Source organism: Paracidovorax anthurii, from assembly GCF_003269065.1.
Classification (GTDB): Bacteria; Pseudomonadota; Gammaproteobacteria; order Burkholderiales; family Burkholderiaceae_C; genus Paracidovorax; species Paracidovorax anthurii.
Map to the genome: position 1 here is coordinate 1 of NZ_QLTA01000036.1, position 54,949 is coordinate 54,949.

The 54,949-nt window shown below is 67.7% G+C and carries 54 protein-coding genes, 2 tRNA genes and 1 riboswitch; of the genes, 22 read left to right on the forward strand and 34 right to left on the reverse strand.

Annotated elements, in window-relative coordinates; all coding sequences use genetic code 11:
* Both AX018_RS16355 and AX018_RS16360 read right to left on the reverse strand, forming a co-directional pair.
* Positions 1 to 312 (reverse strand): transposase (locus tag AX018_RS16355; RefSeq protein ID WP_245951598.1); only part of this gene is annotated, 312 nt, incomplete at its 3' end.
* Between the two features lie 66 nt (positions 313 to 378).
* Entirely contained in the window at positions 379 to 873 is a 495-nt protein-coding gene (locus AX018_RS16360) for a universal stress protein (protein WP_111879273.1), read from the reverse strand.
* A 107-nt stretch (positions 874 to 980) separates the two neighbouring features.
* Between AX018_RS16360 and tgt the strand changes: the two genes are divergently transcribed.
* Both tgt and AX018_RS16370 read left to right on the forward strand, forming a co-directional pair.
* Positions 981 to 2,153, forward strand: a complete 1,173-nt coding sequence (tgt, locus tag AX018_RS16365) for a tRNA guanosine(34) transglycosylase Tgt (protein WP_111879276.1) — start codon at positions 981 to 983, stop codon at positions 2,151 to 2,153.
* A gap of 59 nt (positions 2,154 to 2,212) precedes the next feature.
* Positions 2,213 to 2,902 (forward strand): glutathione S-transferase family protein, encoded by a 690-nt coding sequence (locus AX018_RS16370; protein ID WP_111879390.1) that lies wholly within the window; start codon positions 2,213 to 2,215, stop codon positions 2,900 to 2,902.
* 158 nt (positions 2,903 to 3,060) lie between these two features.
* Here the strand turns inward: AX018_RS16370 and AX018_RS16375 are convergent, their stop codons facing one another.
* The 4 genes from AX018_RS16375 to AX018_RS16390 form a co-directional block, all read right to left on the reverse strand.
* Complete coding sequence (locus AX018_RS16375; RefSeq protein WP_111879279.1) at positions 3,061 to 4,137, reverse strand: zinc ribbon domain-containing protein; 1,077 nt, start codon at positions 4,135 to 4,137, stop codon at positions 3,061 to 3,063.
* Between the two features lie 101 nt (positions 4,138 to 4,238).
* A complete protein-coding gene (locus AX018_RS16380; protein ID WP_111879281.1) occupies positions 4,239 to 5,063 on the reverse strand; it encodes a DUF2145 domain-containing protein in 825 nt (274 codons plus the stop codon).
* Between the two features lie 11 nt (positions 5,064 to 5,074).
* A complete protein-coding gene (locus tag AX018_RS16385) occupies positions 5,075 to 5,527 on the reverse strand; it encodes a hypothetical protein (protein ID WP_146749346.1) in 453 nt (150 codons plus the stop codon).
* A gap of 139 nt (positions 5,528 to 5,666) precedes the next feature.
* Entirely contained in the window at positions 5,667 to 6,215 is a 549-nt protein-coding gene (locus AX018_RS16390; protein WP_111879396.1) for a YiaA/YiaB family inner membrane protein, read from the reverse strand.
* A 218-nt stretch (positions 6,216 to 6,433) separates the two neighbouring features.
* On the opposite strand from AX018_RS16390, the gene AX018_RS16395 reads away from it, so the two are divergent.
* A complete protein-coding gene (locus tag AX018_RS16395; RefSeq protein WP_111879284.1) occupies positions 6,434 to 8,068 on the forward strand; it encodes a surface layer protein NpdA in 1,635 nt (544 codons plus the stop codon).
* Positions 8,069 to 8,308: 240 nt separating this feature from the next.
* Complete coding sequence (locus tag AX018_RS16400) at positions 8,309 to 9,919, forward strand: surface layer protein NpdA (RefSeq protein ID WP_111879286.1); 1,611 nt, start codon at positions 8,309 to 8,311, stop codon at positions 9,917 to 9,919.
* 129 nt (positions 9,920 to 10,048) lie between these two features.
* Here the strand turns inward: AX018_RS16400 and AX018_RS16405 are convergent, their stop codons facing one another.
* Positions 10,049 to 10,570, reverse strand: a complete 522-nt coding sequence (locus AX018_RS16405; RefSeq protein WP_111879399.1) for an Lrp/AsnC family transcriptional regulator — start codon at positions 10,568 to 10,570, stop codon at positions 10,049 to 10,051.
* 208 nt (positions 10,571 to 10,778) lie between these two features.
* Between AX018_RS16405 and AX018_RS16410 the strand changes: the two genes are divergently transcribed.
* Entirely contained in the window at positions 10,779 to 11,795 is a 1,017-nt protein-coding gene (locus AX018_RS16410) for a 1-aminocyclopropane-1-carboxylate deaminase (RefSeq protein WP_111879289.1), read from the forward strand.
* 289 nt (positions 11,796 to 12,084) lie between these two features.
* Positions 12,085 to 13,854 carry a methyl-accepting chemotaxis protein gene (locus AX018_RS16415; RefSeq protein ID WP_211322456.1) on the forward strand — a complete coding sequence of 590 codons (1,770 nt, stop codon included), beginning with the start codon at positions 12,085 to 12,087 and terminating at the stop codon, positions 13,852 to 13,854.
* Positions 13,855 to 13,874: 20 nt separating this feature from the next.
* On the opposite strand, the gene AX018_RS16420 is transcribed toward AX018_RS16415, so the two are convergent.
* The 3 genes from AX018_RS16420 to AX018_RS16430 are packed head-to-tail and all read right to left on the reverse strand — an operon-like array spanning position 13,875 to position 17,277.
* Positions 13,875 to 14,387: a hypothetical protein gene (locus AX018_RS16420; RefSeq protein ID WP_111879295.1), complete on the reverse strand. Its 513-nt coding sequence runs from the start codon at positions 14,385 to 14,387 to the stop codon at positions 13,875 to 13,877.
* 26 nt (positions 14,388 to 14,413) lie between these two features.
* Positions 14,414 to 16,363, reverse strand: coding sequence for an MFS transporter (locus AX018_RS16425; protein ID WP_245951605.1), 1,950 nt, complete (start codon positions 16,361 to 16,363; stop codon positions 14,414 to 14,416).
* A 26-nt stretch (positions 16,364 to 16,389) separates the two neighbouring features.
* A complete protein-coding gene (locus AX018_RS16430; protein WP_111879298.1) occupies positions 16,390 to 17,277 on the reverse strand; it encodes a hypothetical protein in 888 nt (295 codons plus the stop codon).
* A 125-nt stretch (positions 17,278 to 17,402) separates the two neighbouring features.
* Between AX018_RS16430 and AX018_RS16435 the strand changes: the two genes are divergently transcribed.
* Complete coding sequence (locus tag AX018_RS16435) at positions 17,403 to 18,134, forward strand: helix-turn-helix domain-containing protein (RefSeq protein ID WP_111879301.1); 732 nt, start codon at positions 17,403 to 17,405, stop codon at positions 18,132 to 18,134.
* Between the two features lie 48 nt (positions 18,135 to 18,182).
* On the opposite strand, the gene AX018_RS16440 is transcribed toward AX018_RS16435, so the two are convergent.
* Positions 18,183 to 18,938 carry a hypothetical protein gene (locus AX018_RS16440; RefSeq protein WP_211322457.1) on the reverse strand — a complete coding sequence of 252 codons (756 nt, stop codon included), beginning with the start codon at positions 18,936 to 18,938 and terminating at the stop codon, positions 18,183 to 18,185.
* A gap of 353 nt (positions 18,939 to 19,291) precedes the next feature.
* On the opposite strand from AX018_RS16440, the gene AX018_RS16445 reads away from it, so the two are divergent.
* The 9 genes from AX018_RS16445 to AX018_RS16485 all read left to right on the forward strand — a co-directional run bounded on the left by AX018_RS16445 (position 19,292) and on the right by AX018_RS16485 (position 23,677).
* The gene (locus AX018_RS16445) at positions 19,292 to 19,609 is read left to right on the forward strand and encodes an FAD-binding monooxygenase (protein ID WP_111879304.1); all 318 of its coding nucleotides are present in this window, start codon (positions 19,292 to 19,294) and stop codon (positions 19,607 to 19,609) included.
* Between the two features lie 139 nt (positions 19,610 to 19,748).
* Positions 19,749 to 20,060, forward strand: a complete 312-nt coding sequence (locus AX018_RS16450) for a R body protein (RefSeq protein WP_092956276.1) — start codon at positions 19,749 to 19,751, stop codon at positions 20,058 to 20,060.
* Positions 20,061 to 20,099: 39 nt separating this feature from the next.
* The gene (locus AX018_RS16455) at positions 20,100 to 20,606 is read left to right on the forward strand and encodes a hypothetical protein (RefSeq protein ID WP_111879306.1); all 507 of its coding nucleotides are present in this window, start codon (positions 20,100 to 20,102) and stop codon (positions 20,604 to 20,606) included.
* Positions 20,607 to 20,668: 62 nt separating this feature from the next.
* A complete protein-coding gene (locus tag AX018_RS16460; protein WP_111879309.1) occupies positions 20,669 to 21,016 on the forward strand; it encodes a hypothetical protein in 348 nt (115 codons plus the stop codon).
* Positions 21,017 to 21,044: 28 nt separating this feature from the next.
* A complete protein-coding gene (locus tag AX018_RS16465) occupies positions 21,045 to 21,392 on the forward strand; it encodes a hypothetical protein (RefSeq protein WP_245951601.1) in 348 nt (115 codons plus the stop codon).
* Positions 21,389 to 21,592, forward strand: coding sequence for a Ras family protein (locus AX018_RS16470; protein WP_111879312.1), 204 nt, complete (start codon positions 21,389 to 21,391; stop codon positions 21,590 to 21,592). The genes AX018_RS16465 and AX018_RS16470 overlap by 4 nt, the downstream gene beginning before the upstream one ends.
* Position 21,593: 1 nt before the next feature.
* Positions 21,594 to 21,818 (forward strand): hypothetical protein, encoded by a 225-nt coding sequence (locus AX018_RS16475; protein WP_111879315.1) that lies wholly within the window; start codon positions 21,594 to 21,596, stop codon positions 21,816 to 21,818.
* Positions 21,819 to 21,837: 19 nt separating this feature from the next.
* Positions 21,838 to 22,530 (forward strand): hypothetical protein, encoded by a 693-nt coding sequence (locus tag AX018_RS16480; RefSeq protein WP_211322458.1) that lies wholly within the window; start codon positions 21,838 to 21,840, stop codon positions 22,528 to 22,530.
* A 49-nt stretch (positions 22,531 to 22,579) separates the two neighbouring features.
* Positions 22,580 to 23,677 (forward strand): hypothetical protein, encoded by a 1,098-nt coding sequence (locus AX018_RS16485; RefSeq protein ID WP_111879317.1) that lies wholly within the window; start codon positions 22,580 to 22,582, stop codon positions 23,675 to 23,677.
* A gap of 23 nt (positions 23,678 to 23,700) precedes the next feature.
* Here the strand turns inward: AX018_RS16485 and AX018_RS16490 are convergent, their stop codons facing one another.
* Positions 23,701 to 24,423: a S24 family peptidase gene (locus tag AX018_RS16490; RefSeq protein WP_111879320.1), complete on the reverse strand. Its 723-nt coding sequence runs from the start codon at positions 24,421 to 24,423 to the stop codon at positions 23,701 to 23,703.
* 91 nt (positions 24,424 to 24,514) lie between these two features.
* Here AX018_RS16490 and AX018_RS16495 point away from each other — a divergent pair, with 91 nt between their 5' ends.
* The 3 genes from AX018_RS16495 to AX018_RS16505 all read left to right on the forward strand — a co-directional run bounded on the left by AX018_RS16495 (position 24,515) and on the right by AX018_RS16505 (position 26,490).
* Positions 24,515 to 24,769, forward strand: coding sequence for a transcriptional regulator (locus tag AX018_RS16495; RefSeq protein WP_111879323.1), 255 nt, complete (start codon positions 24,515 to 24,517; stop codon positions 24,767 to 24,769).
* A gap of 135 nt (positions 24,770 to 24,904) precedes the next feature.
* Complete coding sequence (locus AX018_RS16500; RefSeq protein WP_111879326.1) at positions 24,905 to 25,330, forward strand: YXWGXW repeat-containing protein; 426 nt, start codon at positions 24,905 to 24,907, stop codon at positions 25,328 to 25,330.
* Between the two features lie 143 nt (positions 25,331 to 25,473).
* Entirely contained in the window at positions 25,474 to 26,490 is a 1,017-nt protein-coding gene (locus tag AX018_RS16505; protein ID WP_111879329.1) for a Bug family tripartite tricarboxylate transporter substrate binding protein, read from the forward strand.
* Between the two features lie 45 nt (positions 26,491 to 26,535).
* Here AX018_RS16505 and AX018_RS16510 read toward each other — a convergent pair whose 3' ends face one another.
* Both AX018_RS16510 and AX018_RS16515 read right to left on the reverse strand, forming a co-directional pair.
* On the reverse strand, positions 26,536 to 27,114 hold the full coding sequence (locus AX018_RS16510; RefSeq protein WP_111879332.1) for an NAD(P)H-dependent oxidoreductase: 579 nt from the start codon (positions 27,112 to 27,114) through the stop codon (positions 26,536 to 26,538).
* A 71-nt stretch (positions 27,115 to 27,185) separates the two neighbouring features.
* Positions 27,186 to 27,740, reverse strand: coding sequence for a Crp/Fnr family transcriptional regulator (locus AX018_RS16515; protein WP_111879335.1), 555 nt, complete (start codon positions 27,738 to 27,740; stop codon positions 27,186 to 27,188).
* A 170-nt stretch (positions 27,741 to 27,910) separates the two neighbouring features.
* Positions 27,911 to 28,017: riboswitch (glycine riboswitch) on the forward strand.
* A gap of 95 nt (positions 28,018 to 28,112) precedes the next feature.
* Here AX018_RS16515 and AX018_RS16520 point away from each other — a divergent pair.
* The gene (locus AX018_RS16520) at positions 28,113 to 29,414 is read left to right on the forward strand and encodes a D-amino acid dehydrogenase (RefSeq protein WP_111879338.1); all 1,302 of its coding nucleotides are present in this window, start codon (positions 28,113 to 28,115) and stop codon (positions 29,412 to 29,414) included.
* A gap of 117 nt (positions 29,415 to 29,531) precedes the next feature.
* On the opposite strand, the gene AX018_RS16525 is transcribed toward AX018_RS16520, so the two are convergent.
* Complete coding sequence (locus AX018_RS16525) at positions 29,532 to 30,845, reverse strand: FIST signal transduction protein (protein WP_111879341.1); 1,314 nt, start codon at positions 30,843 to 30,845, stop codon at positions 29,532 to 29,534.
* Between the two features lie 15 nt (positions 30,846 to 30,860).
* Positions 30,861 to 31,748, reverse strand: a complete 888-nt coding sequence (locus tag AX018_RS16530; protein WP_111879344.1) for a PhaM family polyhydroxyalkanoate granule multifunctional regulatory protein — start codon at positions 31,746 to 31,748, stop codon at positions 30,861 to 30,863.
* Between the two features lie 338 nt (positions 31,749 to 32,086).
* Between AX018_RS16530 and AX018_RS16535 the strand changes: the two genes are divergently transcribed.
* The gene (locus AX018_RS16535) at positions 32,087 to 32,557 is read left to right on the forward strand and encodes an HU family DNA-binding protein (RefSeq protein ID WP_111879346.1); all 471 of its coding nucleotides are present in this window, start codon (positions 32,087 to 32,089) and stop codon (positions 32,555 to 32,557) included.
* A 184-nt stretch (positions 32,558 to 32,741) separates the two neighbouring features.
* On the opposite strand, the gene AX018_RS16540 is transcribed toward AX018_RS16535, so the two are convergent.
* Positions 32,742 to 33,497, reverse strand: a complete 756-nt coding sequence (locus AX018_RS16540) for a tyrosine-protein phosphatase (protein WP_111879413.1) — start codon at positions 33,495 to 33,497, stop codon at positions 32,742 to 32,744.
* Positions 33,498 to 33,660: 163 nt separating this feature from the next.
* On the opposite strand from AX018_RS16540, the gene AX018_RS16545 reads away from it, so the two are divergent.
* Positions 33,661 to 34,431: a class II aldolase/adducin family protein gene (locus tag AX018_RS16545; RefSeq protein ID WP_111879349.1), complete on the forward strand. Its 771-nt coding sequence runs from the start codon at positions 33,661 to 33,663 to the stop codon at positions 34,429 to 34,431.
* Positions 34,432 to 34,560: 129 nt separating this feature from the next.
* On the opposite strand, the gene AX018_RS16550 is transcribed toward AX018_RS16545, so the two are convergent.
* From AX018_RS16550 to tuf, 17 genes are all read right to left on the reverse strand, one after another.
* Complete coding sequence (locus AX018_RS16550; RefSeq protein ID WP_111879352.1) at positions 34,561 to 34,893, reverse strand: DHCW motif cupin fold protein; 333 nt, start codon at positions 34,891 to 34,893, stop codon at positions 34,561 to 34,563.
* A gap of 553 nt (positions 34,894 to 35,446) precedes the next feature.
* A tRNA-Phe gene (locus AX018_RS16555) sits at positions 35,447 to 35,522 on the reverse strand.
* Between the two features lie 65 nt (positions 35,523 to 35,587).
* Positions 35,588 to 36,295: a response regulator gene (locus tag AX018_RS16560; protein ID WP_111879355.1), complete on the reverse strand. Its 708-nt coding sequence runs from the start codon at positions 36,293 to 36,295 to the stop codon at positions 35,588 to 35,590.
* A gap of 38 nt (positions 36,296 to 36,333) precedes the next feature.
* Positions 36,334 to 38,664 carry a sensor histidine kinase gene (locus AX018_RS16565; protein WP_111879357.1) on the reverse strand — a complete coding sequence of 777 codons (2,331 nt, stop codon included), beginning with the start codon at positions 38,662 to 38,664 and terminating at the stop codon, positions 36,334 to 36,336.
* 2 nt (positions 38,665 to 38,666) lie between these two features.
* A complete protein-coding gene (locus AX018_RS16570) occupies positions 38,667 to 39,203 on the reverse strand; it encodes a DUF4390 domain-containing protein (RefSeq protein WP_245951607.1) in 537 nt (178 codons plus the stop codon).
* 109 nt (positions 39,204 to 39,312) lie between these two features.
* The gene (rsmB, locus tag AX018_RS16575) at positions 39,313 to 40,650 is read right to left on the reverse strand and encodes a 16S rRNA (cytosine(967)-C(5))-methyltransferase RsmB (RefSeq protein WP_245951603.1); all 1,338 of its coding nucleotides are present in this window, start codon (positions 40,648 to 40,650) and stop codon (positions 39,313 to 39,315) included.
* A 116-nt stretch (positions 40,651 to 40,766) separates the two neighbouring features.
* Positions 40,767 to 41,345, reverse strand: a complete 579-nt coding sequence (locus tag AX018_RS16580) for a LemA family protein (protein ID WP_111879362.1) — start codon at positions 41,343 to 41,345, stop codon at positions 40,767 to 40,769.
* 169 nt (positions 41,346 to 41,514) lie between these two features.
* Complete coding sequence (gene rpoC, locus AX018_RS16585) at positions 41,515 to 45,747, reverse strand: DNA-directed RNA polymerase subunit beta' (protein WP_111879365.1); 4,233 nt, start codon at positions 45,745 to 45,747, stop codon at positions 41,515 to 41,517.
* Positions 45,748 to 45,770: 23 nt separating this feature from the next.
* Positions 45,771 to 49,895 (reverse strand): DNA-directed RNA polymerase subunit beta, encoded by a 4,125-nt coding sequence (gene rpoB, locus AX018_RS16590; protein ID WP_111879368.1) that lies wholly within the window; start codon positions 49,893 to 49,895, stop codon positions 45,771 to 45,773.
* 277 nt (positions 49,896 to 50,172) lie between these two features.
* Positions 50,173 to 50,553 (reverse strand): 50S ribosomal protein L7/L12, encoded by a 381-nt coding sequence (gene rplL, locus AX018_RS16595; RefSeq protein ID WP_111879371.1) that lies wholly within the window; start codon positions 50,551 to 50,553, stop codon positions 50,173 to 50,175.
* Positions 50,554 to 50,593: 40 nt separating this feature from the next.
* Positions 50,594 to 51,118, reverse strand: a complete 525-nt coding sequence (gene rplJ / locus AX018_RS16600; protein ID WP_111879373.1) for a 50S ribosomal protein L10 — start codon at positions 51,116 to 51,118, stop codon at positions 50,594 to 50,596.
* A gap of 237 nt (positions 51,119 to 51,355) precedes the next feature.
* Positions 51,356 to 52,051, reverse strand: a complete 696-nt coding sequence (rplA, locus tag AX018_RS16605; RefSeq protein WP_111879376.1) for a 50S ribosomal protein L1 — start codon at positions 52,049 to 52,051, stop codon at positions 51,356 to 51,358.
* Positions 52,052 to 52,483, reverse strand: coding sequence for a 50S ribosomal protein L11 (gene rplK, locus AX018_RS16610; protein ID WP_111879378.1), 432 nt, complete (start codon positions 52,481 to 52,483; stop codon positions 52,052 to 52,054).
* A gap of 114 nt (positions 52,484 to 52,597) precedes the next feature.
* The gene (gene nusG, locus AX018_RS16615) at positions 52,598 to 53,191 is read right to left on the reverse strand and encodes a transcription termination/antitermination protein NusG (protein WP_111879381.1); all 594 of its coding nucleotides are present in this window, start codon (positions 53,189 to 53,191) and stop codon (positions 52,598 to 52,600) included.
* A gap of 1 nt (position 53,192) precedes the next feature.
* Entirely contained in the window at positions 53,193 to 53,579 is a 387-nt protein-coding gene (gene secE / locus AX018_RS16620) for a preprotein translocase subunit SecE (protein WP_111879384.1), read from the reverse strand.
* Positions 53,580 to 53,668: 89 nt separating this feature from the next.
* Positions 53,669 to 53,744 (reverse strand) — tRNA-Trp (locus AX018_RS16625).
* Positions 53,745 to 53,755: 11 nt separating this feature from the next.
* Complete coding sequence (gene tuf, locus AX018_RS16630) at positions 53,756 to 54,946, reverse strand: elongation factor Tu (RefSeq protein WP_111879388.1); 1,191 nt, start codon at positions 54,944 to 54,946, stop codon at positions 53,756 to 53,758.
* Positions 54,947 to 54,949 lie beyond the last annotated feature (3 nt).

Below are 54,949 nucleotides of genomic sequence, written 5' to 3' on the forward strand. Positions count from 1 at the left end.
CAGGCGTTGCGCCCCTGTCTCTCGCGGGCCGCGCCAACCTGATTTTTTTAAAGCCTGCTCCAGCACGCTCACTCCGTGCTGGTCAGGCTCGCTCCACTTGCGCCAGTACGCATAGACGTTGTGCCACTTGGGGAACTGCGGCGGCAGATAGCGCCACTGACAACCCGTGCGAAGCAGGTACAGCACTGCACAGAACACTTCGTACAGATCCAGCTTGATCGGTTTGGTGCTGCGCCGAACGCTGCGCAGCAGCGGCTCGATCTCGGCAAACTTCTCTCTACTGATGTCGCTTGGGTATGGCTTTCTTTTCACCCCAGGATTGTCGGGGGAGATCGTAAACACGCTCTTACCGTCCCTTCCGGCGCGTTCCGCGCCGCGTCATACCGGATCGGGCTCGGCCCCGTCGCCGGCCAGTTCCGGATCCTGCTCCACAGGCTGCGCATCGGCGTGCTTCACGATGGTCACCGGCACCGGGCTCGCGTGCACCAGGGCCTGCGACACCGAACCCAGCAGCGCGCTCGCGATGGCACCCTGGCCGCGCGCGCCGATCACGATCAGCCCGCTCTGCGTGCGCTCCGCGATCTCCACCAGCGTGGGCGCCACGTCGCCCACACCCACCTCCGCCTCGCACGGCACGCCCGCCCCATCCACCAGGGCGCGGGCCGGCGCCATGAGGTGCAGCCCCGCCTCCAGGCTCGCGGCGGCGATCAGGTCCGGATCGCGCGACAGCACCATTTCATAGAGCGTGGCCGGCTCCTGCACGTGCGCCAGCACCACGGAGGCCGAGAGGCCCTGGCGCAGCAGCGCGAGCACGTGGCGCACGGCATCGAGCGAGAGTTCGGAGCCATCGACGGCGACGAGGATCTTGAGCATCTTCGGAAAGTCCTTTCTTCGGTGTTCTGGCGCGGGGCCGGGCACGGCCCTCTGCGGCCCAGTGTACGGGCCGCCCGCGCGCGGGCGTCTGGGACAATCGCCCCATCATGCTCCAATTCGAACTTCTCGCGGCCGACCCGGACAGCCACGCGCGGCGCGGCACCCTCACGCTCAACCACGGCGTGGTGCAGACCCCCATCTTCATGCCCGTGGGCACCTACGGCACCGTCAAGGGCGTGATGCCCCGCAGCCTGCACGACATGGGCGCGCAGATCATCCTGGGCAACACCTTCCACCTGTGGATGCGCCCCGGGCTGGACGTGATGCAGAGTTTCGGCGGGCTGCACGGCTTCGAGCAGTGGAACAAGCCCATCCTCACCGACTCGGGCGGCTTCCAGGTGTGGTCGCTCGGCGCGATGCGCAAGATCACCGAAGAGGGCGTGCATTTCGCCAGCCCCGTCAACGGCGACAAGCTCTTCATGTCGCCCGAGGTGAGCATGCAGATCCAGACGGTGCTCAACTCCGACATCGTGATGCAGCTCGACGAGTGCACGCCCTACGAAACCAACGGCCACAAGACCACCGAGGCCGAGGCGCGCAAATCGATGGAGATGAGCCTGCGCTGGGCCCGCCGCAGCCAGGACGAGTTCCACCGGCTGGACAACCCCAACGCGCTCTTCGGCATCGTGCAGGGCGGCATGTTCAAGCACCTGCGCCAGGAATCGCTGGAGCGGCTGGTGGAGATGGACTTCCCCGGCTATGCCGTGGGCGGCGTGAGCGTGGGCGAGCCCAAGGACGAGATGCTGGACATCATGGCCCACACGCCCCACCGCCTGCCGGCGCACAAGCCGCGCTACCTGATGGGCGTGGGCACGCCCGAAGACCTCGTGCAGGGCGTGGCCGAGGGCGTGGACATGTTCGACTGCGTGATGCCCACGCGCAACGCGCGCAACGGCACCATCTTCACGCGCCACGGCGACCTGAAGATCCGCAACGCCCGCCACAAGGCCGACCACCAGCCGCTGGACCCCACCTGCACCTGCCACGCCTGCGCGGGCACCGAGGGCGTGGCCTGGGCCGACGGCGGGCGCGGCGGCTTCAGCCGCGCCTACCTGCACCACCTGGACCGCTGCGGGGAGATGCTGGGCCCGATGCTCACCACCATCCACAACCTGCACTACTACCTGAACCTCATGCGCGAGATCCGCGAGGCGCTGGACGCGGGCCGCTTCACCGAATTCCGGCGGCGGTTCGCGGCCGACCGGGCGCGGGGCGTGTAGCGCGGGGGGCGGGGCACCGCCCCATGGCCTGCGGCGCGCGCACGCCCTACCATGCGCGCATGCTGACCGTTCACCACCTCGAAACCTCCCGCTCGCAGCGCGTGCTGTGGCTGCTCGAAGAACTGGGCGTGCCCTACGAGATCCGGCGCTACCAGCGCGATCCGCGCACGCGGCTGGCGCCGCCGGAACTCCAGCGCATCCACCCGCTGGGCAAGTCGCCCGTGATCGAGGACGGCGGCGAAGCCATCGCCGAATCCGGCGCCATCATCGAGTACCTGGCGGAGCGCCACGGCGCGCGGGCCCCGGGCGAACTGGCGGGGCTGGTGCCCGCGCCGGGCACGCCCGAGCACCGGCAGTGCCGCTTCTGGATGCACTACGCCGAGGGCTCGCTGATGAACTGGCTGGTGATGAAGCTGGTCTTCAAGACGCTGCCCACGCAGCCCATGCCCTTCTTCGTGCGCCCCGTCGCGCGGGCCCTCTGCGGCAAGGCGCAGCGCAGGCTGGTGGACCCGAACCTCGCCACGGCCCTGGCCTTCATGGACGACCACCTCGCGCGCCACGCGTGGTTTGCCGGCGACGCCCTCAGCATCGCCGACTTCCAGATGAGCTTCGCGGTCGAGGCCGCTCTATCGCGGGCCGACGGCGCGGATGCGCACCGCCACGTGCGCGCCTATCGTGACCGCATCAACGCCCGGCCGGCCTACCAGCGCGCGATCGCCCAGGGCGGGCCGGTGGTGATGAACGCCTGAAACAACAACCCCCTGTGGCGCTTCGCGCCTCGGTGCCGCCGCCAGAGGCGGCAGCGAGAGAACAACACAAGGCGCGAAGCTGCAGACAGTGCAGCCGCACGGCACGGCGAAGCAACGCCGTGATCTTTCTGATGGCGAAGCCGTATGAGCCCCGCCCCTCACGCTGCGGCTTGCGGCGGCTGGCCGGCCCCCGCATTCCCCGACGCGGCCGGGGTCCCGCAGGCATGGCAGAACCGGGCGAAGGCGCTCTTGCGGGTGCGGCAGGGATCGCAGCGGTTGAAGAGGCCGATGCCGCAGTGCGGGCAGAAGTCGATCGCCTCGTTCTTCAGGTCCACGGGGCGCTCGCAGCCCGGGCACACGCCCTTGGCGAGCCGCGCCAGGGCCACGTCGTAGCTCAGCTCCTCGCGGCGCCGCGCGTCGGGCAGGGCCTCGGCCTGCTTCTGGCGCTCCAGGTAGCGCTGCAGCGCCAGGATGGCATAGCGCCCCACCAGCACCGTGACCGCGATGCCCACGATGTAGCGCACGTAGCCGCCGTAGCTCGGCAGGTAGGGCACGAGCTCGACGAAGAAGGCGAACAGCGCGAAGAAGATGAAGCCCCAGACGAAGGGCCACCAAGTGCCCTGGCGCTTCTTCGCGAAGAGCCAGCCGGCCACGGCGAGCAGCGGCAGCGTGAGCGCGAGGCGGTAGAGGAACACGCGCAGCTCCACCTTGCGCTGCGCCGCCCGCATCGCTTCGTAGCCGGCGGCTTCGAGCCGGCCCAGGCGCTGGTGCGCGGCCGCCGCCGACTGCCGGGCATCGAGCAAGGCCTGCTGCTGCGCCTCCACGGCCTGCTGCGTCTGGCGCTCGCGCACCTTGAGCGCATCGAGCGCCTGGGTGCGCTGCACCACCTCGGGGTTGTGCTCGGACTGCTGCGTGGCGCCGCGCGTGGCGATCCAGTTGTTGAAGGTCTCGCGCGCGGCCAGGCTTTCGCTGCGCGCCTTGCCGCGCTGCAGCTCGGCCTGCTCCAGCGCGGTCTGCGCCCGGGCCTCGGCCTCGCCGGCGGCGCGCACCTCGGCGCGCAGGGCCTCGGCCGCGCGGCGGTCGAGGAAGTCGTCGAGCTGCAGCGGGGCCTCCACGCGCGGCAGGTCGCCCACCAGCGTGCCGCCCAGCCCGATCAGGAAGCTCGCGAACACCAGCGACACCAGCCACAGCCCCCGGCGAAACCACTTCTCCGACAGGCGCAGGGATTTGCTCATGACAGACTCCTTGTTCAGATGCTACGTTTTTAATAGCTACTCATGCAGCAGATACGGCGACATGGAGCTTGTTTGACCTCGAAAACCGGATCATGGGCCGTTCAACGACCCCCGTCCAGCACCAGCGAGGCCGGCGCCGCGCCCAGGCCGGCGCGCGGCATCCAGGCCAGGGCGGAATCCACGGTGACGGTGGCGATGCGGTCGGCGAACCGTTCGCGGCCCGGGTGGTCGTCGAAGGCCACGTTGGCCGCCGTGACGCGCCCGCCCAGCCGCGTGAGCGGCCCGATGCGCAGCACCGTGGGCTCGTAGCCCTTGAAGCGCAGCCACGCCTGGGCCTGGCTGCGCGTGCGGATGGTGGCCGGCTCCATGGCGGCGGCCAGCGTCTCCAGCGCCCACTGGTTCGATTGCTGGTAGCGCGTGCCCCAGGCGTAGCTCACCATGCTGTAGGGACTCTGGTGCAGGGCCGTGGTGCGGGCGCGGTCGGCGAGCACCTCGGCCAGCCGGGCCTGCACCTCGGGCGTGGGCACCAGCCACACGGCCTCGTAGCGCCAGAGGTCGTCGAGGAAGAACTCGCCCAGGCCCTGGCGGTACACCGCGGCCACGGCCGTGCCGCATTCATTGAGCTTGTGCGCCACGCGCCAGGGGCCCTCGGGCGTGCGGTAGGCCCAGCCCAGGTGCGAATAGCGCAGCCCGTATTTCGACAGGTCCTGCCCGGCGCGCGCGAGCAGCACGACGCGCGCGCCGGAGCGCTGGTGCTCGGCATCGAGCGCGCGGGCCGTGCGCTCGGCCAGTTGCATGCCGCGCTCGATGGTCTGCGCGGTGGGCCTGCGGGCCTCGCACGAGCGCCCCGCGTGGGCCGTGCCCGCCGCCATCAGCGCCACCGCTGCCATGGCGAGCACGGCGCGCCGTGCCTTCCGGGTTGGCATGGCAGGCCTCCTCACAGCCGCTCGTTGTGGAGCAGCGCGCGGCCCAGCGCGTTCGGCACGAAGGCCAGCACCTCGCCGGCCGCCGAGAGGATCACGCCCGTGCCGATCACGCTGCAGGTGACCACCGCGCCCACGCCCCAGGCCACGCCCGAGGCGGCGGAGCCCGCCACCTCCACGCTCGCCCGGGCGCCGTCGGAGGCGCGCTCCAGCACATAGACGGTGCCGCGCGCCGACGCCTCCACGGCCCGGATGGTCAGCACCGCGCCGGCCGCCGACAGCGCCACGGGCAGGGCCACCACGGCGCCGGCCGCCGTGGACGCGACGGACGCCGTGCCCACCACCGAGGCCACCGGCAGCATCGAGAGCGCGACCGAGGCCTCGCTCTGCGCATGCGCGGGCAGGACGGCCACCGCCGCGGCGGCGGCCAAAGCCAGGCCCGCCAGGCCTGCCGGCCATCGACGCACCCCCTCCCGGGGTCGGGAGGTTGTAAGCGAACACACGGGGAAACGGGGTCGGGGCAGCGACATCACGGGGGTCTCCTGCAGGGGATGGATCGGGGCAGCGCGCGGCATGCGGCGTCGCCGGGGAACACGAGACGCGGGCTTATCCCGCAAAGGGGTCCGGTCGCGCAGCGGTGGCCTCCGGAGTGGCGGCGGCGGCCGCAGCGCTGGCCTGCATCGCATCCCGGCGGCCCTGCAGGCGGGCTTCGGCCAGGTCGGCCTCGTGGCGGTCGCGCAGCATCTTGGCCAGCGTGAACGCGGTGGTGATCAGATAGAGCCAGCTCACCCCCAGGAAGGCCTTGTAGGAGGGCGAGATCTCCATGTCCAGCAGGCCCCAGCCGGTGAGCCCCACGGCCACGCCGAAGCCGCCCCAGACCACGAGCTTGAAGAGCGGCGTGTCGCCCGCGCCGCGCCGCGCGGCGGCCTGGTTGTCGCGCACGAACTTGGCGAGCATGAACACGGCGGAGAGGCAGAACACGTAGCCCATCACCATGAAGATCTGCTCCAGCCGCTCTCCCGGCAGCCAGGCCAGCCCCACCGCGCAGCAGAAGGCGGCGATGCCGAACGACACCCAGACCTGCAGGCGCCAGGCAGCGGTGTCGCGCTGGATCAGGGGGACGGAAGAGGATGTGGAAGCGGAGTGGCGTGACATGGAGGTGGAGGCTTGCGGCCCGTGGTGGAACATGGGCGGCATCATGGACAGCGCCCCGGCCGGCCGCGCCCGCGGAGCGGCGCAGTGGCGGCGGCTCGGACAACCGGTATCGCAGGACGATACTTTTTGTGACGAACTCGGCGCAGAGCGCTCTGCGCGGCACTGCCCCGTCGATTAGCCTGCGCGCTTCGTCTCGACCACCCCGGAGGAGCCTCGCCATGTCCGCCCTGCCCACCCTGCCCCCTGCCCGCGCCACCGGTGCGCTGCTCTGCGGCTTCGCCGCATCCGCCGCCCTGGCCGGGGTGATCCCCGGAACGGGCGCATCGCCTTCCAGCACCCAGCTGGGCGCCACGGATGCCGTGGCGATGCAGCGCGCGCCCGACCAGAAGGGCCACGTGCTGCTCGTGCCCTACTTCACCGCACAGCAGGGGCAGATGACCGTGCTGCATCTGGCGAACACGGACCGGAACAACGGCAAGGCGATCAAGCTGCGCATCCGCGGCGCCGCCAATGGCGACAGCCTGCTGACCCTGACCGTGCTGCTCTCGCCCGGCGACATGTGGACCGGCGCGGTGACCGCCGGGCCCGATGGCCGCGCGCAGATCGTCACTGGCGACGCGTCCTGCACCGCCCCCCGGCTCGCCGCCGGCGTCGCCCAGCCCTTCTCCACCGACCGGCTCAACCCCGCGCTGACGCAGGAAGAACGCGCCAGCCATACGCGCGAGGGCGCCATCGAGGCCATCGTGGCGGCCGACATCCCCTTCGCGCCCCTCTACGGCGCCACGGGCACGGCCTATTCGGAACTGCGCGCCGCGATCAGCCCCGCCCTCGTCCCGCCCCGTTGCTCCGCCCCCGCCGTGGACGCGGCCCTGCTGGAGGATGCCAGCGACGAAGCCACCGCCGCCGCCCGCGGCTTCGCCACGCCGTCCGGCGGCGTGGGCGGCACCTGGTACATCATCGACGTGCCCGGGGCCACCACGTTCTCTTCCGCCATGACGGCGCTGCAGGCCATCAATGCGGCCGGCAGGCCCGCCCGCGGAAACTACGTGCTGTTCCCCGCCACGGACCAGGCCATCGCCCAGCCGGAGCGCTACACGGCCGATCCGCTGCTGGTCTCCGCGGGCCTCGCATCGCGCCAGAAAAGCATCGACGGCGTGGCCTCCGAGCCAACCTCCTCCGCCGTGGTCCAGGCCCTGGCCCACGACCTGCCCGACCTCTCCACGCCCTACCGCCTGCCCGCCTCGGAAGCCAACGCGCGCCGCACGGCGGCCGAGGCCTCGCAGGCACTCGCCGCGCACGAGGTGTCCAACCAGTTCTCCGTCGAATCGTCGATCTCCGCGCAGACCGACTGGGTGCTCGCCATGCCCACCCAGCGCTACAGCGTGGCCCTGGACTACGCGACGGGGCAGCGCACGTTCTCCGTGGTGCCGCCGGCCGGCGAGGGCCGGCAGTACTACCACACCGACAACACCCAGGCCCGCGCTGGCCGGGTGTGCCGCTTCAACGTCAACACGACCCTTCACGTCTCCTCCCGCGAGGACCTGCGCGACCGTGTCGGCACGGGGGCGCTGTTCCCCACCCCGCTGTCCCTGCAGCTGTGCGGCGCGGTGACCGTCGCGCCCGCGGCGCAGATCGCCAGCGCCAGCCCTTCGGTGCTGTCCGCCTCCGCCGCGCTGTCCTCGCCGCTGCAGACCCAATCCGCGGTCACGGGCTGGGCTGCGCTGGAATTCCTGGACCCCACGGGGCAGCCCGTGATCGGCGCCGCGTTCATGAAGCTCGTCAACCCCGGCGCCGCACCGGGTCTGGCCGGCCACTACGGCATCCTCTATCCGCACATGGTCACCCAGCCCTGACCGGCAGCGGTTCCATGGCGCCGGAATGGCGCATTCGCTATATCTTCTATAGCAACATGATCGGCAAAACCGCCGGCATGAAGCCTTTTTCTTGCCCAAAATGACCTGGAAGCGCCCTGGCGTGGCAAGAACCCGGGGGCCGGCCGGCCCGGACGGGACAGGGGCGGCCTCCTGGGCAAGCGCCGCACCATCGGTTAGTCTGCGATCCTTGATCGTTCTGAACACCACCGAGGACCCTCCATGCCTTCCCTGGACATCGCCCGCGCCGCCGGCGCGCTACTGCTGTGTGGCTGCGGGCTCGCCGCGCCCACCCTGGCCGGCGTGATTCCCGGCACCGGCACCACGCCCTCGCGCACGCAGCTGGGCACCACCGACGCCGTGGCCCTGCAGATCGCGCCCGGCAACACCGGCCACGTGCTGCTGGTGCCCTACTACACCGCGCAGCAGGGCCAGATGACGGTGCTGCACCTCGTCAACACCGACCTGAGCAACGGCAAGGCCGTCAAGCTGCGCTTTCGCGGCGCCGCCAACGGCGACAGCCTGCTGACCCTGACCGTGCTCCTGTCGGCCGGCGACGTGTGGACCGGCGCCGTGACCGCGGGCGCCGACGGCCGGGCGCAGCTCGTCACCGCCGACAACTCCTGCACCTCGCCCCGGCTCTCCCCCGGGGTGGCGCAGGCCTTCGTGACCGACCGCCTCAACCCGGCCTGGACGGCGCAGGAGCGCGCCAACCACACGCGCGAAGGCGCCATCGAGGCCATCGTGGCGGCCGACATCCCCTCCAGCGCCGTGTACGGCGCCGCCGGGCAGGCGAACTCCGCGCTCTACACCGCCATCCGCCAGGTCAACGACGTGGCGCCCTGCACCCAGTCGGACATCGACGCGGCCCTGCTGCAGGACACCAGCGACGAGGCCACCGCCGCGGGCCGGGGCTTCGCCACGCCCTCGGGCGGCGTGGGCGGCACCTGGTACATCATGGACGTGCCCGCGGCCACCACCTTCACCTCGGCCATGACGACCCTGCAGGCCGTCACCTCGGCCGGCCAGCCGGCGCGCGGCAACTACGTGCTGTTCCCGCCCACCGACGAGGCCATCGGCCAGCCCGAGCGCTACACCGCCGACCCGCTGCTCGTGTCGGCCGGGCTGGCGGCGCGCCAGAAGGACATCGACGGCACCACCGAGAGCCCCACCCTCGGCGCGGTGATCCAGGCACGGGCCTTCGACCTGCCCGACCTCTCCACGCCCTACTACCTGCCGGCCTCGGAGTTCAACGCGCGCCGCACGGCGGGCCAGACTTCCGAGGTTCTCGCCGCGCGCGAGGTGCGCAACCAATATTCGATGGAAACCTCCATCTCCGCGCAGACCGACTGGGTGCTCGCCACCCCCACCAAGCGCTACGGCGTGGCCATGGACTACGCCACCGGGCTGCGCACGTTCTCCGTGGTGCCGCCCTCGGGCACGGGGGACCAGTATTACTACAGCGGCAACACCGTGGTGTCGGGCTCGCAGGTGTGCCACACGGGCACGGGCTGGCAGTTCCTGGTCGCGTCGCGCGACGCCACGATCTCGACCAGCGGCGCGGTCGTGCCCACGACGCTGCCGCTGGTGCCGCGCAGCTGCGGCGCGGTCTCGGTGGTGTCGTTCGGGGGCAGCTCGCCGCTGTCGGCCTCGGTGGCGCTGAGCCCCGTGCGCAACGGGTTCGCCTCGGGCTGGGCCACCCTGCAACTCAACGACATCCCGGGCCTGCCCATGATCGGCGCGGCCTTCACCAAGCTGGTCAACCCCAGCGCCACGCCGGGCGTGGCCGGGCACTACGGGCTGCTCTACCCGCACATGATCCGCCAGCCCTGATACGGCTTCGCCATCAGAAAGACCACGGCGCTGCTTCGCTTTGCCGTGCTGCAGCACTGTCTGCAGTTGAGCGCCTGGTTCTCTCTTGGATGGCAACCCCGCATGGCGCCCTGCGCTGCGGGGCCTGCGTCAGATCGCGAGCGGCAGCTCGGTGGTGGACACCACGTTGCGCAGCGCCATGAACGAGCGCACCTGCCGCACGCCCGGCAGGTAGAGCAGCTGCTCCGCGTGCAAGCGGTTGAAGCTGTCGCTGTCGCGCGTGCGCACGAGCATGAAATAGTCGAACTCGCCCGTCACGAGGTGGCACTCCATGCAGCCGGAGATCTGCGCGGCGGCCTTCTCGAACGCGGCGAACGACTCGGGCGTGGAGCGGTCCAGCACCACGCCGATCATCACCAGCATGCCCGCGCCCACCGCGCGCGGGTGCAGCAGCGCCACCGTGCGCTCGATGAGCCCCTGGCGCCTGAGGCGCTCCACCCGCCGCAGACAGGCCGGCGGGCTCAGGTGCACCTTGGCGGCCAGCGCCACGTTCGAGAGCGACGCATCGCGCTGCAGGGCGCGCAGGATGGCGCGGTCCGTGCGATCGACGTCGGCCTCGGGCACCGGGGCGGGCGCCGCGCCCGAGGGTTTTCGTAATTTTGTTGCGCACATTTTGTTTTTCAGGAAATAAAGATATTCATCCATCGCGATCCAGCGATGAATGGAACGGAATGGACGGGATTTTCACAACCCTGTTTCTCGCCCATTTTCCTACCATGCAGACAACGGCACGCCCCCGACCGCCCGCCAGCGGGCACGCGAGCGCGCCGGAGTCCACAGGCCCCTGCGCCGCATCCCGATGTCCTTGCCAAAGCCTTCCATGAACCTGCAGAAATTCCCCCGCCACGCCCTCACCTTCGGTCCCACGCCCATCCAGCCGCTCAAGCGCCTGTCCGCGCACCTGGGCGGCAAGGTGGAGCTGTATGCCAAGCGCGAGGACTGCAACTCGGGCCTCGCCTTCGGCGGCAACAAGACGCGCAAGCTCGAATACCTGATCCCCGAGGCGCTCGAAGGCGGCTACGACACGCTGGTGTCCATCGGCGGCATCCAGTCCAACCAGACGCGCCAGGTGGCCGCCGTGGCCGCGCACCTGGGCCTCAAGTGCGTGCTGGTGCAGGAGAACTGGGTCAACTACTCCGACGCGGTCTATGACCGCGTGGGCAACATCGAGATGTCGCGCATCATGGGCGCCGACGTGCGCCTGGACGCCGCGGGCTTCGACATCGGCATCCGCCCGAGCTGGGAGCAGGCCATGGAAGACGTGCGCCGCGCGGGCGGCAAGCCCTTCCCGATTCCCGCGGGTTGCTCCGAACACCCCAAGGGCGGGCTGGGCTTCGTCGCTTTCGCCGAAGAAGTCCGCCAGCAGGAGCAGGCGCTGGGCTTCCGCTTCGACTACATCGTGGTGTGCTCGGTCACGGGCAGCACCCAGGCCGGCATGGTGGTGGGCTTCGCCGCCGACGGCCGCGCCGACCGCGTGATCGGCATCGACGCCTCGGCCAAGCCGGAGCAGACGCGCGCGCAGATCCTGCGCATCGCGCAGAACACCGCCCAGCTCGTGGAACTGGGCCGCGACATCACCGAGCGGGACATCGTGCTCGACACCCGCTACGGCGGCCCCGAATACGGCCTGCCCAACGAGGGCACGCTGGAGGCCATCCGCCTGTGCGCGCGCCAGGAAGCCATGCTCACCGACCCGGTGTACGAGGGCAAATCCATGCACGGCATGATCGACATGGTGCGCAACGGCGAATTCCCGGCGGGCTCGCGGGTGCTGTACGCCCACCTGGGCGGCGTGCCGGCCCTCAACGCCTACAGCTTCATCTTCCGCAACGGCTGACAGCCCCGCCCCCTCCCCCTAGCCCCCCGCCAGGGGGGATTGCCCCTCTGCCGCCGGTTTGGCGGTACTCACGGTGCACGCACGGTATCTCCTCGGCGGGAAGGAAACCCCGTGCATGCCGCCAACACCACGCCCATTCTGGCAAATATGATTTTTCCGGGAAATCCATTTAACGGAATACGAACCCCATCCAAACCACCGCTGCTTCCGTAATCATGTCGGCTCGGGGATCATTTCATCCCCGTATTCGCCGAATCGAGCCCGCCACTTCAACAGGAAGCAACACGCCATGCAAACCCTCCGCAATATGAAGCTGGGCACGATGCTCGGCATCGGATTCACCACTTTGATCATCTTTGGTTTAGGCCTGGCCTTCATCGGCAGGGTGCAATTGGGCTCCATCAGCGACGACATCAACATCCTGACGGATGACCGAATCGCCAAGGTACTTCTGGTGCAGGAAATCAAAGACAACGTCAACATCGTCGCCCGCGGTGTGCGCAACCTGGCACTGCTGGAGGACCCGCAGCAGATGGCGGTAGAAAAGCGGCGCATCGATGAAGTGACCGCACGCAACTCGGACAATCTCGAAAAATTGAGAACGTCGATCCAGTCGTCCGACGGCCGCTTGCTCATGGAGCAACTCAACCGGACGCGCGTGCCCTACGTGACAGCGGTGGAAAAGGCGGCCCAGCTCGGTTTGAAGAATGAGAACGATGCCGCCCGAGACATGCTTCTGAAAGAAGTGCGCCCTCTGCAGAACGCGTATTTCAAGGCACTGGACGATGTCAGCAAGTACCAGCAAAGCCAGATGGCCGACACAGGCAAGGCTGCGCAGGCACAAGCATCCAGCGCCAGCACCCAGATGGTGCTGCTGGCGGTCGTGTCGGCCTTCATCGGCGCGTTGCTGGCCTGGGCCATCACCCGCCACATCAAGGGCCAGCTCGGCGGCGAACCCGCCTACGCCGCCCACATCGCCCAGGAAGTCGCACGCGGCAACCTCGCCGTGCGCGTCGATCTGCGCACGGGCGATTCCTCCAGCGTCCTCGCCGCCATGGGCGCCATGCGCTCCAGCCTCGCCCAGGTCGTCTCGGAAGTCCGCCACAGCAGCGAATCCATCGCCACCGGCGCATCCCAGATCGCCACCGGCAACGCCGACCTCAGCCAGCGCACCGAAGAGCAGGCCTCCAACCTCCAGCAGACCGCTGCCTCCATGGAGGAGATGAACTCCACCGTCAAGCAGAACGCCGACACCGTCCGCACCGCCTCCCAGCTCGCCTCCTCCGCTTCCGCCACCGCCGCACGCGGCGGCGAGGTCGTCGGCAACGTCGTGCGCACCATGGAGGACATCACCGCTTCCTCCCGCAAGATCGGCGACATCATCGGCGTCATCGACTCCATCGCCTTCCAGACCAACATCCTCGCCCTCAACGCGGCGGTGGAGGCCGCCCGCGCCGGCGAGCAGGGCCGCGGCTTCGCCGTCGTCGCCTCCGAAGTCCGCACCCTCGCCCAGCGCTCGGCCACCGCCGCCAAGGAGATCAAGTCCCTCATCGACGACTCCGTCACACAGGTCGAAGCCGGCTCGCAGCTCGTCGGCAAGGCCGGCGCCACCATGGGCGAGATCGTCGATCAGGCACGCCGCGTTGCCGACCTCATCGCCGAGATCGGCGCTGCCACCCACGAGCAGGAGCAAGGCATCTCCCAGGTCAGCGACGCCGTCAATCAGCTCGACCAGGTCACCCAGCAGAACGCCGCGCTCGTCGAGGAATCCGCCGCCGCCGCCGACAGCCTCAACTCCCAGGCCTCCCGCCTCGTCGAGCTCGTCAGCGTCTTCCAGGTCGATGCCTCCGCATCCCAGGCCGTCATCATTCAGGCTCAGAACCGCAGCCGTGATACCGCGCGCGCCACGCAGGCCGCGCTCTCCCAGGCCAGGGCTCCCGCTGCGGCCAAGGCAGCCGCCAAGCCCGCGCCACGCGCGCAAGCCTCCGCGAAACCGCCGGTCATCGCATCATCCGCCGCGCCCACGGGGAAGGCCCAGGACGACTGGGAAACCTTCTGACGCCGTGCCCTCAAGGGCGCTCAGGCGCGCAGCCAGGCCCGCATGTGGGGATAGGGCTCCACGCCCAGCGCCTCGGCCTGCGCGGGCTGTAGCGTGAGGCCGGCCGCAACCAACCCCGCCGAGCCCAGGTAGACCCCCATCTCAAAGGTGAACCGCAGGCTCTCCGCCTGCCCGTGGTAGCCCCCGTCGTGGAACAGCACGGCGGCGTCCAGCCCGAGGTGGCGCATCGCCGCCCAGGCCCAGGCCGTGGCCTCGGTCTCTCCGCCGTGCTCCACGGCGGGCAGCTCCTGCAGCGCGCCGTCCACCTGGGGGCGCAGCGCGGAGGGGATCACCGCCAGGTGCCCCGCCTCGTGCAGCAGATCGCCCGGCCAGCGCAGCCGCGCCACGTCCACGCACAGGCCCCCATGCTCGACCCGCACGCCGGGCAGGAAGCAGCCGTCCGGCAGCTCGGCCTCGCGCACCGCCAGGCCGATGCCCCGCAGAAAATCCATGATGCGGCGGGCCTGCGCCACGTCCCCGGCGTTGTCTTCCATACGGCTCCCTCTTCGTCTTTCTTCTTTCAGCGTTGCAGCAATTGCGCCACCTGCTCGCGCAGCACCTCGGGCTGCACGGCCTGGGCCGGCAGCGGCACGCCCACATGCAGACCCACGCGGTTGAGCACCCCGCGGCGGAACGGGCGGGCCATGGCCGCGCCGTCCACGCGGCTGAAGAACGATCCCCACAGGTTGGTGAGCGCCATGGGCACCACCGGAGGCTCGATGCCCTCGGCGCGCGCGCGCTCCAGGATCTTCATGATGCCGCCCTTGAAGGGCTGCAGCGTTCCATCGCGCGTGATGCCGCCCTCGGGGAAGATGGCGAGCAGGTCGCCCTCCCGCAGCACCTGCGCGGCGCGCTCGAAGGCGGCCTCGTAGACGGCGGGGTCGTCCTTCTGCGACGCGATGGGAATCGCCTTGGCGAGACGGAACAGCCAGCCCAGCACGGGCACGCGGAAGATGCGGTGGTCCATCACGAAATAGATGGGCCGCGGGCTCGCGGCCATGAGCAGCACGGCATCGACGAAGCTCACGTGGTTGCAGGCCAGGATGGCGGCGCCCTGCGTGGGGATGTGCCGGTCGTCTTCCACCTTGAAGCGGTAGACCAGCCGCGAAAGCACCCAGGCCACGAAGCGCAGCAGGTACTCGGGCACGATGAGGAAGATGTAGCCCGCCACGACGGCATTGGCGATGCCCGTGAAGAGGAACACCTGCGGAATGGTGAAATGCGCCGCCAGCAGCGCGCCCGCGATGACCGAGCTGGCGATCATGAAGAGCGCGTTCAGGATGTTGTTGGCCGCGATGATGCGCGCGCGGTGCGTGGGCTGGCTGCGCATCTGGATCAGTGCGTACATGGGCACGCTGTAGAGCCCGGCGAACAGCGACAGCAGCAGCAGGTCCGCCATCACGCGCCAGTGCGCGGGCTGCGCCAGGAAGGCGGCGATGCCCATGGCGGGCGCGGGCGGCAGGCCGCGCGACGCGAAATACAGGTCGATGGCGAACACGCTCATGCCGATGGCGCCCAGCGGCACGAGGCCGATCTCCACCTGCCGGCGCGACAGCACCTCGCACAGCAGCGAGCCGATGCCGATGCCCACCGAGAACACTACCAGCAGCAGCGAGGCCACGCGCTCGTCGCCGTGCAGCACCTCCTTGGCGAAGCTCGGGAACTGCGACAGGAACACCGCGCCGAAGAACCACATCCAGCTGATGCCCAGCAGCGAGCGGAACACCACCACGTTGCCGTGCGCGAGCTTCAGGTTGCGCCACGTCTCGCTGAACGGGTTCCAGTTGATGGTGAGGCCCGGATCGGTGGCCGGCGCGCTCGGGATGAACTGCGCGACCGCCCGGCCCGCGAGCGCGATGGCGACGCAGGCCGCCGCCACCCAGGCGTGGCCCACGCCGGGCAGCGCCACCAGCAGGCCGCCGGCCACCTGGCCGAGCAGGATGGCCACGAAGGTGCCCATCTCCACCATGCCGTTGCCGCCCGTCAGCTCGCGCTCGGAGAGCACCTGGGGCAGGTAGGCGAACTTCACCGGCCCGAACAGCGTGGAATGCAGGCCCATGAGGAAGGTGCAGGCCAGCAGCACCACGGGGCTGGCCGCCATGAAGCCCCAGGCCGCCACCAGCATGATGGCCACCTCCAGGTTCTTCACGAAGCGGATCATCCGCGTCTTGTCGATCTTGTCGGTGAGCTGCCCCGAAGTGGCCGAGAACAGCAGGAACGGCAGGATGAACAGCGCCCCGATCACGAGGCCCGCCATCGCCGGCGGCATCCACGACACGCTGAGCTGGTAGGTCACCATCACCGTGAAGGCGAACTTGAACAGGTTGTCGTTCGCCGCGCCGGCAAACTGCGTCCAGAAGAACGGCGCGAACCGCCGCTGGCGCAGCAGCGCGAACTGGTTGGGATGCCCGCCATGCCCGCCCTGAGGGGGGACATCTGCGGTCGCCGTGCGAATCTGCTCCTGGCCCATGCGTGGCTCCTGGGGGGTGTCGTGGATCATCGCGCCTTTGCGCTGGCCGGGATTGTGCCCTCGCGGCGGCCCCGCCAGGGCGTGCCGCGCTCGCAGCGCGCGAAGTAGCGCCCGGGCCCGAGCGCCGAGAGCAGCGGCCACGCGGCCAGCGCTGCGGCCACGTGCTTGAGGCTGTGCCCCGACACGAGGTGCGCCGTGGCCGCGAACACGGCCGCATCGGCCGCCTCCAGCACCTTCGCGAGCGCATACCAGCCGATCACCGCGGCCAGCGAGAAACCCAGGCGCCCCGGCAGCGGCGCGTGGCCCGCGCGGCGCTCCCGCGCCGCATCGGCAGCCAGCGCCAGCAGGAGCAGCATGCCGCCGCCCTGCAACACGCCCCAGGGCCACAGGTTCCCGGTGATGCCCCAGGTGCGCAGCGCCGCCCCTCCGCCGGCCAGCACCACCAGGGCCGTGAGGGCGGCGGCCCGGGCGCCGATGCGCTCGTCCACCGCGAGCGCCAGCATGCCGGCGAAGGCCACGAGCATGCCCGCGCGGTCGGCCAGCAGCGTGGCGCCGTGGGGCTGCCAGTGGTAGAGCGCCGAACCCGCGGCCGTGAGCACCAACCCCGCGAAGAACACCCCCACCGCGCCGGCCGTGGCCGCGCGCAGCGCTCCCTCGCGCAGGCGTGCAACGAGGCGCGCCAGGCCCGCGATGCCCAGCACCGCGAACGGGAGGTTGGTGAGCACGTCCATGGCGTGGGGCAGGCCCCAGAGCGTGCGCTGGTCCGCGTAGGCATGCGCCTGCGGTCCAGGAGCGATGAACGGCCCGGCCAGGGCGATGGCCAGGCAGGCCAACAACGCGGCGCAGAGCGCGCCTTCCCGGCGCGAAAGCAGCCCTTGCGGCGCGGTGGATGGAGAAGCGGGAAAGCGGTGCATGGAAATCCTGGGCGACAAGCCGTGGTGGCGACAGGCCGGCAGTCTCACGAGCCAGAGGCGGCAAAGCATCGCCCATCGGCACCTGCACACCCAGTCGATTCCCCAAGTATCCATAATCGATACCCATGAGCACCACCGCCGACCTCGTCGCCGCCCTCAAGAAGGAACTCAAGGCCGCCCGCATGACCTATGCCGACCTGGCCCAGGCCCTGGGCATGGCCGAGTCCAGCGTCAAGCGCATGCTGGCCAAGGGCGACATGCCGCTGTCGCGCATCGATGCCATCTGCCGCGCACTGCGGCTGGACTTCGCGGACCTCGCGCGGCGCGTGGCCGACAGCCAGCCCCTGCTGGACCAGCTCACGCTGGAGCAGGAGCGCGCCGTGGTGGCCGACAAGAAGATGCTGCTCATGGCCATCTGCGTGCTGAGCCAGTGGACGCTGGAGCAGATCCTGGGCACCTACCGGCTCTCGGAGGCCGAGGGCATCAAATACCTCGCGCAACTCGACCGCATCGGCATCATCGAGCTGCGGCCCCTGAACCGCTACCGGCTCAAGCTCGCCAAGACCTTCCGCTGGCGCCCCCATGGCCCGGTGATGCACTACTTCCGCGACCATGCCCTGCTCGATTACTTCAGCGGCAGCTTCGGCGGGCCGGGCGAGGGCGTGCTGATGGTGCACGGCGCCATCAGCCGCAGCTTGGCGCCGGCCTTCCAGGAGCGCATCCAGCGCGTGGCCCATGATTTCGCGCAGCAGCATCTGTCCGACCAGCGCCTGCCCGAGGCGGAGCGCGAGGGCTACACCGTGCTGCTGGCCATGCGCCGCTGGGAGTTCGAGGTATTTACCGCGATGCGGCGCTGAAAAGGTGTTCACGAACTGAGCCCGCAGGCGCCAGAAGCGAAGCCCCCGTCAGCGCAGGAATCTCTGGCGCAGGGCGCTGCAGATGCAGGTGGCCAGCTCTTCCTGCTGGTCGATGCCGAACTGGATGGCGCGATCGAAATTGCGCGCCCAGGTGATGCGCCGCAGCGAGGGGTCCACCAGTCGGATCGACGCACGGATGCGCTGGGCATCGATGCGGACGCTGCTCTCGATACAGTGGTGCGCGCCCAGGCGGCGCGGCGGCGTAGCCCTGCCGCCAGCCACTTCCGGCGGCGCCCCCGGCGCCATGAAGACCGTGCCGAACGACTTGAACAGCTGCTCCAGCAGCTCCTCATAGAGGCCGTGTGCGAAGGCCTGCCCGTCCCCCCGCTCCGCGATGTAGTGGATGGGCTGGACCATCAGCAGGCGGGACTGCTCCGGGTCGTCCTTCGCGATGCTCCAGCGCCGGATGGCGGGCATGTAGGTGCCGACGGGAACGCGTATCTCGATGCCGTCCGGGGGCTCGTGCGCCGCGTAATACACCTCCAGCCGCTGCCGCAGGCGCCCCACCTGCACGCGCACGATCGGGTCCTCGGCCGGAACGAAGCGCGCGGGCTCCCGGTCGAACACCTCGATCCCGATCGCGTATTCGTTGGTGTTGCGGCTCTCGCCCGTGATCGCCTGCTCCACGAGGAAGCGCAACAGGCGCTGCATGCGGTGCGCCTTCATGAACGCATCGCTGGCCAGGATCGCGTTGCACGCGGTCCGGATCTCGTCGTCTTTGATTCCCTCGATACCCTGTTTCACAGTGTGTCCCTCATCAATTGCACTACTTGGTCTTTTGTGAGGCAGCCCCGCGCCACACCCCTCCCGCACGGCGCGGTCCGGCATGGAACCGGAAAAGGCTCCCGCAAAAGCTTCGCACGAATCGGGAAGTAACAAACGGGGAAACAGGGGTATCGGCCGGCCCGATACGCAGGCCTGCGAAGCACGGAAATCCAGGTATCGCGCAGAGGGAGCGCGGCCCCCCGGGCCTTGTTACGGTAACGGGCCCGGGCGGTTAACCGTAACGATACTTTTCCGTGCGGGAAGCCGGAAATAAGATGCCTTCCGGCTCGAAAGATCGCCGCGACAAAACATCAAATTCATTGGAGGGTTCCATGCCAGATTCGCTTCCGGCCGAGGTCATCCAGGCCATCGCGATATCGAACGCGAAATCCATCGGAGAGCAGCCGGCCATCCTGGCGAACCTCGCGCTGGCGCAGCAGATCTTCAACCAGAACATGCAGCAGCAGATCGCGCTGAGCCAGCAGCAGGCCATGAACCAGGTGCAGATGGCCGCCACGGCCAAGAGCATCGCCATGATCGACAACTGCAAGAACCAGGGCGCCATCGACCAGATGGTCAAGGACGTCGAGAAGCTGATCCGCGACATGGATCTGCTGCAGATGCAGAACAAGCCCGCCGGCAAAGGCTGACGCCCGGGCCTGCCGACTTCACCGAATGCGCTTCGCCCCGTCCGCCCGGACGGGAGCGGAAAACATCCTCCCCATCCCGGGGCGGCGGTAGGTTAGCCGCCATTTCACACACCAATCTGATCAACGAGGAGAAAACACCATGGCTTTGAACGAAGAAGTAGTGAGCGCAGTCGCCATCGGCAACCTGAAGGCGATTTCGGAACAGCCCGCGATGCTGTCCAACCTGGCCTACTCGAACACGGTGGCCAACACCAACCTGTCGCAGCAGAACGCGGTCGCCAACCAGCAGGCCATGAACGAGCTGGGCATCTCCATCGTCGCCAAGGCCTCCAACACGGTGAGCAACCTCGGCCCGCTGGAAGCCCGCTCCGCCGTGGACATCCTGACCAACAACGAGCTGGCGCAGACCATCGCCGACATGAAGGCCACGCTGCAGGCCTTCAAGGGTTGATAAACAGGGTCTCATCGGGCCTGAAACGGAGGGCAGAACATGCTTGACGAACAAGTGGTGAGTGCGGTCGCGATCGGCAATCTGAAAGCGATTTCGGAGCAGCCGGCGATGTTGTCCAACCTCGCGTACTCCAACGTGGTGACCACCAACAACCTGGGGCAGCAGAACGCCGTGTCGAACCAGCGGGCGGTCGGCGAACTGGGGCTGCCGCTGGTGGCCAAGGCCACCAACACGATCAGCAACATCGGCCCCCTGGAGGCCCGCTCCGCGGTGGATGTGCTGACGAACGACGAGCTCGCGCAGACCATCGCCGATCTCAAGGCCGTGGTGGACGCGTTCGCCGGCGCGGGCGGCAAGGTGCCCGGGGGGCTTCTGAAGCGGCTCAGGGGACTGATCGACGTGGGCCTGCGGCTGGAAGGCGACATGGTCGTCGTGCCACCGGAGCTCACGCCGATCCTGATCCCTGGCAGCATCGCCAAGGAAGATATCCAGATCGTTATCGAGAACCGGGGCGTGATCATCAAGGTCAAGCCCACCGGCCGGTAAACGTCCAAGGGTGACAGCGGGGCGGCCCACAGGCTGCCCCGCTTCTTTGCGAGGGAGCAAACATGGGAAGCATTGAAATCAAGGTGGCCAACCAGCCGCAGGGCCTGCCCGGCGAGGTGACCGAGGCCGTCGCGCTGACCGGCGTGGCCACGGCACAGCAGCCCGCGAACCTGTCGAACCTGGCCTACGCCAATCAGGTCACCAGCAACAACCTGAGCGCGCAGAACCAGGTCGCCCGCCAGGACGCCATGAACCGGCTGCACTACTCGATCCTGGCGCAGGCCGTGAACCAGGTGCAAGACCTGCAGCCCGTCACGGCGCGGTCCAGCGTGGCGGCGTTCACCGACAACGAAACGGCCCAGGCGCTCGCGGACCTGAGGGCGGTCATCGGGTCGTTCTCCGGCCGCTGAGCGCGGGGGCCAGCAGGAGCACAACGGCATGCAACACACCACCCAACCCATGGCGCCCATGGAGCAGCACAACCGCCTGCTCATGGCCCAGATCGAAGGCCGGCTGCGCAGCGGCTTCGACGCGGCGCTGAGCAGCGGCGACTACTACGTGATCCGCAACAAGGGCACGGGCGTCCTCTCGGTGCTGGCATCGACCACCATCCAGGACGACCACGACTGCGTGCTCGGCCCCAAGCCGTTCGCGCAGTGCATCGAGTTCGTCAACTCCTCCGTGGTCACGCGGATGGCTGAATCCGACGGCTGGACGCCGGCGGCCAGCGCCCTGCCGCCATCGCCCGCCACGCAGGAACACGCCACCGAGGGAGCCGCCCCATGAGCCAGCCGGAATCCATCGAGGAACTGGGCAAGGCCGTCGAGGACATCGCCATATCGATGACCAAGGTGGCCACGAACATCGCCCTGCTGGGCGTGGAAGGCAATGCCGACGAGCAGATGCGCATCATCACCGAAGAGAACAACAAGGTGCTGGACTACATCCGCAAGCTCTACAACCTGCCTCCCGCGCCAGGGGGCTGACATGGCGGCCACCGGCTCGATCGTCGATGCGCCGCTCGCCGCGGCGGGCGCGCTGAACGCCGTGGCGCTTCCGCGCGCCGAGGCGTCCTACACGCTGATGGTGCAGGTGCTGCAGAGCGAGCAGCCCTCCCCGCTGATCTTCGGGTCGCTGGCCCTGAGCGCCAGCGCGATCACCCAGAGCCTGGCGCTGTACGAGACGACCATGGCCCGGGGCCATGCCGGCTGACGCGCGCAGCGGAACCCCCATGCCGCGCCCCGATCCCCTATGGCGCCCGCTGCCGGAGCAGGTGGTGGTCGTGGCCTTTCCCACCGCCTGCACGCAGGCCGCCTGGCCCGGCGCCGCGGGCGCGCCCGCGAGCTTCTTCATCGTGCAGGCCCCCACCGAGGACATCACGCTGCCGCAAAGCGACCTGGGCTGGCTGCGGCTGTCGCAGCCCGAGCCCATCGCGCCAGGCTGGAGCCGGGTGGCCTACCAAGCCGACGACAACACCCTGGACGCGCGCAGCGTGCCGGTGCCCGTGGTCGTGCGGCAACACCGCTATGCGGTGGAGTTCCTGCAGCAGGCCGGGCTGCTGGTGCAGACGGAGATGGTGCGCGTGCTGAATTCGCCGCTGAACATCGACTGCCTGATGGCGGTGATGTTCATCGCCAGCCTCATCAAGAAGATTCCGGTGCCGCCCATCAAGGTGATCGTCACGGTGCTCGCGGTGCTCGCGCTCATCGCGCTGGGCATGGCCGTCTCGCTGCTGCGGCACAGCTTCGCGGGCGTGCCCGAGCCCCGGCCCCTGTCCACCGACACGAATGGCGTGCCCATCACCGTGGTGCCCGGCGTCTCCGTCTCGCAGGGCCTGCCGCTGGCGCAGGTGCCGGCCGAGGACCAGACCATCGCGCTGCAGACCCTCAAGGAAATCTACTGGCTGCTCAAGCAGGTCGCGTGATGCCCGCGCCCCGTTTCCCCCATCCCCCAAGAGAGAAAGAGAGGTCTCCGTGCCCATCACCATCGAAGAAATCCTGCAGAACACCGCCGCCTACACCGCGATCCTGCCGCTGAGCTACATGGTTCCCACCTTCTACCCCACGCCGCCCGGCAAAGTGGAACCCTCCAGCGGCGCGCCCCGCATCCGCCTGGACGACCCCGACCTGCAGGCGCGCGCCCAGCGCCTGGTCAACGTGCTCTTCTGGACCGCCACCACCTACCAGAACCTGGACGGCATGACGGACGGCAGGACACTGAAGGTCTTCATCGCACCGGAGTTCTACTTCCGCAAGGCATCCCGGCAAGAGACCGACAACGTCCAGTTCCTGCGCGACACGAGTTTCGGCTCATATCCCGAGGATGCCCGCTACGTGCTGGCCGAGGCGCTGTACGGCGCGATCCTGGGCTCGTCGCTGTTCCGGGACTGGCTCATCGTCGCGGGCACGGTCTGCTCTGTGCTGCCCATGCAGGACGCCCACCGCCTGAACCTGCTCAACACCGCGATCATGCTGCGCGGCCAGCGCGCCCGCCAGGATGCCAGCGTGCCCTACGTCCTGATGGAGAAGCACTACATCTCGCATATCGACGGTCCGCCGCAGGACTGGCACGCCAACCTCGACCCGTCCACCACTTACAGCTTCCAGCTCAACCCCGACCAGAACCTGGACAACCTGATCTACTGGGACCAGATGACGGTGGGGCTGGAGGTGTGCCTGGACCACGCCAAGCAGGTCGCGGCGAACGCCATGAACACCCTGAGCCAGACACTGGGGCCGCAGGCGAAGGCCCTGGACCTGCAACTGGTCACGTCCTGCGGCATGACCATCGTCCAGCAAGCCGTGGCGGTGGCCGACGGCGCCCTCATCCTGCTCACGGACGGCATGTCCCACCTCCAGCACCTGCAGGAGCCGGTCTTCGAGATCGGCCGCTACGATGCGGCCGCGAACACCACGAAACTGATCGACCGCAGCAGCTTCCAGTTCACCGAACTACCGCTGCACGAGGACTACCAGGTGGACTACCTCCAGGGCCTCTACAGCAAGAAGGGCCTGCGCCAGGGCGTGTGGGCCGCCAAGGCGGCACTGCCCCTGCGCACGACCACCCCCTGACGGCAGGGGCGCGGGCCCGGCGCTCACAGCGTCTCGCTGTGCACGTGCACCACGCGGCCGATGAGCCGCGCGGCGGGCTCGGTCAGTTGCTTGCGCGGAAAGCGCAGCGCGTTCTCCGCCGCGAGCCACCAGGCGCCGCTGTCGCGCACGACGCGGCGCACCAGGCACGCGCCTTCGTAGTCCACCACGAACACCCGCCCATCGGCCGGCGCGGGCTCGCGCGTGTCCACCGTCACCACGTCGCCGGCATGCAGCGAGGGCTGCATGCTGTCGTCGCCGATCGCCACGGCGATCAGGTCCCGCGCGCGCAGGCCCCGGCGCTCCAGCCAGTCGTGGGTGAGCGCGACGGACGGGATGTCCCCGCCCCCGGCATGGCGGCCCGAGGCCGTGGCCCGTTCCGCGTCGCCACGCCAACGCAGCACGGCCTGCGGCTGCACGGGCAGCAGCAGGACGGCATCGGCCACGGCGGAGGCATTCATCGGGTTCGCGTACGGATGGGCCGGCTCGCCGGCGTGCACCGGCGCGGACGCGGCGGGATGGAACCAGCCCCGCATGCCGCGCAGGGCCTCGATGGCCCGCACGGTCTTGTCCGACACGGCGCGCGAACCGGACAGCATCTGGCGCACGAAAGCGCCATCGCGGTAGCCCAGCATGCGCCCGAGCGCGGTCACGTTGCCGCCCGTCAGGTGGGCCACGGCCTGCTCAAGCCGCTGCCGCCGATAGAGTTGCAACGCGGTTTCGTCCATGGGCTCGAAAAGTAGCACGCGCTACAGTTGCGCATGCTACTTTCCAAAAATAGAATCCAGAGCAATTGCTACTTTCCATGCTGCGGACACCATGACGCTGCACGAATACCTCCAGCTGCACGATGCCCTGAGCGTGCGCGAACTGCGGTTCCGAATGGCGCAGTATGGCTCTCCCATCAAGAGCGATGCGCAGATCCGGCAATGGCAGCACGGCTATGCCCGGCGGATGCCGTCGCCCCCGAACTGCGTGGCCATCGAACACGCCACGGACGGCCGCGTCACGCGCCAGGACCTGCGCCCGCACGACTGGGCATCGATCTGGCCCGAGCTGGCCAAGGCGGGCTGACGCGGCCCCGAAACACCTGCTCACACTGCTTCGCGCAGTGGCGACACGGGCTTGACGAAGCGCCCGGAAGATGGCGACATGGCGAGCGGATGCCACGCACCGCCCGCCATCCCTTCGCTTCACAAGGAGACCTCCATGACCACCCGCAAGGCCCTCTCCCTCACCGCCGCCTCCATCGCCCTGGCCTCGGTCCTGGGCACCGTGACCACCGCGGCCCGCGCGGCCACCAGCGCCACGGTGATCGTGCAGTCCGGCCCGCAATACGTGCCCGCCGCGCCCATGGTGGTGCAATATCCGGCGCCGCCGGCCCCGCGCTATGAGCGCGTGCCGCCGCCCCGGCGCGGCATGGTCTGGGAACAGGGCCACTGGGAATGGCGCGGCCATCGCCACGTGTGGGTGCCGGGCCACTGGCTGCGCGCACGGCCGGGCTATGCCTACCGCCAGCCGGCCTGGGTGCAGAACGACGGACGCTGGGAAATGCGCCGCGGCGGCTGGGACCGCGACGGCGACGGCGTTCCCAACCGCTACGACCGCCGGCCCGACAACCCCTACCGCCGCTGAGCCGGCCCAGCCGGGGCCATATCGATATAGGGGCACGGCATGAAGCCTTGCCCACAATGGCGCATCCATGGCCCGGGCAACGGGGGGCCGCCCCGGCGGCGGCATCCCCGGGCCCGCAGCCGTCCTCCCCCAAGGATCTCCCGATGCGCCGATACCTCTCCTCTTCCTGGCCCGCCGCCGCCACGCTCGCTGTCGCGGCCTGGGCCGCCGGCCTTGCGGCCACGGCCCATACGGCCGACGCCGCCACCGGCTGGCCGCGCCAGCCCATCACCCTGGTCATGGGATTTCCCGCCGGCTCCGGGATCGACGTGGTGGCGCGCGCCGTGCAGGAGCCGCTGGGCCAGAAGCTCGGCCAGCCGGTCATCATCGACTACAAGTCCGGCGCGGCCGGCAACATCGCCAGCGAAGCCGTGGCGCGCGCGAAGCCGGACGGCTACACCCTCGTCTTCGGCACGGCGGCCACGCACGGCAGCAACGCCGCGCTCTACAAGAAGCTGCCCTTCGACGTGGAGACCGATTTCGCCCCCGTGGGCACGCTCATCGACGTGTCGAACGTGCTCACCATCAACCCCGACGTGATCGGCGCGAAGACCCTGCAGGAATTCGTCGAAACCGTGAAGGCCCACCCCGGCCGGTACAACTACGCCTCCACCGGCAACGGCGCGGGCACGCACATGGCGTTCGCCGAGTTCAACGCGCGGCTGGGCCTCGACATGGTCCACGTGCCCTACAAGGGCGGCCCCGAGGCCATCGCCTCGGTGGTGCGCGGCGAGACCTGCTGCATCATGAACCAGGTGCAGACCGTGCTGCCGCACTACCAGGCCGGCAAAGTGCGCCTGCTGGGCGTGACCACGGCCCGGCCGGTGGCGGCCGTGAAGGAGGTGCCCACGATCGCGTCGAGCGGCCTGCCCGGCACGAAGGGCTTCGACAGCTCGATCTGGTTCGGCATCTTCGCGCCCCGGGGCACCGACGACGCCGTGGTGCGCAGGCTCAACGCCGCGCTGCGCGAGGTGCTGGAGCAGCCCGAGATCCGCCAGCGCTTCGAATCGCAGGGCAACACGGTGCGCATCGAGACGCCCGGGCAGTTCGCCCGGACCGTGCACCAGGACCGCGCCAAATGGGCGCAGGTGGTGAAAGACGCCCGGATCAGCATCGACTGATCGCCGCGCAAGGTGCGCCCCGGCGGCCCGTTGCGCGGGCGCCCGCTACGCCGCGAACATCGCAGCCACCTGGTCCAGCCAGGCCTGGCGCCTGGCATCCGTGGCATGGCTGACCGGCGACAGGGCCACCCACTCCACCTTGCGCACGCCGCACTTGCGCAGCGTGCCGCGCACCAGGGCACGCTGCACGGCGTCTCCGTACAGCCAGCGGTAGGCCCATTTGGGCGTGTTCATCGTGGTCACGACGACGGCGCGCTCGATGTGGGTCAGGTGCCCCTTCATGCCGAACCGGGCAGGCTCATACGCCCAGCCCTTGGTGAACACCTTGTCGATGAAGCCCTTGAGCAGCGCCGGCATGACCTCCCACCAGATGGGGAAGATGAAAACCAGTTGCCGGGCCGCGTCGATGCGCTCCTGGTAGCGGGAAACGGCCGGATCGGCGCTCTGGCCCCGGGCATACACGGCCAGATCCGCGCCCCGCATGGCGGGATCGAAGTTCTCCTCGTCCAGGTGCAGGCGGTCCACGGTGTGGCCGGCTTTTTCGAGCTGCTGCACGACGCGCCGGTACAGCGCGTGGCAATAGCTCTTGGAATACGGGTGGGCCAGGATGACCAGGGTATGCATGTGCGCTCCATCGGCAGTGGTGTGATGCAGCGATGGTGAAAGGTGCGCGGCACGCCGTCATTAACAAAGGTTCAGGGGCCAGGCGCTGGCGGGGATTCCCTCAATTTGCGACGGATCCGGCTGAGGTGCACGGCGCTGACGCCCAGGTAGGCGGCCAGGATGTGCAGGGGAATGCGATCGAGCCGCTGGTGGTGCGTTGCCTGCAGCGCGCGGTAACGCTCGGTCGGCGAGTCGGCAATGGCGCTCGCGTAGAGGTTGACGTAATGGATGAGCCGCTGCTGCATCAGGGCCTGCAGATCGGCCTGCAGCGTGGCGTCCGCCGCGGCGAGCGCCTTGATGGCCGCCCCGTCCACCACGCGCAGGCGGCAGGGCTCGATGGTGGCCAGGAACAGGGCGCTCGGGCGGCCGGTCAGGAAACTCTCCAGCGAACAGACCACCTCGCCCTCGAAGAAGAACTGGGTGCTGGTCTCCCGCCCCTGGGCATCGATCAGATAGAGCCGCGCGCACCCCTGCTCGATCAGGTAGAGGCGCTGCGCCACGTCCCCTGCGTGCAGCAGCACGTGGCGCGCATCGGCATGGTGGCGGGCACCGGATTCCAGGAAATAGTCGCGGAGGGCTTCTTGCATGGGGGCGCAGGGCATTGTGCATGAGGGGGCCTGATGCCCGGCACCGCCCGCGGGGTAGGAAGAACGCCGGAACACGCCCTAGAATGAGCGCCGCAGGAGAGCGAACGGGCCCACCCGTTCCACCGAAGGCGCAAACTCCCATGCACGCTCAGGTCCCGTACTGCACACCATCACGGCCGTCTGGAGAGCCGCCACGCCACGTGGCGCACCGAAGGAGCAAGCCCCGCGCAGGTCGCGCGGGGTGAATCTCTCAGGTACCAAGGACAGGGGGAGCGGCAGCCAGGCTTCGCGGCCGCCGGCTGTTTGCTATTGAATTCATAGCAGCCAGCGCACGCTTTGCCTCGACATCCCTTGAAAAAGGCTTGTGACACCATGCGCGTGACCGTTCTCGGTGCCGGTTTGCTCGGCACCACCTCCGCCTACTTCCTCCAGCAACTCGGCCACGAAGTGACCGTCATCGACCGCCAGGCCGCGCCCGGCGCCGAGACCAGCTTCGCCAACGGCGGCCAGATCTCGGTGAGCCACGCCGAGCCCTGGGCCAATCCCGGCGCCCCGCTCAAGGTCCTGAAATGGCTCGGCCGCGAGGATGCCCCCCTGCTCCTGCGGCTGCGCGCCGACCCGGGCCTGTGGCGCTGGGGCCTCGCGTTCCTGCGCGAATGCACGCCCGCGCGCACGCGCCACAACATCGGGCAGATCGTGCGCCTGGGCACCTACAGCCGCGAGACGCTGCAGCAGCTGCGCCGCGACCTGGGGCTCGACTACGCGCAGCGCACCCAGGGCATCCTGCACTTCTACACCGATGCCCGGGAGTTCGACGCGGCCCTCGCCCCGGCCGAGCAGATGCGCCAGCTCGGCTGCGAGCGCCGCGTGGTGAGCGCCGACGAGGCCGTGCGCATCGAGCCCGCCCTGGCGCACATCCGCCCCCGGCTGGCCGGCGCCACCTACACGGCGGCCGACGAGTCGGGCGATGCCCATGCCTTCACGCGCGAGCTGGCGCTGCGGGCCGGGCAGGCGGGCGTGCACTTTCGCTTCGGCTGCCACGCCACCGCGCTGCGCGCGGCCGGCGGCCGCATCGACCACGTGGAGATCACGGACGCCGAGGGCCGCTTCGAGCGCGTGGAAGCCGACGCCTACGTGCTGGCCATGGGCTCGTTCAGCCCCCTGCTGGCCGCCCCGCTGGGCCTGCGCCTGCCCATCTACCCCGCCAAGGGCTACTCGGTGACCCTGCCCGTGCGCGACCCGATGGCGGCCTACGAGGTGAGCCTGACGGACGACGAGCACAAGCTGGTGTTCTCCCGCTACACCGGCGCGCAGGGCGACCGCATGCGCATCGCCGGCACGGCCGAGCTGGGCGGCTACGGGCGCGACCTGAACCGCGTGCGCTGCGAGGCGATCATGCGGCGCGTGGAGCAGCTCTTTCCCGGCGCGGGCGACATGGACCAGGCGCAGTTCTGGACCGGCCTGCGCCCGGCCACGCCCGGCAACGTGCCCCTCATCGGCAGGACGAAGCTGCCCAACCTGTTCCTCAACACCGGCCACGGCACGCTGGGCTGGACGCACGCCTGCGGCTCGGGCCGCTCCATCGCGCGCATCGTCAGCGGGCTCGCGCCCGAGGTGGACTTCGCCTTCACCGGCCTGGAGCGCGGCGGGCGGGCCGCACTGGCGGCGGCGTGACGCACGGCCCCGGCGGGAAGCGCCACCGCATCCGCTACATTTTCAATAGCAAACTATTGAGTATTTACGGCGACATGACGCCTGAAACACCTGAAGCCGCAGCCTGCGGCACGGTTTTCAGTCGCGCCAGCCCTCGCAGGTGAACACCGTGAGCACGCCCGTGTAGCCGTAGAGCCGATGGTGGGCGATCTCTCCGCCCGCGAAGAAGCCCGCCAGCGGCACGTCGCCCAGCGCGTGGCGCACGATCTGCAGCTCCGCGCTGGGCCCGCCGAAATGCGGACCGCCCCGGCCCGAGCAGCTCACGTAGATCGCCCCGAGGATCGTGCGCTCGGGCATGCCGTCGGTGGCATGCGCCAGGGCCTGCATCAGCGCCGCGCGCTCGCCGCCCGCCGGGGGCGGCGGGGCGGCGGGCTCCTGCGCCTCGGGCGCAAGCTCCTCGCGGATCTCGGCGCAGATGCGCATCAGGTCGGCCCGCGCGGCTGCCACGTTGCGCTGGCAGAACGCGAGCCGCATGCCCTCCTCCACCCGCTCGGCCAGCGCCACGCCCTGGCGCAGCGGATCGAGCCCCACGAGGTGGCGCACCCGCACGTCGGTGCCGAAATGCCCCGTGCGCCCCGTGGGCTGCACGCCCGCGTCCACCAGGCCCGCCAGCGTGGCGCGCAGGGCCCGCAGCGCGGGCTGCGGATCGCCGTCGAGCGTGATGCCCAGCGTGCCCAGCAGCACGTCGAGCGCGGGCTGGCCGTCCAACTCCAGCACCACGTTGTCCTGCGCGCGCGTGATCTCCGCGAACGGGCCCACCGGCTGGCAACCCTGCGTGACGCGCGAGAGCAGCCCCACGCCGGGCCCGAACGCCACGCCCGAGAGCCCGCCGCCGAACACGCCGCGCGCCGCGCCCTGGCCCGCGATGTTGCCGTTGCCCCCCACCGCGAACTGCACGCTGCGCGAGCGGCTCGCCGCGACGCCGCCGAAGAGGTAGCCCGAGGCCGTTCGGTCCGACATCTCGGCCACCAGCTCCGCGAGGTCCGGCGTCTCGCCGTCGGCATGCACCAGCGCGGTGTGCGGCACGAAGCCCCCGCCCGCCGCGCCGCTGCGCGCGAGCGGCGCCACGCCCGAGAACACGCGGTACTGGTCCGCCGGCAGGTCCAGCAGCATCACCGAGAGCGCCGGCTCGTCGAAGTATTCGGCATTGTTGGCCGCCACGCCCACGCCCACCGTGCCGCTCCAGTCGGTCACCTCGGGCAGCTCGGCGGAGAGGAAATCGAGCAGCGCCTCGGCCTCGTCCGCGTAGTGGTCGGTGATGTAGAGCAGGCCCAGCGTGGGCGCGCTGGCGTAGTGCGGCAGGGCCATCTGCGCGCGCAGCTGGGCCAGCACCAGCGATGCGCCCATGCGCCACTGCGGATGGGTGGCATGGCCGTTGGGGAAGAGCTTCATGGCCGGCCCCACCCGTCAGCCGCGCGGCGCGCGGCGCGCCTGGGGCTTGGGCGCCGCGGCGGGGGCCGGCGCCGTCGCGGCCCGGCCCTTCGCGCGCGGCGCCTTCTGCGGCGCGGCGGACGCACCGGCCGCCGCGCCGCCCTTCGCGGGCTTCGCCGGCCGCGCGGACCTGGCCGGGCGCGCGGGGGATGGTGACGACGGGGGCGCGCCGGCCGAAGCCTTGCGCGCGGCATCCTGCATGCCTTGCATGCCCTGCGCGGCGAACTGCGTGGCCATGTCCGTCGCGGTCTTCAGGGCCCCGGCCGCCATGTCGCGCGTCGCATCCATGGAGGGAAGGCTGGACATGTCGCTCATGGCGTTCGCCGCGATCTGCTGGAACTGGCCCGTGAGCGCAGACCACCACTGCAAGGGGTCCACCACGCCGGGCCGGGCCTCCTGCTCGCCGGCCGGGTCCGCTGCGCCGGACGGGGGCGGCCCGGATGGGGGCGCGGCCTCTTCGGCGGCCGGTGCCGGCGCGGCGGCAGGGCGCGCGAACGGGTCAGGCCGCTCGGGGACCGGCGCCTCGGGGGCCGCGCGCGATGTGAAGGCGTTCGCGAGATCGCCCATCGCCACGTTCATGCCCTGCAGCGTGGACAGCGTCATCTTCTGCACTTCCAGCGCCTGCACCGTGGCGGTCAGCGCGCGGGAGTTCTGCTCCAGCCAGAACTGCACGGCCTTCAACTCCTGGATGCGTTTGTCCAGCTCCTCCACGCTGATCGTGGGTGCCACCCAGCCCGAGAGCGGAGGCATCTGCGGCATGCCCGCGGCCGCGCCCTTGGCGAGGTTCTGCAGGAAATCGAAGCCCGGCACGAAACGGCCGAAGCCGAACGGGGAGGTGTCATGGGGGGGGTTGCTGCTGCTCATGGCCGATTCTTCCTTCGGTGCGGTGCACCAGGGTGCACGCGGTTGCGCCCGTCGCCTCCGAGTCTCCACGGGGTCTGCCACGGCGCGGACGGTGGATGCAGCTTAACGCGATTGCCAGGGCACACCAACGCGGCCGCCCCAGTGCCCGCGCGGCCTGTGGGCACATGGCCCGGCAAGGCACGGCGCACGCGCATCGCGGGCTCCGGCGCCAGCATTCATGCCCTTTGCAGCGGTGTATGCGCCTGCAACCCGCACCACGGGCCGGCAAACCCCCTAGAATCCGCCGACCAGCCTCTGTCTGGAACCTTCATCACTTCATACACGAGAAAACCGACACCATGGCAACTGCAAAGAAAACCGCCGCCGCTCCGGCCAAGAAAGCCGCCGCCCCCGCGGTGAAGAAGGCCGCCGCGCCGGCCAAGAAGGCCGCTCCCGCGAAAAAGGCGGCGCCCGCCAAGAAGGCCGCAGCCCCCAAGGCCGCTCCCGCCGCGCTCAAGCCCCTGAAGGCCACGTTCACCAAGACCTCCCTGATCGCCCACCTGGCCGAGCAGTCGGGCGTGGAGCCCAAGGCCGCCAAGGCCGTGCTGGCCGCGCTGGAAGCCACGATCCTGGGCGCGGTGCACAAGAAGGGCGCCGGCGAATTCACGCTGCCCGGCCTGATGAAGATCGGCCTGCAGCAAGTGCCCGCCAAGAAGAAGCGCTTCGGCAAGGACCCCTTCACGGGCACCGAGCGCTGGTTCCCCGCCAAGCCCGCATCGGTCAAGATCAAGACCCGCGCGCTGAAGAAGCTCAAGGACGCGACCCTCTGAGGTCCATCCGGAGCGCGGTGCGCTGAACACGAAAGCCGGTGCGATGCACCGGCTTTTTTCATCGCCGGGCCGCCCCAAGATGAAAAACACCCCCTCGGGGGGCAGCGACCCCGCGAAGCGGGAGAGCGTGGGGACATTTTTCATGCCCGTGCGCGCGGCCCGCGGCTCCGCTGCACGGCTCCCTTCAAGCCCGGGGCAGCAGATAGAGCTGCATGAGCCTCTCGCGCTCCACCGGCCCCACGCCCAGGCTGCGCTCCAGATAGCGCTCCACGCCGCCATGGTCCGCATCCACCGCATCCAGCGCCGCATCGAGGAAATCCTCCTGCACGCGCCACAGCACGTTGAGCACCTCGTCGGGCGCCGAGCCCAGCAACTGCGCCGGCCGGCGATACAGGCCGTTGGTGAGCAGGTAGTCCTGCATCACCACATCGCGCGGCACACCCAGCGCCAGCAAAATCATCGCGGCCGCGAAGCCCGTGCGGTCCTTGCCCGCCGTGCAATGGAACACGAGCGGCGCATCGCTCTCCAGCAGATGCGTGAACAGCGCGGCGAACTCCGGCGCGTTGCTCGCGACGAAGGCACGGTAGGTGTCGCGCATCAGCTCGGTCGCGACCGCGGGCGTCATCTCGTGGCCCGACAGCGCCATCTCCTTCATGCGCTGCAGCACGATGGGCTCGATCGACAGCGCGTGGTAGGCCACGTCGGGCAAGGCATAGGGCAGCGTGGCCCGCTCGTGCGTCCCCCGGAAATCCACCGCACGCCGCAGCCCCAGCGCGGCAACCGCGCGCGCATCCTCGGGCGTGAGCCCGGCCAGGTGGTCGGAGCGGAAGATGCGCCGCCACCGCACGCGCCGCCCGTCCCGGCCCGCATAGCCGCCCAGATCGCGGAAATTGGTGGCACCGGCAAGATTCAGGGATCGGGTATAGGTGGCATCGTCCATGCCAGCCACTGTATGCCAGACACACGCGCCGCACGGTAACGCGAAGCACAATGGACCGGCGCGGCCGGCGCCCTGGATCCCGTGTCATCTGCTGGACACGCCGCGCGCCGCCGCCGGCCTACAGTGCGCGGCACCGCCGCTTGTCGTGAAAGAGGAGAGACCCATGCCCACAGCACCCGCCGATGCCGGATTGCAGCGCTCCGTATCGCCCGAGGAATGGCAGTTGCGCGTCGATCTCGCCGCGTGCTACCGGCTGGTCGCGCTGCACGGCTGGAGCGACCTCGTCTTCACGCACATCAGCGCGCGCATCCCCGGCCCCGAGCACCACTTCCTCATCAATCCCTATGGCTGGATGTTCGACGAAATCACCGCGTCCAGCCTGGTCAAGGTGGACATGGAATGCCGCAAGGTGATCGACTCGCCCCACCCCGTGAACCCGGCGGGCTTCGTCATCCACAGCGCCATCCATGCCGTGCGCCAGGACGTGCAGTGCGTGCTCCACACCCATACCCGCGCGGGCGTGGCCGTGAGCGCGCAGCGCGGGGGCGTGCTGCCCATCAGCCAGCAATCCACCTTCGTGCTGGCCTCGCTCGCGTACCACGACTACGAAGGCGTGGCGATCCGCGACGACGAGAAAGCCCGGCTGCAGGCCGACCTGGGCCGCGCCAACTTCCTCATGCTGCGCAACCACGGCCTGCTCACCTGCGGCAAAACGGTGGCCGACGCCTTCCTGGCGATGTACACCTTCGAGAGCGCCTGCCAGATCCAGATCGCGGCCCAGGCCGGCGGCAATGATCTCGTGCCCGTGGACCCGGCCATCATCGAGGGCGTGGGGCATGCGATGAAAGTACAGACAGGCGGGATGGGCGGCGGCTTCGCATGGCCCGCGCTGATCCGCAGGCTGGACCGCATCGACCCGGGGTACCGGCACTGACGGCTTCAGGGCCCATTTGCGATTTGCGGCGAGGCACGCCCTTCCGGCGCCCCGCACAGATTTGCGTTTGCGATCAGGACGAAAAACACGGCGAAGCCGCGCAGCCCTCTCCTGGATTGCGAAACCGCATCAATCCACGATGAACAACCTGGCGCCCACCTGGGTCGATGAACGATGCGCCGCATCGCCGAAATCTGAAACCTGGTAGCTCATCCCTGCCGTGAGCGTGAACCGCCGGCCATCCTTCAATTCCGTTTCCAGTTCGCCTTCAAGCACCAGCAGGACATGCCCCCGGTCGCACCAGTGGTCTGCCAGGTAGCCGGCGGAATACTCCACGCAACGGATGCGCACATCCCCCACGGTCTGGGTGCGCCAGAGCGCCATGCCGCTTTCTCCCGGGTGCTCGGTCGCGGGCACGGCGGACCAATCGGTCACGGTAAACGGCAGGGTCGGAATCTTCATGGTCGGATGCTTGGTCGTTGGCAGAAAAAATCGGGCCGCCTCGTCCGTGCGCAAAGGGCTGAGGAGCCCGGTCAGGCCGGCATGGTGGCCTGACGGGCGAGCACCGATGGTAGTGCGCCTGCGCGCCTGCAAACGGGGAAATCCCCCCTCCGTCCCCCGCCCTCACATATGTGCAGCACGGGCGCCATGCGCTCCCGATCGCAGGCAGCCATGCCGCCGCAGCTGCGGGGATGCCCATCACGACCGTGCGCACAGGCATGCGCGTGGAGTCCCGTCAGATGCGCGAAAACTGCCGCCCCGCTCCTGAAAAAACCCCATGGCCAATTTCTACACAAGGCGGCCCCGGTATCTTCTCCTGCCCGGCAAGCCCCATCGAAGCCGTGGCGCTGAGGCGGAAAGACTCCCGGCAAAAAACAGGCTCGGCTCTCAGCCTGTGTATGGCTCAACGGTTGCGCGCGGTCTTCAAAGCCCCGCACAAGCCCCCATCCCCGGGCTACACACCGGCCTCGGAAACAAAAAAGCCCATCACGATGGATGGGCTTTTGAGAATGTTTGGTGGCCTGGGACGGAATCGAACCATCGACACGCGGATTTTCAATCCGCTGCTCTACCAACTGAGCTACCGGGCCTAAGCCTTGAATTATAGCCAGAAAAACAGCGCCTCTGGCCAAAGCCGCGATTTTTTTGAAATCGCCTACTGGTTGCGCTTGTTGCGCCCCAAATCCACGCCCAGCTGGCGCAGCTTGCGGTAGAGATGGGTGCGCTCCAGGCCCGTCTTTTCCGCAACGCGCGTCATGGAGCCGCCCTCGCGGGCCAGGTGGAACTCGAAATAGGCCTTCTCGAAGCCGTCGCGTGCCTCGCGCAGGGGACGGTCCAGATCGAAGCCCTGGTGGGAATTGGGGCCGCTGTTCGCCACGGCCTGGACCATGGCGGCCGCGACCGAAGGCATGTGCACCACATCCAGCGAGGAGAGCGGCAGGGCCGCCGCAGGAACGGACGCCGTTGCGGCCGCCACGGGGGCATTGGCGGGTGGCGCGGCGGTGCGGGCCAGCCCCTGCTCCACGGCCTTGAGCAGCTTTTGCAGGGTGATGGGCTTTTCCAGGAACGAGAAGGCGCCGATGCGCGTGGCCTCGACGGCGGTATCGATGGTGGCGTGGCCGCTCATCATGATCACCGGCATGGTCAGGCTGCCCGCCGTGGCCCATTCCTTGAGAAGGGATACGCCATCCGTGTCGGGCATCCAGATGTCGAGCAGCACGAGATCGTAGGCATTGGTGGCGCGGGCGACCCGGGCCTGGGTGGCGTTTTCCGCCAGATCCACGCTGTGGCCTTCATCGTTCAGGATTTCGGACAGCAGGTCGCGGATGCCGAGTTCGTCGTCGACCACCAATATGTTTGCCATGTGTTCGTATGCTGCGTCTTGCTGCGTGTAACTTGTTGTTAATGCACCACGGAGGTTTCAGGGGCGAATGATAGCGACACTTGCGCGCCCCGGACCACACCATCGTCCACACGATTGGAAAGATCGATCCGCGCCCCGTGTTCATCAGCGATTTTCTTCACCACGGCCAGCCCCAGGCCGGTTCCCCGCGGTTTGGTGGTGACATACGGCTCGAAGGCCCGTTGGAGGATGTTGGCCGGGAACCCGGTGCCGGCATCGCTCACCGTGAGCCGCACGCGCCGCGAGGTTTCGCTCCAGCGGGTGGCGATGCGCACGGGGGCCGCGGGCACACCCTGCTCACGCGCCCTCTGCTCGCTCGCGTCCTGGGCGTTCTGCAGCAGGTTGTGGATGACCTGGCGCAGTTGCTGCGCGTCCCCGGCGATCCGGGGGCACCGCGGGTCCAGCTCGGATTCGACGGGCACGGTGGCGTTCTCCGCCCCATAGAGATGGAGGACATCGGCCACGAGCGCATTCAGGTCCAGCCGCTGCAGTTCCGCCGCCGGCAGGCGCGCGTAGTCGCGGAACTCGTTGACCAGGCGCTTCATCGCGTCCACCTGCTCGACGATGGTCTTGACCGATTTGGCAAGCACCGCCTCTTCCGCCGCGCCCAGCTTGCCGGCGAGCTTCATCTCCAGCCGCTCGGCCGAGAGCTGGATGGGCGTGAGCGGGTTCTTGATTTCGTGGGCCAGGCGCCGGGCCACCTCGCCCCAGGCCTGCGCGCGCTGGGCCGAGACGATCTCGGAGATGTCGTCGAACACCAACAGCCGCAGGGCATCGGGCAGCTCCGCCCCCCGGGCGACCAGGCTGGTGCCATGGCCGGGATGGCCACCGTGCCCCGAATCCGCCGCGCCAGCGGCGGTGGCGGGGTGCAGGTCGAATGGATGCTGCCAGTGGTCCAGGCCATGCTGCTCCCGGTCGCCCAGGAAAGCGTCGAAATGCGCCTGCACGGCGGCCGCGAAGGACGCCAGCCCGGGCACCTCCGCCAGCGGCCGGCCTTCGAAGGCGGCCATGGGAGCGCGCAGGATCCGCGTAGCGCCGGGGTTGGTGGACCGGATGCGGCCCTGGGCATCCAGCACGATCACGCCGGCCGTGAGGTTGTCCAGGATGGTCTGCAGGCGCGCCCGCGCCGAATCGACCTCGACCATGCTGCGCTCCACGGCCGTGCGCGCATCGGCCAGTTGCTGCGTCATGACCGCGAAGGAGCGCGTGAGCCCGCCCAGCTCGTCGCTGGTCTGCAGCACGGCCTTGGGACTCAGGTTACCCGAGGCGACCTCGCGCACGCCCTCGGCCAGCACGAGCAGGGGCCGCGCGAGCTGCCGGCCCAGCAGCACGGCCAGCAGCACCGCGCCGAACACGGCCAGGAACAGGCTGAGCGTGAGGGTGCCGATGTACATGCGCCGCAGGCCGCCCCGCGCCAGCGCGCGCTCCTGGTACTCGCGGTTCGCCTCCTGAACGGCCACGGCATTGGCCACCACCACCTGCGGCAGGCGCAGGGTGGCCTGCAGATAGCGCGGCTCGGCCAGCAGGCCGACGCTGGCCGATCCGACCGCCACCAGGGTCTTCACGCGGGCGTTCTGCACGGCGTTGGGGTCGGAAACGTCGTCCAGGCCCTCGATCTGGAAAGCCGAGCGCTGCTGGCGCGCGTTGCGCAGCAAGGGCGCGGCCGGGCGCTCGGGGTTGAGCTCGAAGCGCGATTGCCCGGCGCTCGCGATGGGCTGCCCGGCGGCACTGAAGAGCACGACGTCCGTGGCGCCGAGCTGGTCCCGGATGCGCTCCAGCACGAGGCCCGCCGCCGCATCCGGCACCTGGGCCAGCTGGACGCTGGCCGCGCGCGTCTGCGCGGCCATGTCGCTCGCCAGGGTGTCGAGCGTGGCGCGGGCCAGGCTCACGCCCGCAGTGAGCGCCCCCTCCACCTTCACGTCGAACCAGCTCTCGATGGAGCGGGAGACGAACTGGTAGGACACCACGTAGATCAGCAGCCCGGGCACCAGCCCCACGAACGCGAAGATGCCGGCGAGCTTGACCAGCAGCCGGCTGCCGAAGCGCCCGCGCCGCAGGCGCACCGCCAGCCGCACGGCCACCCACACCAGCACGGCGAAGAGCAGCAGCGCCACGAGCACGTTCAGGCCGAAGAGCCATGCGTAGTTGCGTTCGTAGAGCGCCCGGTGGTTGGTCGACACCGTGAGCAGGAACAGCAGCACGAGGCCGATGGCGCCCATGATGGCCACGCCCACACCCAGCCCCCAGCGGGCGGCGCGCGTCTGGCGGGTGCTGCGGGCCGCCGCGGCCTCGGTTCCGGACACGGGTCCGGGCGGGGGAGTCGTGGGCATGGCTATGGCTCCGCAGACAGGCGCTCGGTGCGCGAGAGGGTCAGATCCCAGCCGTTGCGGCCCATGGCGCCGATCTGGAACGGCCGGGGCAGTTGCGACATGTCGAGCCGGAAGCGGAAATGCACGACGTGCGCCGCCTGCCGGTCGATCTCATCGGCATCGGCGATCTTCCAGCGGGAGATGCGCTGCATTGCGGCCATCGCGTCTCCGAGTTCATCGTAGCTCTGGCCCAGCACCACGCCCAGGCCGCTGTGGGCGAACGGCACGGACGACTGGTTGAGGCGCCATCGGCGCGTGAGCGGCTGGTAGCTCAGCCGCAGATAGCGCACGGCACTGGCGACGGTCTTGTCCGACCAGTACCAGCGCTCCCGCAGCACGTCGGCCTCCGCGATGAAATAGACCGAGATGCCCTTGAAGAGCGCGTCCTCCGCCAGATCGGGCAACTCGAAACGCGTGACGGCGGAGAGGTACAGGCCGCTGTCGGAGGCATCCAGCCGCAACTCGGGCACGTCGCCCCCGGTCTGCGCGGTCGCCGGCATCGCCGCCCCGAGCCAGAGCGCCACGCACACCGCGAACGCATGCAGCCAGCCCACCCGGCCGGAGAGCGGGGCCCGCCCGCGCCGTCGCCCGCCGCGCCCGGCGCGGAGGTCATCCAGGACGCTTGCCCAGAAGTGCGTAAAAGAATCCGTCATGCTCACCAGAACGATTCTCCGGGACGTCGCCGCCGTTGCCGGGCTCTGCGGGCAGCAAATGTCCGGGCGAGGGCAGCAAATCGGCATCAGTGTTGTTCGCAAGAAACGCCTGCACCTGGTCCTCGCCCTCGGCGCGGAAGACGGAGCAGGTGCAGTACAGCAGCCGGCCGCCCGGCCTGAGCAGCGGCCAGAGCGTGGCCAGCAGCCGGGCCTGCTGCCCCGCGAGCTGCGCGATGTCCGACGGCCGGCGCAGCCAGCGCACGTCCGGATGCCGGCGCACGATGCCCGAGGCGGTGCAGGGCGCATCCAGCAAGATGGCATCGAACGGCTCGCCGCCCGAGGCATCCTGCCACCAGTCCTGCGGACGCCCGGCATCGGCCACCAGCACCTGGGCCCGCAGGCCGAGGCGCTGCAAGGTCTCGTCGATGCGGGTGCTGCGCACGGGATCGATCTCCAGCGCGGTCACACGCACCGGGGATGCCGCGCCGGCGTATTCGAGCAGATGCGCGGTCTTGCCGCCGGGCGCGGCGCAGGCATCGAGCACCCGCAGCGGCCGGGCCAGGTCCAGCCCCGCCAGCAGCAGGGGCGCCGCCTGCTGCGCGGCCAGATCCTGCACCGACACCCAGCCCTCGGCGAAGCCGGGCAGGCGCTGGACCGGCTGGGGTGTCTGCAGGACGACGCCGGCATCGCCCACTCCATTTGCTACCAAATCAATAGCAGACAATGCAGCCAAATAGGCGACGTGGTCCACTTTTTGCCGATTGATCCGCAGCGCCATGGGCGCGTGGCCGTTGTTGGCGTGCAGGATCTGCTGCCAGTGCCCGGGATGGTCCTGGCGCAATCGATCGATCCACCATGCCGGGTGGTTCCAGCGCGCGACCGGATCGGCATCGGTCGCGGCCACCAGGGCATCGCGCTCGCGCAGAAAGCGCCGCAGGCAGGCATTCACGAACGCCGCCTGGCCCCGCGTGGCGGGATGGCGCTTGGCGGCCTCCACGGCCTGGTTGACGAGGGTGAACGGTTCATAGGGCGCCAGCTCGGGCGCCCACCCCAGCGCCAGGGCCGTGCACAGCAGTGCATCCACCCGGGGCTTGGGCCGGCGCGGCGCGAGCAACGCCCGCAGGGCCTCGGCGCGGCCCAACTGCCGCAAGGCCTGGAACAGCAAGGCCTGGACGCCGGCACGCAGCGCGGGGTCCACCGCGGCCATCGCGGCAGTGCCCGACTGCCCACCCCGCACGGCCAGCAGCGCATCGGCAACGGCATCGAGCTGCCGCCACAGGGCGACGGGTTCCATGGAGGGGCGGGGGCGCGAAGCGCGCGGATCGGACGGTGGCATGGGCAAAGGCCCGGGCGGGCCGCGATGGATGGGAAAAAGAGAGGGGGAGCGGGCGAACGGAAGGCGCGCGCCGATCACAAAGGCCGCGCGGCATGGAAGCCGAACAGCCACGCGAGCAGCCGCGCTGGAAACTGGCCGATCGCGCGGTTGTACACGGCCACGGCATCATTGAACTGCCCCATGGCCTGGGCATTCTGCGCGGACAGCTCCTGCCAGCGCTGCTCCCACAGCGCCAGCGCATCGCCTTGCGGCACGGGGGGCGCATCCTGCGCGGCAGGGCCCTGCGCATCGGCCGGCACGTCCCGTGGTTCGCGGGCAACGCGCACCATGGCCGCCCAGGCGTTCTGCAGCACCTCCCGCCCCGCCGCCAGCGCGGCTGCGGCTCCGGCGTCGAGCGGCCGGGCCCGCGCCACGGCCAGGCAGGCCCCGAACTGCGTGGCGGCGGCCCACAGCGCGGTGCGCGACTCGGCCTGCCCCTCGGGGGCGGGGCTCATCGCGGCCTCGTACTCGCCGAGCATGCTCGTCATGCGCACGAGGTGCACGTCCAGCCCGCCGAACGCTTGGATCGCCGCGGAGCGGAGCCGGACGAGCCGGTTGTAGGCCCCCACCGCCCAGAACAGCAGCACGGCCAGAAGAATCCAGGTAGTCAGCATCGCAACGATCTTGCCCGGTGGCGGAACACGCGCACGTGCGCGTTGCCCGCCTGGCCCGGCGAAGGAGAGAGAAAGAAACCGGCCCGCCTGGAAAAACGCTCCCGGCCTGCCGTAGCGACAGAGCGGGAGCGTGACAGCAGGCCGGAAGGCGCTTGCCGAAAGCGGGCGGTTACTCGGCCGAGGCCCCGTCCACGCTGGAGCCTTCGACCTCGGAGGCTTCTTCCGTCGTCTCGGCCATCTCGGCGGCTTCGGCCTCAGCGATGGCGCGGCGCTCAGCGTCGTCCATGGCTTCCTTGGCCTTGCGCGCCTGGTGGTAGGCCAGACCCGTGCCAGCCGGGATCAGGCGGCCCACGATCACGTTTTCCTTCAGGCCACGCAGCTCGTCGCGCTTGCCCATGATGGCAGCCTCGGTGAGCACGCGGGTCGTTTCCTGGAACGACGCGGCCGAGATGAACGAATCGGTCGAGAGCGATGCCTTCGTGATCCCCAGCAGCACGTTGCTGTAGGTCGCCGAAATCTTGCCAGCGGCCTGCAGCGCCTCGTTGGTGTTGAGGATCTCCGAGCGCTCGACCTGCTCGCCGGCAATGTAGCCCGACTCGCCGGGGTTCTCGACCACGACGCGGCGCAGCATCTGGCGAACGATCACCTCGATGTGCTTGTCGTTGATCTTCACGCCCTGCAAGCGGTACACGTCCTGCACTTCATCGACGATGTAGCGCGAGAGCTCCTCGATGCCCAGCAGGCGCAGGATGTCCTGCGGATCGGCCGGGCCGTCGACGATCAGCTCGCCCTTGTTGACCACCTGGCCTTCGTGGACCAGCACGTTCTTTTCCTTGGGCACCAGCTCGTCCCAGACCTTGCCGTCCGGATCGGTGATCTGCAGCCGCACCTTGCCCTTGGTTTCTTTGCCGAAGGACACCGTGCCGGTGATCTCGGCCAGCATGCCCTTGTCCTTGGGCGAGCGGGCTTCGAACAGCTCGGCCACGCGGGGCAGACCGCCGGTAATGTCGCGGGTCTTCTGGCCTTCGACGGGAATACGGGCCAGCACTTCGCCGGGGCCCACGTCCTGGCCATCGCGCACCTGGATCAGCGCGCCCACCTGGAAGCCGATCGTCACCGAGTGGTCGGTGCCGGGGATCTTCACTTCGGCGCCATTGGCGTCGACGAGCTTCACCTGCGGACGCACGACCTTGGCGGAGCCACGGCGCTTCGGATCGATCACGACCAGCGTGGACAGGCCGGTCACATCGTCCACCTGCTTGGCGACGGTGAGGCCTTCCTCGATGTTCTCGAACTTCACCTGGCCGGCGAATTCCGTGATGATCGGGCGCGTCAGCGGATCCCAGTTGGCGAGGATGGTGCCGGCCTTGACCTGCTGGTCGGCCTTCACCGTCAGGGTCGCGCCGTAGGGCACCTTGTGGCGCTCGCGCTCGCGGCCATGTTCGTCCTGGATGATGATCTCGCCCGAGCGCGCGATCACGACCAGTTCGCCCTTGCTGTTGGTCACGTAGCGCATCGTGGCGTTGAAGCCGATCACGCCGTTGGACTTGGCTTCGACGCTCGACGCGATGGCCGCACGCGATGCCGCGCCACCGATGTGGAACGTACGCATGGTCAGCTGCGTTCCGGGTTCACCGATGGACTGCGCGGCGATCACGCCCACGGCTTCGCCGAGGTTGATCAGGCCGCCGCGGCCCAGGTCGCGGCCGTAGCACTTGGCGCACAGGCCATAGCGGGTTTCGCAGGTCAGCGCGGTGCGCACCTTCACCTCGTCCACGCCAGCGGCTTCCAGCTCCTCGAGGGCATCCTCGTCGAGCATCTGGCCGGCGGTGGCCAGCACGGCACGCGTTTCGGGGTGCAGCACTTCCTCGGCCGTGGTGCGGCCCAGCACGCGGTCGCGCAGCGACTCGATCACCTCGCCGCCCTCGACGATGGCGCGCATCAGCGAGCCATTGGCGGTGCCGCAATCCTCCTCGGTCACCACGAGATCCTGCGTCACGTCCACCAGGCGGCGGGTGAGGTAACCCGAGTTGGCCGTCTTCAGCGCCGTATCCGCGAGACCCTTCCGGGCACCGTGGGTGGAGATGAAGTACTGCAGCACGTTGAGGCCTTCACGGAAGTTCGCCGTGATGGGGGTCTCGATGATCGAGCCGTCCGGCTTGGCCATCAGGCCCCGCATGCCGGCGAGCTGGCGGATCTGGGCCGCGGAACCGCGGGCGCCGGAGTCGGCCATCATGTAGATGGAGTTGAACGACTCCTGGTCCACTTCCTTGCCGTTGCGGTCCGTGGTCTTCTGCTTGGCGAGCTGGGCCATCATGACCTTGGACACTTCGTCGCCGGCCTTGCCCCAGATGTCCACCACCTTGTTGTAGCGCTCGCCAGCCGTCACCAGACCGGAGACGTACTGCTGCTCGATCTCCTTCACTTCCTTCTCGGCACGCTCGATGATGCCGGCCTTCTGGGGCGGCACGAGCATGTCGTCGATGGCGATGGAGATGCCGGCGCGCGTGGCGAGGCGGAAGCCGTTCTGCAGCAGCTTGTCGGCGAACACCACGGTTTCCTTCAGGCCGCACTTGCGGAAGCTCACGTTGATGAGCTTGGAGATCTCCTTCTTCTTCAGCGCCTTGTTGATGTTGCTGAAAGGCAGCCCCTTGGGCAGGATCTCGGACAGCAGCGCGCGGCCCACCGTGGTGTCGACCAGCTTGGTCTCGGGCGTGAACTCACCCGAAACCTTGTCCCTGGTCCACTCGGTCAGGCGCACCGTGATGCGCGCGGCCAGTTCAACCTCGTTGGCATCCAGCGCACGCTGGACTTCGCCGGTATCGGCGAACACGAGGCCTTCGCCCTTGCCGTTGATCTTGTCGCGGGTGGCGTGGTAGAGGCCCAGCACCACGTCCTGCGAAGGCACGATGGAGGGCTCGCCCGACGCGGGGAACAGCACGTTGTTGGATGCCAGCATCAGCGTGCGGGCTTCCATCTGCGCCTCCACCGACAGCGGCACGTGAACGGCCATCTGGTCTCCGTCGAAGTCGGCGTTGAAGGCCGCGCAGACGAGCGGATGCAGCTGGATGGCCTTGCCTTCGATCAGGATCGGCTCGAAAGCCTGGATGCCCAGGCGGTGCAGCGTGGGAGCCCGGTTCAGCATGACCGGGTGCTCCTTGATGACTTCTTCGAGGATGTCCCACACCACGGGCGTGCCGGACTCGACTTCCTTCTTCGCGGCCTTGATGGTCGTGGCAATGCCCATCTGCTCCAGGCGGGAGAAGATGAAGGGCTTGAACAGCTCCAGGGCCATCAGCTTGGGCAGGCCGCACTGGTGCAGCTTGAGCGTCGGGCCCACGGTGATCACGGAACGGCCGGAGTAATCGACGCGCTTGCCCAGCAGGTTCTGGCGGAAGCGACCCGACTTGCCCTTGATCATGTCGGCCAGGGACTTCAGCGCGCGCTTGTTGGCGCCCGTCATCGCCTTGCCGCGGCGGCCGTTGTCCAGCAGCGAATCCACCGCTTCCTGCAGCATCCGCTTCTCGTTGCGCGCGATGATCTCCGGAGCCTTCAGCTCCAGCAGGCGGCGCAGGCGCGAATTGCGGTTGATGACGCGGCGGTACAGGTCGTTCAGGTCCGACGTCGCGAAGCGGCCGCCATCCAGCGGCACCAGCGGGCGCAGGTCCGGCGGCAGCACGGGCAGCACGTCGAGCACCATCCACTCAGGCTTGATGCCGGACTTCTTGAACGCCTCCAGCACCTTCAGGCGCTTGGCGTTCTTCTTGACCTTGACCTCGGAGCCGGTCAGGTCGCCGCGCAGCTTCTCGATCTCCAGATCGATGTCGATGCCTTCGAGCAGGTCCTTGATGCCTTCGGCGCCCATCTTGGCGATGAATTCGTCGCCATATTCCTTGCGTTTCGCGTCATGGTCGTCCTCGGACATGATGCCGAACTTCTTCAGCGGGGTCATGCCGGGGTCGGTCACCACGTAGGCTTCGAAATACAGCACGCGCTCGATGTCGCGCAGCGTCATGTCGAGCACCAGGCCCAGACGCGACGGCAGCGACTTCAGGAACCAGATGTGGGCGCAAGGCGCGGCCAGGTCGATGTGACCCATGCGCTCGCGGCGCACCTTGGTCTGGGTGACTTCCACGCCGCACTTCTCGCAGATCACGCCGCGGTGCTTCAGGCGCTTGTACTTGCCGCACAGGCACTCGTAGTCCTTGATCGGGCCGAAGATCTTGGCGCAGAACAGGCCGTCGCGCTCGGGCTTGAACGTGCGGTAGTTGATCGTTTCGGGCTTCTTCACCTCGCCGAAAGACCAGGAACGGATCTTCTCGGGCGAGGCCATGCCGATGCGGATGGCGTCGAAATGCTCATCCGGCGTGAATTGCTTGAACAGGTCGAGTAGCGACTTCATGTGACTCTTTCCTTTTCAAATACTTAGGAGCGTTCCAGTTCGATGTCCAGGCCCAGGGAGCGGATTTCCTTGACCAGCACATTGAACGATTCCGGCATGCCGGCTTCGATGGCGTGTTCGCCCTTGACGATGGACTCGTACACCTTGGTACGGCCCTGCACGTCGTCGGACTTCACGGTGAGCATTTCCTGCAGCACGTAGGAAGCACCATAGGCCTCCAGCGCCCACACTTCCATCTCCCCGAAACGCTGGCCGCCGAACTGGGCCTTGCCGCCCAGCGGCTGCTGCGTGACGAGCGAGTACGGGCCCGTGGAACGCGCGTGCATCTTGTCGTCCACCAAGTGGTGCAGCTTCAGGTAATGCATGTAGCCGATGGTGGTCGGACGCTCGAAGCGCTCGCCCGTGCGACCGTCGTACAGGTAGGCCTGCGTGCGGCTCGGCGTGAGACCCTTGCGCTCGGCGATGTCGTCCGGATACGCGAGCTTCAGCATGTCCTTGATTTCGGCTTCCGACGCACCGTCGAACACCGGCGTGGCGTAAGGCACGCCGTTGGACAGGTTCGCCGCCATGGACAGCACTTCCTCGTCGCTGAGCTGCGAGAGGTCTTCCTTGCGGCCGCGCGAGTTATAGACCTCTTCGAAGAACTTGCGGAGTTCGGCCGCCTTGGCCTGCTCTCGCAGCATGTCGCCGATGCGCTGGCCGATACCCTTGCCGGCCCAGCCCAGGTGGACTTCCAGCACCTGCCCGATGTTCATCCGCGAAGGCACGCCCAGCGGGTTGAGCACGATGTCGGCGGGCGTGCCGTCGGCCATGTAGGGCATGTCCTCGACCGGAACGATCTTCGACACCACCCCCTTGTTGCCGTGGCGGCCGGCCATCTTGTCGCCGGGCTGCAGGCGGCGCTTGACGGCCAGGTACACCTTGACCATCTTGAGCACGCCCGCGGGCAACTCGTCGCCCTGCGTGAGCTTCTTGCGCTTTTCTTCGAAAGCCAGATCGAAGCTGTGGCGCGTCTGCTCCAGGGCGTTCTTGATCGACTCCAGCTGTGCGGCCACCTCGTCCTCGGCAGGACGGATGTCGAACCAGTGGAACTTCTCGACGGAAGCCAGATAGGCCTTGTCGATCTTCGTGCCCTTGGCCAGCTTCTGCGGGCCGCCATTGGCCACGCGGCCCGTGAGCAGCTTCTCGATCCGGTCGAAGGCATCCGCCTCCACGATGCGCAGCTGGTCGTTCAGGTCCAGGCGGAAGCGCTTGAGTTCATCGTCGATGATCTGCTGGGCGCGCTTGTCGCGCTGGATGCCTTCCCGCGTGAAGACCTGCACGTCGATCACGGTCCCCGATGAACCCTGGTCCACGCGCAGCGAGGTGTCCTTCACGTCGGAAGCCTTCTCACCGAAAATCGCGCGCAGCAGCTTCTCTTCCGGCGTCAGCGTGGTCTCGCCCTTCGGCGTGACCTTGCCCACCAGCGTGTCGCCGGGCTGCACTTCGGCACCCACGTAGATGATGCCGGACTCGTCGAGGCGGTTCAGCTGCTGTTCCGACAGGTTCGGGATGTCGCGCGTGATTTCCTCGGCACCCAGCTTGGTGTCGCGGGCCATCACCACCAGCTCTTCGATGTGGATCGAGGTGTAGCGGTCTTCAGCCACCACGCGCTCGCTGATCAGGATCGAATCCTCGAAGTTGTAGCCGTTCCAGGGCATGAACGCGATCAGCATGTTCTGGCCGATGGCGATCTCGCCCAGATCGGTGGAGGCACCGTCCGCGATCACGTCACCCTTGGCCAGCACGTCGCCCTTCTTCACGATGGGGCGCTGGTGGATGTTCGTGTTCTGGTTGGAGCGCTGGTACTTGATGAGGTTGTAGATGTCCACGCCCACTTCACCGGCCACGGCCTCGGCGTCGTTCACTCGCACCACGATGCGGGTGGCATCCACGTAGTCCACGATACCGCCACGGTTGGCGGTCACCACCGTGCCGGAGTCCACGGCCGCCACGCGCTCGATGCCGGTGCCCACCATGGGCTTTTCCGGGCGCAGCACGGGCACGGCCTGGCGCGACATGTTGGCGCCCATCAGCGCGCGGTTCGCGTCATCGTGCTCCAGGAACGGCACGAGCGAAGCAGCCACCGACACGATCTGCGCGGGCGACACGTCCATGTACTGCACGCGCTCGGCGGAGAGCAGCGTCGATTCGCCCTTCTCGCGGGCAGACACCAGGTCGCCCGTCAGGCGGCCTTCCTTGTCCAGCGTGGCGTTGGCCTGGGCGATGACGTACTTGCCTTCCTCGATGGCGGACAGGTAGTCGATCTGATCGGTCACCTTGCCGTCCACCACACGGCGGTACGGCGTCTCGATGAAACCGTACTCGTTGAGGCGGGCATAGAGCGCCAGAGAGTTGATCAGGCCGATGTTCGGACCTTCCGGCGTTTCGATCGGGCACACGCGACCATAGTGCGTGACGTGCACGTCACGCACTTCGAAGCCGGCGCGCTCGCGCGTCAGACCACCCGGGCCCAGTGCGGAAACGCGCCGCTTGTGGGTGATTTCGGCCAGCGGGTTCGTCTGGTCCATGAACTGCGACAGCTGCGACGCACCGAAGAACTCCTTGAGGGCCGCGGAAATCGGCTTGGAGTTGATCAGATCGTGCGGCATCAGCGGCTCTTGCTCAGCCTGGCCCAGGCGCTCCTTCACGGCCTTCTCGATACGGGCCAGACCCGTGCGGTACTGGTTCTCGGCCAGTTCGCCCACGCAACGCACACGGCGGTTGCCCAGGTGATCGATGTCATCGACCTCACCCTTGCCATTGCGCAGATCCACCAGGATCTTGACCACGGCCAGGATGTCCTCGTTGGACAGCACCATGGGGCCGGTCGATTCGTCGCGCCCGATCTTGGCGTTGAACTTCATGCGGCCCACGCGCGACAGGTCGTACGTGTCGGGGTTGTAGAACAGTCGCTGGAACAGCGCCTGCACCGCGTCTTCCGTCGGCGGCTCGCCGGGGCGCATCATGCGGTAGATCGCCACGCGCGCGGCAAACTCGTCCACCGTCTCGTCGATGCGCAGCGTCTGCGAGATGTAGGCGCCCTGGTCCAGTTCGTTGGTGTAGATGACCTGCAGGTCTTGCACACCGGCGGAACGCAGCTTCTTGAGCAGCGCTTCCGTCAATTCCTCATTCGCCTTGGCAATGATCTCGCCGGTATCGCCATCGACGATGTTGCGTGCGACCACGCGGCCGATCAGGAAGTCTTCCGGCACGCTGATGTGCGTCGTTCCGGTCTGCTCCAGCTCGCGCGTGTGGCGGGCCGTGATGCGCTTGTCCTTGGCCACGACGACCTTGCCGGACTTGTCGGTGATGTCGAAGCGTGCGACTTCGCCCTTGAGGCGCTCGGCAACGAACTCCATCTGTGCACCGCTGTCCATCAGACGGAAGTTGTCGTTGACGAAGAAGTTCGCCAGGATCGACTCGGGATTCAGTCCGATGGCCTTGAGCAGGATCGTGACCGGCATCTTGCGGCGGCGGTCCACGCGGAAGTACAGGATGTCCTTCGGATCGAATTCGAAATCCAGCCAGGAACCACGGTAGGGGATGATGCGCGCGGAGAACAGCAGCTTGCCCGAACTGTGGGTCTTGCCTTTGTCATGCTCGAAGAACACGCCCGGCGAGCGGTGCAGCTGCGAGACGATCACGCGCTCCGTGCCGTTGATGATGAACGAGCCCTTGTCGGTCATCAGGGGCACCTCGCCCATGTAGACCTCCTGCTCCTTCACCTCCTTCACCACCTTGGACTGGGCCGTGGAGGATTCGCGGTCGTAGATGATGAGCTGCACCTTGGCACGCACGGCCGAGGCGAACGTGAGCCCGCGGGTCTGGCATTCCCGGACATCGAATGCCGGTTTCGCGAGGTTGTACTCCACGAACTTCATCTCGACGAAACCGTTGTGCGAGACGATAGGGAACGCTGCATCGAAAGCAGCCTGCAGGCCTTCGTTGGTACGCTTCTGAGGCGCCATGTCTGCTTGCAGGAATGCGGTGTATGCATCCTTTTGCATCTGCAGCAGGTAAGGCACTTTGAGCACACTGTCACGGCTACCGAAGCTCTTGCGGATGCGCTTGCGTTCGGTGTAGCTGTACGTGGATGTTGGGGCCATGAGATCTCCGGGCAAAGACATGGAATGGGGTCTTCGACGAGTGCCCCACAAGGAGCGGGCCTTGCGGGCTTGGCGGTTGGCCACTACCAACCATGGCGGACGGCGACGCATTGCACATCGCCCGGACCAAGGCATCTTCTGTTGTCGGGTTGTCAGAAGACACTAGAAAGCGAATCTCAGAGATATCGCTTTCTGGTGCACTCTACACATGCACGCTTCATAAGCGCCAAAGGCTGGGAGCCCCCTGGAGGGATCCCAGCCTTGCCATTGAACCGAATTACTTGAGTTCGGCCTTGGCGCCGGCGTCCACCAGCTTCTTGACAGCGGCTTCGGCGTCTGCCTTGGCGATGCCTTCCTTGACGTTCTTGGGAGCGCCGTCCACCAGATCCTTGGCTTCCTTGAGGCCCAGGCCGGTGATTTCACGCACTGCCTTGATGACCGCAACCTTGTTGGCGCCAGCCTCAGCCAGCACCACGTTGAACTCGGTCTTCTCTTCAACAGCAGCGGCACCACCGCCAGCTGCGCCGCCGGCTGCGGGGGCAGCCATGGCTGCAGCGCTCACACCGAACTTCTCTTCAATGGCCTTGACCAGGTCATTGAGTTCCAGGACCGTCATGCTGTCCAGCGCGGTCAAGAATGCGTCTTTATCGAATGCCATTTTGATTTCCTAACAATTTTGTTGGTTGACTGCCGAGCGCTCAGGCCGCGGCTGCTTCGGCGGCCGGTGCGGCTGCGCCATCGCCCTTCTTTGCCGCCAAAGCGCCCAGCACCACGGCCGTACGCGAAATGGGGGACATCAACAAGCCACACAGCTGAGCCAGCAAAACTTCCTTGGTAGGAATGTTGGCCAACTGCTTCACGCCGTTCACATCCAGGGCCTTGCCTGCGAAAGCGCCGCCACGAATCACCAGCTTGTCGTTGGTTTTCGCGAAATCGGCCACCACCTTTGCGGCGGCCACAGCGTCTTCGGAGAAGCCATAGATCAGAGGACCGGTCATCTGGTCGGCCACCACATCAAACTGACCGCCAGCCACAGCACGGCGCGCCAGGGTGTTCTTCAGAACACTCAGGCTCACACCCTTGCTGCGTGCTTCCACGCGCAGTTTGGTCATGTCGGCCACCGTGATGCCACGGTACTCCGCGATCACGAGCGTTTGAGCTTTTGCGGCGAGGCTGGTCACTTCATTGATGACCGCTTCTTTCTCACTGCGATTAAGACTCAAGGTCTACTCCTTCATATGCGCACTGAGGGGAAATCCCCTTTGCACGCGCTCTTGTTGCAGCGACCAACTGTTTCGGAATTTCTATTCCATCTGCAGCGGGATCGCCATCTGCGTTGGCTACCAAGATTTAAGTTCAGGCGATAGCCTGTACACCAACGGTCTTGGATGGCCCGCCTCCGCAAAGGGAGACAGCCCACCACATTGAACCTTCTGGTGAAGGTTCAAAGATTCCTGCAATTACGCCGAGATGGATTGCGTATCCACACGCACGCCGACACCCATCGTGGACGAGACGGCAACCTTGCGAAGATACAGACCCTTGCTCGATGCCGGCTTTGCCTTGTTCAAGGCTTCGATCAGCGCAGCCAGGTTACCCTGGAGCTTCTCGTTGCCAAAGGAACGACGGCCAATGGTGCTGTGCACGATACCGGCCTTGTCCACGCGAAACTGCACCTGACCCGCCTTCGCGTTCTTCACCGCAGTGGCCACATCCGGCGTCACCGTACCCACCTTGGGGTTAGGCATCAGGCCACGCGGGCCCAGAATCTGGCCCAGCGTACCCACCACGCGCATAGCATCCGGCGCAGCGATGACCACGTCGAACGGCATATCGCCAGCCTTCACCTGGGCAGCCAGATCATCCATTCCGACGATGTCGGCACCAGCAGCCTTGGCTTCTTCCGCCTTGGCACCCTGTGCAAACACAGCAACGCGGGTGGTCTTGCCCGTGCCATGAGGCAGCACGACGGCGCCACGCACAACCTGGTCGGACTTTTTCGCATCGATGCCAAGCTGAACTGCGACATCGATGGATTCATCGAACTTCGCCGTGGCAGCCTCTTTCACCAGCACCACTGCATCCGCAAATGCATACAACTTGGTGCTATCAATCTTGCCCTGCAGGGCCTTTTGCTTTTTGGTCAACTTTGCCATTTACAGCCCCTCCACCGTCACACCCATGGAGCGTGCGGAACCAGCCAAAGTACGAACGGCTGCATCCACATTCGCCGCATTCATGTCTTTCAACTTGGTCTTCGCAATCTCTTCCAACTGAGCACGAGTAATCTTGCCCACCTTGGTGCTCAATGCGTTGGAGGAACCCTTCTCCAGCTTGATCGCCTTCTTGATCAAGGTCGTGGCAGGCGGCGTCTTGATGATGAAGGTGAAGCTCTTGTCCGCAAACGCCGTGATCACCACGGGAAGCGGCAGGCCGGGTTCAACACCTTGGGTCTGTGCGTTGAACGCCTTGCAGAACTCCATGATATTGAGACCACGTTGACCCAACGCAGGGCCAATCGGAGGGGAAGGATTGGCCTTACCTGCTGGCACTTGCAGCTTGACAAAGCCGACGATTTTTTTCGCCATAGCGACTCCTTGCGGGTAATAACGCCTCTGTTTTTCAACAAAGGCTCCCCGGGGTTGATGACTCTTTTTATAGGGCGCCGAGTCAAGAAAGCGCAATCATCTCGATTCGACAGGTCAGGTTTTCTCTACCTGCCCGAATTCCAATTCCACTGGGGTTGAACGACCAAAGATCATCACGGAAACACGCACCCGGCTCTTTTCGTAATTGACTTCTTCGACAGAGCCATTGAAATCCGCAAAAGGCCCTTCTTTCACCCGAATCAACTCGCCCACAATGAACTCAATCTTATGGCGAGGCTTGTCGGTACCTTCTTGTATCTGATTGACGATCTTTTGCACCTCGTCCTCAGAAATAGGAGCAGGACGATTCTTTGCTCCACCGACAAAACCCGTCACCTTGCTCGTGTGTTTCACCAAATGCCAAGTGTCATCTTCCATGACCATCTCGACAAACACATATCCAGGAAACAGCCGACGCTCTGTCGTCTTGCGCTGCCCATTCTTCATTTCCACGACTTCTTCGGTGGGCACCAGGATTCGACCGAATTTATCCTGCATGCCAGCGCGCGCAATTCTCTCCGCAATATTGCGCTCTACGGCCTTCTCCATGCCAGAGTAGGCATGCACAATATACCAACGCAAATCCGGATTTACAGGAGCAGAAGCCGATGCGACCGGAGAATCATTGAGGCCCATAGCATCACTCATATTATTTTCTCCACCCCAGAATGAGGTTGTAAAGCACCCATTCCAGAGTCTTATCAGTCAGCCACAAGAAAAGAGCCATCACCACAACGAACGCAAATACATAAGCAGTCATCTGCAGAGTCTCTTTGCGCGTGGGCCAAACGACCTTCTTCACCTCTTTCCAGGCATCTCTGGCAAATCCGGCAAAACGTCGTCCTGGTTCTGAAAATAAGAAAACCATGGCCGCGGCAAGCATGCCGATAGCCAAAACACCCCACTGAATGAATACGCCCTGCTTACTGAGGAGATAAAAACCGGCAATACCAGCAACCAGCAGGACAGCAACCAGCCCCAGCTTAGCCCTATCGGCTCCTGTATTTACGGTTTCGATTTGCTGTGATGCTGCCATTCTCTACATTCCCGCCTGCGACTTTGCACTCTCACAAGACACTGAAGCCCGCCAGAATAACTGGCGGGCTCACATTCATGCCAAATTATTGGCAGGGGCAGTAGGAATCGAACCTACAACCTTCGGTTTTGGAGACCGACGCTCTGCCAATTGAGCTATACCCCTAAAACTCCCAATTAAGCGATGATCTTTGCCACGACGCCGGCGCCGACGGTGCGGCCGCCTTCACGAATGGCGAAGCGCAGGCCTTCTTCCATGGCGATGGGGTTGATCAGCTTGACGGTGATCGACACGTTGTCGCCGGGCATGACCATTTCCTTGTCGGCCGGCAGCTCGATGGCGCCGGTCACGTCGGTCGTGCGGAAGTAGAACTGCGGACGGTAGTTGTTGAAGAAGGGGGTATGGCGGCCGCCTTCATCCTTGGACAGCACGTACACCTCGGCGGTGAAGTGCGTGTGCGGCTTGATGGAGCCGGGCTTGCACAGCACTTGGCCACGCTCGACGTCTTCGCGCTTGGTGCCGCGCAGCAGCAGACCCACGTTGTCGCCAGCCTGGCCTTGGTCCAGCAGCTTGCGGAACATTTCCACGCCCGTGCAGGTGGTCTTTTGCGTGTCGCGGATACCGACGATCTCGATTTCCTCGCCGACCTTGATCACGCCACGCTCGACACGACCCGTCACCACGGTACCGCGACCGGAGATGGAGAACACGTCTTCCACGGGCATCAGGAATGCGCCGTCCACGGCACGCTCAGGCGTGGGGATGTAGGTGTCCAGGGCTTCAGCCAGCTTCATGATGGCCTCTTCACCCAGCTTGCCCTTGTCGCCTTCCAGAGCGAGCTTGGCGGAGCCGCGCACGATGGGAGTGTCGTCGCCGGGGAAGTCGTACTTGTCCAGCAGTTCACGCACTTCCATCTCGACGAGCTCGAGCAGCTCTTCGTCGTCGACCATGTCGCACTTGTTCAGGAAGACGATGATGTAAGGCACGCCCACTTGGCGGGCCAGCAGGATGTGTTCGCGGGTCTGGGGCATCGGGCCGTCAGCGGCCGAGCACACCAGGATGGCGCCGTCCATCTGGGCGGCACCGGTGATCATGTTCTTGACGTAGTCGGCGTGGCCGGGGCAGTCCACGTGGGCGTAGTGGCGGTTGGCCGTTTCGTATTCCACGTGGGCGGTGTTGATGGTGATGCCGCGGGCCTTTTCTTCGGGAGCCGCATCGATTTCGTCGTACTTCTTGGCTTCGCCGCCGAACTTGGCGGACAGCACCGTGGCGATGGCTGCCGTCAGCGTCGTCTTGCCATGGTCCACGTGGCCGATCGTGCCCACGTTCACGTGGGGCTTGGTACGTTTGAACTTACCTTTTTCCATTTC

Coding starts and splice junctions, on each gene's coding strand:
- tuf (WP_111879388.1), bottom strand. CDS start 54,946: ATGGAAAAAGGTAAGTTCAAACGTACCAAGCCCCACGTGAACGTGGGC.
- AX018_RS16580 (WP_111879362.1), bottom strand. CDS start 41,345: ATGCTGACTACCTGGATTCTTCTGGCCGTGCTGCTGTTCTGGGCGGTG.
- AX018_RS16520 (WP_111879338.1), top strand. CDS start 28,113: ATGCGCGTGACCGTTCTCGGTGCCGGTTTGCTCGGCACCACCTCCGCC.
- AX018_RS16515 (WP_111879335.1), bottom strand. CDS start 27,740: ATGCAAGAAGCCCTCCGCGACTATTTCCTGGAATCCGGTGCCCGCCAC.
- AX018_RS16465 (WP_245951601.1), top strand. CDS start 21,045: ATGCAACACACCACCCAACCCATGGCGCCCATGGAGCAGCACAACCGC.
- AX018_RS16495 (WP_111879323.1), top strand. CDS start 24,515: ATGACGCTGCACGAATACCTCCAGCTGCACGATGCCCTGAGCGTGCGC.
- AX018_RS16395 (WP_111879284.1), top strand. CDS start 6,434: ATGTCCGCCCTGCCCACCCTGCCCCCTGCCCGCGCCACCGGTGCGCTG.
- AX018_RS16510 (WP_111879332.1), bottom strand. CDS start 27,114: ATGCATACCCTGGTCATCCTGGCCCACCCGTATTCCAAGAGCTATTGC.
- AX018_RS16420 (WP_111879295.1), bottom strand. CDS start 14,387: ATGGAAGACAACGCCGGGGACGTGGCGCAGGCCCGCCGCATCATGGAT.
- AX018_RS16425 (WP_245951605.1), bottom strand. CDS start 16,363: ATGGGCCAGGAGCAGATTCGCACGGCGACCGCAGATGTCCCCCCTCAG.
- secE (WP_111879384.1), bottom strand. CDS start 53,579: ATGGCAGCATCACAGCAAATCGAAACCGTAAATACAGGAGCCGATAGG.
- rplK (WP_111879378.1), bottom strand. CDS start 52,483: ATGGCGAAAAAAATCGTCGGCTTTGTCAAGCTGCAAGTGCCAGCAGGT.
- AX018_RS16370 (WP_111879390.1), top strand. CDS start 2,213: ATGCTGACCGTTCACCACCTCGAAACCTCCCGCTCGCAGCGCGTGCTG.
- AX018_RS16360 (WP_111879273.1), bottom strand. CDS start 873: ATGCTCAAGATCCTCGTCGCCGTCGATGGCTCCGAACTCTCGCTCGAT.
- rsmB (WP_245951603.1), bottom strand. CDS start 40,650: ATGGAACCCGTCGCCCTGTGGCGGCAGCTCGATGCCGTTGCCGATGCG.
- AX018_RS16435 (WP_111879301.1), top strand. CDS start 17,403: ATGAGCACCACCGCCGACCTCGTCGCCGCCCTCAAGAAGGAACTCAAG.
- nusG (WP_111879381.1), bottom strand. CDS start 53,191: ATGAGTGATGCTATGGGCCTCAATGATTCTCCGGTCGCATCGGCTTCT.
- AX018_RS16505 (WP_111879329.1), top strand. CDS start 25,474: ATGCGCCGATACCTCTCCTCTTCCTGGCCCGCCGCCGCCACGCTCGCT.
- AX018_RS16565 (WP_111879357.1), bottom strand. CDS start 38,664: ATGCCCACGACTCCCCCGCCCGGACCCGTGTCCGGAACCGAGGCCGCG.
- AX018_RS16415 (WP_211322456.1), top strand. CDS start 12,085: ATGCAAACCCTCCGCAATATGAAGCTGGGCACGATGCTCGGCATCGGA.
- AX018_RS16560 (WP_111879355.1), bottom strand. CDS start 36,295: ATGGCAAACATATTGGTGGTCGACGACGAACTCGGCATCCGCGACCTG.
- AX018_RS16390 (WP_111879396.1), bottom strand. CDS start 6,215: ATGTCACGCCACTCCGCTTCCACATCCTCTTCCGTCCCCCTGATCCAG.
- AX018_RS16445 (WP_111879304.1), top strand. CDS start 19,292: ATGCCAGATTCGCTTCCGGCCGAGGTCATCCAGGCCATCGCGATATCG.
- AX018_RS16375 (WP_111879279.1), bottom strand. CDS start 4,137: ATGAGCAAATCCCTGCGCCTGTCGGAGAAGTGGTTTCGCCGGGGGCTG.
- AX018_RS16480 (WP_211322458.1), top strand. CDS start 21,838: ATGCCGCGCCCCGATCCCCTATGGCGCCCGCTGCCGGAGCAGGTGGTG.
- tgt (WP_111879276.1), top strand. CDS start 981: ATGCTCCAATTCGAACTTCTCGCGGCCGACCCGGACAGCCACGCGCGG.
- AX018_RS16550 (WP_111879352.1), bottom strand. CDS start 34,893: ATGAAGATTCCGACCCTGCCGTTTACCGTGACCGATTGGTCCGCCGTG.
- AX018_RS16475 (WP_111879315.1), top strand. CDS start 21,594: ATGGCGGCCACCGGCTCGATCGTCGATGCGCCGCTCGCCGCGGCGGGC.
- rplL (WP_111879371.1), bottom strand. CDS start 50,553: ATGGCATTCGATAAAGACGCATTCTTGACCGCGCTGGACAGCATGACG.
- rpoC (WP_111879365.1), bottom strand. CDS start 45,747: ATGAAGTCGCTACTCGACCTGTTCAAGCAATTCACGCCGGATGAGCAT.
- AX018_RS16450 (WP_092956276.1), top strand. CDS start 19,749: ATGGCTTTGAACGAAGAAGTAGTGAGCGCAGTCGCCATCGGCAACCTG.
- rplA (WP_111879376.1), bottom strand. CDS start 52,051: ATGGCAAAGTTGACCAAAAAGCAAAAGGCCCTGCAGGGCAAGATTGAT.
- AX018_RS16410 (WP_111879289.1), top strand. CDS start 10,779: ATGAACCTGCAGAAATTCCCCCGCCACGCCCTCACCTTCGGTCCCACG.
- AX018_RS16430 (WP_111879298.1), bottom strand. CDS start 17,277: ATGCACCGCTTTCCCGCTTCTCCATCCACCGCGCCGCAAGGGCTGCTT.
- AX018_RS16545 (WP_111879349.1), top strand. CDS start 33,661: ATGCCCACAGCACCCGCCGATGCCGGATTGCAGCGCTCCGTATCGCCC.
- AX018_RS16530 (WP_111879344.1), bottom strand. CDS start 31,748: ATGAGCAGCAGCAACCCCCCCCATGACACCTCCCCGTTCGGCTTCGGC.
- AX018_RS16405 (WP_111879399.1), bottom strand. CDS start 10,570: ATGTGCGCAACAAAATTACGAAAACCCTCGGGCGCGGCGCCCGCCCCG.
- AX018_RS16400 (WP_111879286.1), top strand. CDS start 8,309: ATGCCTTCCCTGGACATCGCCCGCGCCGCCGGCGCGCTACTGCTGTGT.
- AX018_RS16500 (WP_111879326.1), top strand. CDS start 24,905: ATGACCACCCGCAAGGCCCTCTCCCTCACCGCCGCCTCCATCGCCCTG.
- AX018_RS16570 (WP_245951607.1), bottom strand. CDS start 39,203: ATGCCGGCGACCGCGCAGACCGGGGGCGACGTGCCCGAGTTGCGGCTG.
- AX018_RS16535 (WP_111879346.1), top strand. CDS start 32,087: ATGGCAACTGCAAAGAAAACCGCCGCCGCTCCGGCCAAGAAAGCCGCC.
- AX018_RS16525 (WP_111879341.1), bottom strand. CDS start 30,845: ATGAAGCTCTTCCCCAACGGCCATGCCACCCATCCGCAGTGGCGCATG.
- AX018_RS16540 (WP_111879413.1), bottom strand. CDS start 33,497: ATGGACGATGCCACCTATACCCGATCCCTGAATCTTGCCGGTGCCACC.
- rpoB (WP_111879368.1), bottom strand. CDS start 49,895: ATGGCCCCAACATCCACGTACAGCTACACCGAACGCAAGCGCATCCGC.
- AX018_RS16380 (WP_111879281.1), bottom strand. CDS start 5,063: ATGCCAACCCGGAAGGCACGGCGCGCCGTGCTCGCCATGGCAGCGGTG.
- AX018_RS16455 (WP_111879306.1), top strand. CDS start 20,100: ATGCTTGACGAACAAGTGGTGAGTGCGGTCGCGATCGGCAATCTGAAA.
- AX018_RS16460 (WP_111879309.1), top strand. CDS start 20,669: ATGGGAAGCATTGAAATCAAGGTGGCCAACCAGCCGCAGGGCCTGCCC.
- AX018_RS16470 (WP_111879312.1), top strand. CDS start 21,389: ATGAGCCAGCCGGAATCCATCGAGGAACTGGGCAAGGCCGTCGAGGAC.
- AX018_RS16490 (WP_111879320.1), bottom strand. CDS start 24,423: ATGGACGAAACCGCGTTGCAACTCTATCGGCGGCAGCGGCTTGAGCAG.